This window comes from Microbacterium sp. LMI13-1-1.1 (assembly GCF_040815625.1).
Taxonomy (GTDB): domain Bacteria; phylum Actinomycetota; class Actinomycetes; order Actinomycetales; family Microbacteriaceae; genus Microbacterium; species Microbacterium forte.
Map to the genome: position 1 here is coordinate 1 of NZ_JBFPNL010000007.1, position 57348 is coordinate 57348.

The 57348-nt window shown below is 68.7% G+C and carries 51 protein-coding genes and 1 rRNA gene (1 of these 52 only partly in view); 29 read left to right on the plus strand and 23 right to left on the minus strand.

Annotated features, from left to right (window positions below; all coding sequences use genetic code 11):
* The first annotated feature begins 2 nt into the window (after positions 1–2).
* A 5S ribosomal RNA gene (rrf, locus tag MRBLMI13_RS16310) occupies positions 3–119 on the plus strand.
* 109 nt (positions 120–228) lie between these two features.
* Here rrf and MRBLMI13_RS16315 read toward each other — a convergent pair.
* Positions 229–1005, minus strand: a complete 777-nt coding sequence (locus MRBLMI13_RS16315) for an IclR family transcriptional regulator (RefSeq protein WP_367824207.1) — start codon at positions 1003–1005, stop codon at positions 229–231.
* A gap of 52 nt (positions 1006–1057) precedes the next feature.
* Between MRBLMI13_RS16315 and hutH the strand changes: the two genes are divergently transcribed.
* Genes hutH through MRBLMI13_RS16335 form a run of 4 tightly spaced genes read left to right on the plus strand, consistent with a single transcriptional unit; the run spans position 1058 to position 6377 of the window.
* The gene (gene hutH / locus MRBLMI13_RS16320; protein ID WP_367823893.1) at positions 1058–2599 is read left to right on the plus strand and encodes a histidine ammonia-lyase; all 1542 of its coding nucleotides are present in this window, start codon (positions 1058–1060) and stop codon (positions 2597–2599) included.
* Positions 2592–4286 (plus strand): urocanate hydratase, encoded by a 1695-nt coding sequence (hutU, locus tag MRBLMI13_RS16325; protein WP_367823895.1) that lies wholly within the window; start codon positions 2592–2594, stop codon positions 4284–4286. The genes hutH and hutU overlap by 8 nt, the downstream gene beginning before the upstream one ends.
* Positions 4283–5491, plus strand: a complete 1209-nt coding sequence (hutI, locus tag MRBLMI13_RS16330) for an imidazolonepropionase (RefSeq protein ID WP_367823897.1) — start codon at positions 4283–4285, stop codon at positions 5489–5491. Before hutU ends, hutI begins: the two co-directional genes overlap by 4 nt.
* Positions 5472–6377, plus strand: a complete 906-nt coding sequence (locus MRBLMI13_RS16335; protein ID WP_367823899.1) for an arginase family protein — start codon at positions 5472–5474, stop codon at positions 6375–6377. The genes hutI and MRBLMI13_RS16335 overlap by 20 nt, the downstream gene beginning before the upstream one ends.
* Before the next feature lie 60 nt (positions 6378–6437).
* On the opposite strand, the gene MRBLMI13_RS16340 is transcribed toward MRBLMI13_RS16335, so the two are convergent.
* Both MRBLMI13_RS16340 and MRBLMI13_RS16345 read right to left on the minus strand, forming a co-directional pair.
* Positions 6438–6971, minus strand: a complete 534-nt coding sequence (locus tag MRBLMI13_RS16340; RefSeq protein ID WP_367823901.1) for an AAA family ATPase — start codon at positions 6969–6971, stop codon at positions 6438–6440.
* 3 nt (positions 6972–6974) lie between these two features.
* Entirely contained in the window at positions 6975–8252 is a 1278-nt protein-coding gene (locus MRBLMI13_RS16345; protein WP_367823903.1) for a DUF445 domain-containing protein, read from the minus strand.
* A 127-nt stretch (positions 8253–8379) separates the two neighbouring features.
* On the opposite strand from MRBLMI13_RS16345, the gene MRBLMI13_RS16350 reads away from it, so the two are divergent.
* The 3 genes from MRBLMI13_RS16350 to MRBLMI13_RS16360 are packed head-to-tail and all read left to right on the plus strand — an operon-like array spanning position 8380 to position 9371.
* Positions 8380–8655 (plus strand): type II toxin-antitoxin system prevent-host-death family antitoxin, encoded by a 276-nt coding sequence (locus MRBLMI13_RS16350; protein ID WP_052492856.1) that lies wholly within the window; start codon positions 8380–8382, stop codon positions 8653–8655.
* Between the two features lie 3 nt (positions 8656–8658).
* Positions 8659–9069, plus strand: coding sequence for a type II toxin-antitoxin system VapC family toxin (locus MRBLMI13_RS16355; protein WP_367823906.1), 411 nt, complete (start codon positions 8659–8661; stop codon positions 9067–9069).
* A 29-nt stretch (positions 9070–9098) separates the two neighbouring features.
* On the plus strand, positions 9099–9371 hold the full coding sequence (locus MRBLMI13_RS16360) for a metal-sensitive transcriptional regulator (protein ID WP_042537810.1): 273 nt from the start codon (positions 9099–9101) through the stop codon (positions 9369–9371).
* A 20-nt stretch (positions 9372–9391) separates the two neighbouring features.
* On the opposite strand, the gene MRBLMI13_RS16365 is transcribed toward MRBLMI13_RS16360, so the two are convergent.
* Positions 9392–10939, minus strand: coding sequence for an amino acid permease (locus MRBLMI13_RS16365; RefSeq protein WP_309691471.1), 1548 nt, complete (start codon positions 10937–10939; stop codon positions 9392–9394).
* A 156-nt stretch (positions 10940–11095) separates the two neighbouring features.
* Here MRBLMI13_RS16365 and MRBLMI13_RS16370 point away from each other — a divergent pair, with 156 nt between their 5' ends.
* The 5 genes from MRBLMI13_RS16370 to MRBLMI13_RS16390 are packed head-to-tail and all read left to right on the plus strand — an operon-like array spanning position 11096 to position 16128.
* Positions 11096–12451 carry a glutamine synthetase family protein gene (locus tag MRBLMI13_RS16370; RefSeq protein WP_309691469.1) on the plus strand — a complete coding sequence of 452 codons (1356 nt, stop codon included), beginning with the start codon at positions 11096–11098 and terminating at the stop codon, positions 12449–12451.
* A complete protein-coding gene (locus MRBLMI13_RS16375) occupies positions 12432–13184 on the plus strand; it encodes a gamma-glutamyl-gamma-aminobutyrate hydrolase family protein (RefSeq protein WP_367823909.1) in 753 nt (250 codons plus the stop codon). The genes MRBLMI13_RS16370 and MRBLMI13_RS16375 overlap by 20 nt, the downstream gene beginning before the upstream one ends.
* Positions 13181–14542: an aldehyde dehydrogenase family protein gene (locus tag MRBLMI13_RS16380; RefSeq protein ID WP_367823911.1), complete on the plus strand. Its 1362-nt coding sequence runs from the start codon at positions 13181–13183 to the stop codon at positions 14540–14542. The genes MRBLMI13_RS16375 and MRBLMI13_RS16380 overlap by 4 nt, the downstream gene beginning before the upstream one ends.
* A 43-nt stretch (positions 14543–14585) precedes the next feature.
* Positions 14586–15365 carry a 3-oxoacyl-ACP reductase gene (locus tag MRBLMI13_RS16385; RefSeq protein ID WP_042537821.1) on the plus strand — a complete coding sequence of 260 codons (780 nt, stop codon included), beginning with the start codon at positions 14586–14588 and terminating at the stop codon, positions 15363–15365.
* Positions 15366–15399: 34 nt separating this feature from the next.
* A complete protein-coding gene (locus MRBLMI13_RS16390; protein WP_309691466.1) occupies positions 15400–16128 on the plus strand; it encodes a FadR/GntR family transcriptional regulator in 729 nt (242 codons plus the stop codon).
* Positions 16129–16178: 50 nt separating this feature from the next.
* Here MRBLMI13_RS16390 and MRBLMI13_RS16395 read toward each other — a convergent pair whose 3' ends face one another.
* Together MRBLMI13_RS16395 and MRBLMI13_RS16400 are read right to left on the minus strand one after the other, a co-directional pair.
* Positions 16179–17567: an aspartate aminotransferase family protein gene (locus tag MRBLMI13_RS16395; RefSeq protein WP_367823914.1), complete on the minus strand. Its 1389-nt coding sequence runs from the start codon at positions 17565–17567 to the stop codon at positions 16179–16181.
* A 33-nt stretch (positions 17568–17600) separates the two neighbouring features.
* On the minus strand, positions 17601–19085 hold the full coding sequence (locus MRBLMI13_RS16400; protein ID WP_367823916.1) for a CoA-acylating methylmalonate-semialdehyde dehydrogenase: 1485 nt from the start codon (positions 19083–19085) through the stop codon (positions 17601–17603).
* Between the two features lie 95 nt (positions 19086–19180).
* Between MRBLMI13_RS16400 and MRBLMI13_RS16405 the strand changes: the two genes are divergently transcribed.
* Positions 19181–20722, plus strand: coding sequence for a PucR family transcriptional regulator (locus MRBLMI13_RS16405; protein WP_367823918.1), 1542 nt, complete (start codon positions 19181–19183; stop codon positions 20720–20722).
* Positions 20723–20750: 28 nt separating this feature from the next.
* Here MRBLMI13_RS16405 and MRBLMI13_RS16410 read toward each other — a convergent pair whose 3' ends face one another.
* The 6 genes from MRBLMI13_RS16410 to MRBLMI13_RS16435 form a co-directional block, all read right to left on the minus strand.
* A complete protein-coding gene (locus MRBLMI13_RS16410; RefSeq protein WP_367823920.1) occupies positions 20751–22145 on the minus strand; it encodes an aspartate aminotransferase family protein in 1395 nt (464 codons plus the stop codon).
* Positions 22142–22609: an Lrp/AsnC family transcriptional regulator gene (locus MRBLMI13_RS16415; RefSeq protein WP_153302254.1), complete on the minus strand. Its 468-nt coding sequence runs from the start codon at positions 22607–22609 to the stop codon at positions 22142–22144. The genes MRBLMI13_RS16410 and MRBLMI13_RS16415 overlap by 4 nt, the downstream gene beginning before the upstream one ends.
* A gap of 88 nt (positions 22610–22697) precedes the next feature.
* A complete protein-coding gene (locus tag MRBLMI13_RS16420) occupies positions 22698–23858 on the minus strand; it encodes an acyl-CoA dehydrogenase family protein (RefSeq protein WP_367823922.1) in 1161 nt (386 codons plus the stop codon).
* The gene (locus MRBLMI13_RS16425; RefSeq protein WP_367823924.1) at positions 23855–24613 is read right to left on the minus strand and encodes an alpha/beta fold hydrolase; all 759 of its coding nucleotides are present in this window, start codon (positions 24611–24613) and stop codon (positions 23855–23857) included. The genes MRBLMI13_RS16420 and MRBLMI13_RS16425 overlap by 4 nt, the downstream gene beginning before the upstream one ends.
* 44 nt (positions 24614–24657) lie before the next feature.
* On the minus strand, positions 24658–25572 hold the full coding sequence (locus MRBLMI13_RS16430; RefSeq protein WP_367823926.1) for a sugar kinase: 915 nt from the start codon (positions 25570–25572) through the stop codon (positions 24658–24660).
* On the minus strand, positions 25569–26777 hold the full coding sequence (locus MRBLMI13_RS16435) for an MFS transporter (protein ID WP_194285963.1): 1209 nt from the start codon (positions 26775–26777) through the stop codon (positions 25569–25571). The genes MRBLMI13_RS16430 and MRBLMI13_RS16435 overlap by 4 nt, the downstream gene beginning before the upstream one ends.
* A 389-nt stretch (positions 26778–27166) precedes the next feature.
* Between MRBLMI13_RS16435 and nrdH the strand changes: the two genes are divergently transcribed.
* Genes nrdH through nrdF form a run of 4 tightly spaced genes read left to right on the plus strand, consistent with a single transcriptional unit; the run spans position 27167 to position 31023 of the window.
* Positions 27167–27400, plus strand: a complete 234-nt coding sequence (gene nrdH / locus MRBLMI13_RS16440; protein WP_042537838.1) for a glutaredoxin-like protein NrdH — start codon at positions 27167–27169, stop codon at positions 27398–27400.
* 6 nt (positions 27401–27406) lie between these two features.
* Positions 27407–27868, plus strand: a complete 462-nt coding sequence (nrdI, locus tag MRBLMI13_RS16445; protein ID WP_042537840.1) for a class Ib ribonucleoside-diphosphate reductase assembly flavoprotein NrdI — start codon at positions 27407–27409, stop codon at positions 27866–27868.
* Between the two features lie 20 nt (positions 27869–27888).
* Positions 27889–30009 (plus strand): class 1b ribonucleoside-diphosphate reductase subunit alpha, encoded by a 2121-nt coding sequence (gene nrdE, locus MRBLMI13_RS16450; protein WP_042537901.1) that lies wholly within the window; start codon positions 27889–27891, stop codon positions 30007–30009.
* 33 nt (positions 30010–30042) lie between these two features.
* Positions 30043–31023, plus strand: a complete 981-nt coding sequence (nrdF, locus tag MRBLMI13_RS16455; protein ID WP_042537843.1) for a class 1b ribonucleoside-diphosphate reductase subunit beta — start codon at positions 30043–30045, stop codon at positions 31021–31023.
* Positions 31024–31091: 68 nt separating this feature from the next.
* Here the strand turns inward: nrdF and MRBLMI13_RS16460 are convergent, their stop codons facing one another.
* From MRBLMI13_RS16460 to MRBLMI13_RS16485, 6 genes are all read right to left on the minus strand, one after another.
* Positions 31092–32090: a hypothetical protein gene (locus tag MRBLMI13_RS16460; RefSeq protein ID WP_367823930.1), complete on the minus strand. Its 999-nt coding sequence runs from the start codon at positions 32088–32090 to the stop codon at positions 31092–31094.
* Between the two features lie 63 nt (positions 32091–32153).
* On the minus strand, positions 32154–33005 hold the full coding sequence (locus MRBLMI13_RS16465; protein ID WP_367823932.1) for a siderophore-interacting protein: 852 nt from the start codon (positions 33003–33005) through the stop codon (positions 32154–32156).
* Positions 33002–33838: an ABC transporter ATP-binding protein gene (locus tag MRBLMI13_RS16470; protein ID WP_367823934.1), complete on the minus strand. Its 837-nt coding sequence runs from the start codon at positions 33836–33838 to the stop codon at positions 33002–33004. Before MRBLMI13_RS16470 ends, MRBLMI13_RS16465 begins: the two co-directional genes overlap by 4 nt.
* Positions 33831–34895 (minus strand): FecCD family ABC transporter permease, encoded by a 1065-nt coding sequence (locus tag MRBLMI13_RS16475; RefSeq protein WP_367823936.1) that lies wholly within the window; start codon positions 34893–34895, stop codon positions 33831–33833. The genes MRBLMI13_RS16470 and MRBLMI13_RS16475 overlap by 8 nt, the downstream gene beginning before the upstream one ends.
* Positions 34892–35944, minus strand: a complete 1053-nt coding sequence (locus tag MRBLMI13_RS16480) for an iron chelate uptake ABC transporter family permease subunit (protein WP_367823937.1) — start codon at positions 35942–35944, stop codon at positions 34892–34894. Before MRBLMI13_RS16480 ends, MRBLMI13_RS16475 begins: the two co-directional genes overlap by 4 nt.
* The gene (locus tag MRBLMI13_RS16485; protein ID WP_367823938.1) at positions 35941–36876 is read right to left on the minus strand and encodes an ABC transporter substrate-binding protein; all 936 of its coding nucleotides are present in this window, start codon (positions 36874–36876) and stop codon (positions 35941–35943) included. The genes MRBLMI13_RS16480 and MRBLMI13_RS16485 overlap by 4 nt, the downstream gene beginning before the upstream one ends.
* Positions 36877–37202: 326 nt before the next feature.
* Here MRBLMI13_RS16485 and MRBLMI13_RS16490 point away from each other — a divergent pair, with 326 nt between their 5' ends.
* The gene (locus MRBLMI13_RS16490) at positions 37203–42395 is read left to right on the plus strand and encodes a beta strand repeat-containing protein (protein ID WP_367823940.1); all 5193 of its coding nucleotides are present in this window, start codon (positions 37203–37205) and stop codon (positions 42393–42395) included.
* A 108-nt stretch (positions 42396–42503) separates the two neighbouring features.
* On the opposite strand, the gene MRBLMI13_RS16495 is transcribed toward MRBLMI13_RS16490, so the two are convergent.
* Positions 42504–45038, minus strand: a complete 2535-nt coding sequence (locus tag MRBLMI13_RS16495) for a LuxR C-terminal-related transcriptional regulator (RefSeq protein ID WP_367823942.1) — start codon at positions 45036–45038, stop codon at positions 42504–42506.
* Between the two features lie 132 nt (positions 45039–45170).
* Between MRBLMI13_RS16495 and MRBLMI13_RS16500 the strand changes: the two genes are divergently transcribed.
* Entirely contained in the window at positions 45171–45722 is a 552-nt protein-coding gene (locus MRBLMI13_RS16500) for a hypothetical protein (RefSeq protein ID WP_309691433.1), read from the plus strand.
* Between the two features lie 93 nt (positions 45723–45815).
* Here MRBLMI13_RS16500 and MRBLMI13_RS16505 read toward each other — a convergent pair whose 3' ends face one another.
* From MRBLMI13_RS16505 to MRBLMI13_RS16515, 3 genes are all read right to left on the minus strand, one after another.
* A complete protein-coding gene (locus MRBLMI13_RS16505; RefSeq protein ID WP_042537854.1) occupies positions 45816–46244 on the minus strand; it encodes a hypothetical protein in 429 nt (142 codons plus the stop codon).
* A gap of 62 nt (positions 46245–46306) precedes the next feature.
* Entirely contained in the window at positions 46307–47662 is a 1356-nt protein-coding gene (locus tag MRBLMI13_RS16510; protein ID WP_367824210.1) for an MFS transporter, read from the minus strand.
* A 5-nt stretch (positions 47663–47667) separates the two neighbouring features.
* Positions 47668–48108, minus strand: coding sequence for a MarR family winged helix-turn-helix transcriptional regulator (locus MRBLMI13_RS16515; RefSeq protein WP_367823945.1), 441 nt, complete (start codon positions 48106–48108; stop codon positions 47668–47670).
* Positions 48109–48189: 81 nt separating this feature from the next.
* Here MRBLMI13_RS16515 and MRBLMI13_RS16520 point away from each other — a divergent pair, with 81 nt between their 5' ends.
* From MRBLMI13_RS16520 to MRBLMI13_RS16560, 9 genes are all read left to right on the plus strand, one after another.
* Positions 48190–48927, plus strand: a complete 738-nt coding sequence (locus MRBLMI13_RS16520) for a copper homeostasis protein CutC (protein WP_367823947.1) — start codon at positions 48190–48192, stop codon at positions 48925–48927.
* 55 nt (positions 48928–48982) lie between these two features.
* Positions 48983–49837, plus strand: a complete 855-nt coding sequence (locus MRBLMI13_RS16525) for an alpha/beta fold hydrolase (protein ID WP_367823949.1) — start codon at positions 48983–48985, stop codon at positions 49835–49837.
* Between the two features lie 269 nt (positions 49838–50106).
* Positions 50107–50844, plus strand: a complete 738-nt coding sequence (locus tag MRBLMI13_RS16530; RefSeq protein ID WP_367823951.1) for a DUF1684 domain-containing protein — start codon at positions 50107–50109, stop codon at positions 50842–50844.
* Positions 50845–50893: 49 nt separating this feature from the next.
* Positions 50894–51943: a lipoate--protein ligase family protein gene (locus tag MRBLMI13_RS16535; protein WP_079113580.1), complete on the plus strand. Its 1050-nt coding sequence runs from the start codon at positions 50894–50896 to the stop codon at positions 51941–51943.
* Entirely contained in the window at positions 51940–52941 is a 1002-nt protein-coding gene (locus MRBLMI13_RS16540) for a DNA-methyltransferase (RefSeq protein ID WP_367823953.1), read from the plus strand. The genes MRBLMI13_RS16535 and MRBLMI13_RS16540 overlap by 4 nt, the downstream gene beginning before the upstream one ends.
* Positions 52942–53018: 77 nt before the next feature.
* Entirely contained in the window at positions 53019–53264 is a 246-nt protein-coding gene (locus MRBLMI13_RS16545) for a CopG family transcriptional regulator (RefSeq protein ID WP_367823955.1), read from the plus strand.
* Positions 53261–53605 carry a type II toxin-antitoxin system PemK/MazF family toxin gene (locus MRBLMI13_RS16550; RefSeq protein ID WP_082508747.1) on the plus strand — a complete coding sequence of 115 codons (345 nt, stop codon included), beginning with the start codon at positions 53261–53263 and terminating at the stop codon, positions 53603–53605. Before MRBLMI13_RS16545 ends, MRBLMI13_RS16550 begins: the two co-directional genes overlap by 4 nt.
* Before the next feature lie 257 nt (positions 53606–53862).
* Positions 53863–54822 (plus strand): DUF1214 domain-containing protein, encoded by a 960-nt coding sequence (locus MRBLMI13_RS16555; protein WP_367823958.1) that lies wholly within the window; start codon positions 53863–53865, stop codon positions 54820–54822.
* Positions 54823–54889: 67 nt separating this feature from the next.
* Positions 54890–56356 carry a carboxylesterase/lipase family protein gene (locus MRBLMI13_RS16560; protein WP_367823960.1) on the plus strand — a complete coding sequence of 489 codons (1467 nt, stop codon included), beginning with the start codon at positions 54890–54892 and terminating at the stop codon, positions 56354–56356.
* 185 nt (positions 56357–56541) lie between these two features.
* Here the strand turns inward: MRBLMI13_RS16560 and MRBLMI13_RS16565 are convergent, their stop codons facing one another.
* Positions 56542–57348, minus strand: the 3' portion of a protein-coding gene (locus tag MRBLMI13_RS16565; RefSeq protein WP_367823962.1) for a S66 family peptidase. It continues 243 nt past the right edge of the window; the window shows 807 of its 1050 coding nt (coding positions 244–1050); its start codon lies off the right edge, out of view; the stop codon is at positions 56542–56544.

The window sequence follows — 57348 nt, forward strand, 5'->3', positions numbered from 1 at the left end:
GTTTCGGCGGCCATAGCGTGAGGGAAACGCCCGGTTACATTCCGAACCCGGAAGCTAAGCCTCACAGCGCCGATGGTACTGCAGGGGGGACCCTGTGGGAGAGTAGGACACCGCCGGACTTCTTTTATACAGAAAAGCCACCCAATGTTGGGTGGCTTTTCTGCGTTAACGTGCGTTCGCGATGCCAGTGCCTCGACTGGCGCGGCACTCGCATCGCTGCGAGATCCGCTATCGCTTGAGCCGTGACTCGAGCACGGATGCTGTCTCGCGGACAGCGGCTGCGAGCACGGTCTCGTCGAGATCCGTCCCGGCCCAGGTCACCGCGACAGCGGCTACGGGCCAGCCCGCGTGATCGCAGACGACCGCGCCAACGCTGCGCAGGCCCTCTGCCACCTCGCTGTCTTCGGTGGCATAACCTCGTGCACGCACCGTGCGCAGCAGCTCGCGCAGTTCGCTCGGCTTCCGAGGCCCGAGTCCCGTGCGGTCGGGAAACGCTGATGCACTCGGGTAGAGAGCTCGTACCTGCTCTCGGGGAAGCGCTGCCAGCATCGCGCGCCCCGACGCGGTCAAGTGGGCAGGAAGCCTCACTCCCACATCCGTGATGAGGGCCTGGCGTCGTGGGGCCCGCTCCTCGACGATGTAGAGCACGTCGCCGCCGCTCATCACCGCGAGGTGCGCACTCTCCCCGAGGCGGTCGGAGAGGGCGGCGACGACTGGGCGCCCCAGACGCGCGAGCGGCTGCTGTCGCGCATACCCGCCGGCGAGCTCGAACGCAGAGGTGCCGAGACCCCATCGTCGGTCCTCGCGCAGGTGAAGGACGAATCCGTGCTCGGCGAGGGTGGCCAGCAGGTGATAGACGGTCGAGCGCGGCAGCTCGAGCTCGCGAGCGATGGCTGATGCGGCGACCGGGGCCGGCCGCCCGGCGAGGTATCGCAGGATCCGCAGCGTGTTGTCGGCCGCCGGGACCTGTGCTGCGGCATCCGCTCTGTCTGGGATCACAGACAAAGGATGCCACGAACCGCTGTCGCCCGCGACCCTGCGGGTGTGGAATCGAGACATGACCGAACTGTCCTCCGTCCTCGTCGGCGATGCCCCACTGAGCCATGCCGATGTCGTCGCGGTCGCCCGCCACGGTGCGCCGGTGGCGATCAGCCCCGCAGCCCTCGCCCGAGTGGCGGACACACGCCGGGTGATCGACGGACTGGCCGCCGATCCGAACCCGCACTACGGCGTCTCCACCGGATTCGGCGCGCTCGCTACGACGTTCATCGCTCCGGATCGCCGGCTGCAGCTGCAGGCCAGTCTGATCCGCTCGCACGCGGCCGGCACCGGCGCGGAGGTCGAGCGCGAGGTCGTGCGCGGTCTGCAACTGCTGCGCCTGCAGACCTTGACCTCTGGGCGGACGGGCGTGCGCCCGGTCGTCGTCGAGACCTACGCGGGACTGTTGAACGCGGGCATCACACCCGTCGTTCGCGAGTACGGCTCACTCGGCTGCTCGGGCGACCTTGCTCCCCTCGCGCACATCGCCCTCGCTGCGATGGGCGAGGGCGATGTCCGCGCGGCGGATGGCGAACTCGTCGCGGCATCCGCGGCGCTCTCGGCTGCGGGCATCGAGCCGCTCACCCTCGTCGAGAAGGAGGGGCTCGCGCTCATCAACGGCACCGACGGCATGCTCGGGATGCTCGTGCTGGCGCTGCACGACTTCGAGACCCTGCTGCTCACCGCCGACATGGCTGCGGCGATGTCGGTCGAATCGCAGATGGGCACGGATGCCGTGTTCGCGGCCGACCTCATGGCTCTTCGTCCGCAGTCGGGGCAGGCGGAATCGGCCTCGAACCTGCGGTCGTTCCTGCGGGACTCGCCGATCGTGCACAGCCACAAGGGGCCGGAGGACGGCCGCGTGCAGGACGCGTACTCGCTGCGCTGCTCGCCCCAGGTGCACGGAACCGCGCGCGACACGATGGGCTATGCCTCGATGATCGCCGAGCGAGAGCTCGCCAGCGTGATCGACAACCCGGTCATCACTGTCGACGGCCGCATCGAGTCGAACGGCAACTTCCACGGCGCACCCGTCGCAGCCGTCCTGGACTTCCTGGCGATCTCCGTGGCTGACGTCGCGTCGATCTCGGAGCGCCGTACAGACCGGGCGCTCGATCCGGCCAGGAACCACGGCCTGCCCCCGTTCCTGGCCGACGAGGTCGGCGTCGACTCGGGACTGATGATCGCTCAGTACGCCTCCGCGGGCATCGTCTCGGAGCTCAAGCGCCTCGCCGTGCCGGCATCCGTCGATTCGATCCCTTCGTCGGCGATGCAGGAGGATCACGTGTCGATGGGCTGGGCCGCAGCCCGCAAGCTCCGTCGGGCGATCGACGGCCTCGGCCGTGTCATCGCCATCGAGATCCTCACCGGCGCCCGCGCGCTCGACCTGCGCGCCCCGCTGCAGGTAGGCCCTGCGACCGGTGCCGTGCGCGATCTGGTGCGCACCGTCGCCGCAGGACCAGGACCCGACCGATTCCTCTCCCCAGACATGGAAGCCGTGACCGCACTCGTGCAGTCCGGCGCAATCGCCCGCATCGCAAAGGAGCACGCGCATGACTGACACCACGGCCCCCGACTCGACAACGACGACGACGACCGCGACAGGACCGCGCGTGGTTCGCGCCGCCCGCGGCAACCAGCGCACGGCCAAGAGCTGGGGCGCCGAAGCCGCCAAGCGCATGCTGATGAACAACCTCGACGCCGAGGTGGCCGAGCATCCCGAAGACCTCGTCGTCTACGGCGGCACCGGCAAGGCGGCGCGCAGCTGGGAGGCGTACGACGCGATCATCCGCACCCTCGACGAGCTCGAACCCGACGAGACGCTGCTCGTGCAGTCGGGCAAGCCGGTCGGCGTCTTCCGCACGCACGAGTGGGCGCCGCGAGTGCTGATCGCGAACTCGAACCTCGTGGGCGACTGGGCGAACTGGCCCGAGTTCCGCCGGCTCGAAGAGCTGGGTCTGATCATGTACGGGCAGATGACCGCGGGGTCGTGGATCTACATCGGAACCCAGGGCATTCTGCAGGGGACCTACGAGACGTTCTCGGCCGTCGCCCGGTCGCTCGGCAGAGACTCGCTGAAGGGCACGCTGACTCTGACCGGCGGTGCCGGCGGAATGGGTGGCGCGCAGCCGCTGGCGGTCACCCTCAACGACGGTGCCGTGCTCATCGTCGACGTCGACGAATCGCGCCTCGCACGTCGTGTCGAGCACGGCTACCTCGACGAGTACACGACCGACCTCGACGCGGCGATCGCCCGGGTCGTCGCGGCGAAGGACGCCGGCGAGGCCCTGTCGGTCGGTGTCGTCGGCAACGCGGCGGAGGTCTTCCCAGAGCTGCTGCGCCGCGGTGTGCCGATCGACATCGTCACCGACCAGACCAGTGCGCACGACCCGCTCGCCTACCTGCCCGTCGGCATCGCAGTCGCCGAGTGGAAGGCAGAGGCCGAGCGGGACGCCGAGGAGTTCACCCGCCGCTCGCGCGAATCGATGGCGCAGCACGTCGCCGCGATGGTGGCCTTCCAGGATGCGGGGGCCGCGGTCTTCGACTACGGCAACTCGATCCGGGCCGAGGCGCAGCTCGGTGGCTTCGACCGCGCCTTCGAGTTCCCCGGTTTCGTGCCGGCGTACATCCGCCCGCAGTTCGAAGAGGGCCGTGGGCCCTTCCGCTGGGCCGCTCTCTCGGGAGATCCCGAGGACATCTACAAGACCGATCGTGCGATCGCCGAGCTGTTCCCCGAAGACAAGGCTCTGCACCGCTGGCTCGAGAAGGCCGGTGAGAAGGTGCACTTCGAAGGCCTGCCTGCCCGCATCTGCTGGCTCGGCTACAAGGAGCGTCACCTGGCGGGCCTCAAGTTCAACGAGATGGTGGCCTCCGGCGAGCTCGCCGCCCCGATCGTGATCGGCCGCGACCACCTCGACTCGGGTTCGGTCGCCTCGCCCTATCGCGAGACCGAAGCCATGAAGGACGGGTCGGATGCCATCGCCGACTGGCCGCTGCTGAACGCGCTGCTCAACACGGCATCCGGCGCATCGTGGGTGTCGCTGCACCATGGCGGCGGCGTCGGGATCGGCCGCTCGATCCACGCCGGCCAGGTCACCGTGGCCGACGGCTCGGCGCTCGCCGCCGAGAAGCTCGAGCGCGTGCTCACCAACGACCCCGGCACGGGCGTCATGCGACACGTCGACGCGGGGTACGAGCACGCTCGCGACATCGCCCGCGAGCGCGGCCTGAAGGTGCCGATGCTGTGAGCACCTCGTTGATCACGAACATCGCTGAGCTGACGACCAACGTCGGCTCATCCGACGGCGACCGCTTCGGCACCCTCGTCGATGCGGCCGTTCTCCTCGACGGCGAGCGGATCGCCTGGGTCGGCTCTGCCGACGACGCACCGGATGCCGACGAGATCGTGGACGCGGGCGGACGTGCCGTCATCCCCGGGTTCGTTGACAGCCACAGCCACCTGGTTTTCGGGGGCGATCGTGCCGCCGAGTTCGAGGCGCGGATGGCCGGGCAGAAGTACGCGGCCGGCGGCATCCGCTCGACCGTCGCGGAGACCCGAGCGTCGAGCGACGATCAGCTGCGCGCGCGGCTGCGGGGATTCGTCGACGAACTGCTCGCTCAGGGCACGACGACGATCGAGATCAAGAGCGGCTACGGGCTGAGTGTCGCGGACGAGGAACGTCTCGTGCGCCTCGCTGCCGAGGTCACGCCGGAGGTGACGTTCCTCGGTGCCCATGTGGTTCCCGCGGACTACGCCGGCCGTGCCGACGAGTACGTCGACCTGGTGACCGGGCCGATGCTCGACGCCTGTGCACCGCATTCGAAGTGGATCGACGTGTTCTGCGAGACCGGGGCGTTCTCGGTCGAGCAGTCGCGGCGGGTGCTCGACGCCGGCATCGCGAAGGGACTGATGCCGCGCGTGCACGCGAGCCAGCTCGGCCCGGGTGACGGAGTCCGTCTCGCAGTCGAGCTCGGCGCGGCATCCGTCGACCACGGCACCTACCTGACGGACGCCGACATCGCAGCGCTCACCGGATCCGACACCGTGCTCACCCTGTTGCCCGGGGTGGAGTTCTCGACGAGGCAGCCGTACCCCGACGCCCGCCGACTCATCGACGCGGGAGTCACCGTGGCGATCGCCTGCGACACGAACCCGGGGTCGAGCTTCACCTCCTCCATGCCGTTCTGCATCGCGATCGCCGTGCGCGACATGGGGATGACACCCGCCGAGGCCGTGTGGGCGGCGACCGCCGGGGGAGCGCTGGCACTGCGGCGCGACGACGTCGGCGTCATCGCACCTGGGGCGCGGGCCGACCTCGTGCTGCTGAAGGCTCCCACCCGCATCCACCTGGCCTACCGCCCGGGGGTGCCGCTCGTCGAGCAGGTCTGGAAAGACGGTGTCGCGGTCTTCGACGCTCGCGGAACGGAGGATCATGGCCCTGTCGCACGATGACCTCTGGCCGCGTGCCGGGTCGTGGCCCGCGTTCGCCGCAGGGGATGATGCGGATGCCGTGCTGCTCGGTGTTCCTACGTGGCGCACCTCGCTGTCGCCGACCGGCGCGCACGCGACACCCGCCGCGATCCGGGAGGCGCTCACCCGCTACAGCGCCACCCTGATGGGTCCGCCGGTCGTCGACCTCACCGACACGCTGCGCGTGCTCGACGCGGGCGACGTGGTCGAACCAGACGGAGAGGACGGCATCGCTGCGACGGTCGCGCGGGTGCGCGAGCTCGCCGATGCCACGCGCCTCGTCATCGCGCTCGGCGGCGACAACGCGCTGACCTACCCGGTCGCTCGGGGCGCTCGGGCCACCGGACTGATCACGATCGACGCGCACTTCGACCTGCGCGACGGGATCTCGAACGGCTCACCCGTGCGGCGGCTCGTCGAGGATGCGCCGGAGGGCGAGCGGATCGATCCGACGCGGATCGTCCAGATCGGCATCGCGGACTTCGCGAACTCCGCTGCGTACGCCGCGCGCGCCGCCGACTGGGGCATCCGCGTGATCACCCTCGACGAGGTGCGCCGAAGGGGCATCGCCGAGGTCATCGCCGAAGCCACGCGCATCGCGGGAGCGGGCGCCGGTGCCCGCATCCACCTCGATGTCGACGTCGACGCCGCCGACCGCGCCGCAGCGCCCGGTTGCCCGGCATCCGTCCCCGGCGGCTTCGCCGCGTGGGAGCTGCGCGCGCTCGTCCGCTCGATCGTCGCGGATCCGCGGGTCGTCAGTGCGGACATCGCCGAGGTCGACGCGACGGCCGACGCCGATGACATGCGCACGGTGCGACTCGCCGCGCTGTGCGTGCTCGAGATGCTCGCCGCCCTCGCCACCCGATGACTGCGAGTTCTCTCCGCGCAGCGTCGATGATGCTCGTTCGCGCGGGCGGCGTGCCGGACCTCAGAGGCCGGCAGCCATCTCCAGCTGCGCGAGCCTCTCCTGCGGGTTCCCGGTGAGCGTCACGATCGGCGGCGCATCACCGGCGCATTCGAGGTCGTCGAGCGCATCCAGAAGAGCGCTCTCCATCGCCTCTCGGAGGGCCGGATCCTCGTCGTCGGGAACATCGATCGGGTGCCGCAGGTCCAGCGGCACGACGGCGATCAAATCGATGTGGGCCATGGAGGTCTCGACCAGCTCCTGGGCTCGAGAGAGCAGGGCGCCGTCGCCGCGTCCCAGCATCTCCAGCGCGGTGAGGTAGGCGAGGAAGTCGACGGGACCACGTTCCGAGATGACGGAACTCTCGCGCGCCGACTCTCGCAGCCGAGAGACCGTCACGCGGAGCTGCGCCACGAAGCTGGCCGCGCCAGTCGGCGCCCCCGACTCGACGTCGTCGAACGGATCGCCGAGCACCGTGTACTCGGGATGTGCCGCGCGGAAGTCTGAGATCAGGGTGCTCTTGCCGCTCGCGTGCGTGCCCGACACGACGATCCGCACGCCTCAGACTCCGGGGATGACCAGGTGCGCGATCGTGAAGATCGCGAGGCCCGCGAGCGCGCCGACGAATGTGCCGTTCAGGCGGATGTACTGCAGGTCGCGGCCGACCATGAGCTCGATCTTCTCGGTGGTCTCGACCGGGTCCCAGCGCTCGACGGTGTCGGTGATGATCGACGCGATGTCGTGGCGGTAGCGGTCGACGAGGAACACCGCGGCATCCGACACCCACGTGTCGACGCGGTGCTGCAGTGCGGCATCCGTCGTGAGCCTTTCGCCGACTTCTCGCAGGGCCTGAGCCGCGCGGACGCGCAGCCCGCTCTCGGGGTCGGCGAGGGCGGCGAGCAGTCCGTTCTTCGCCGTGTTCCACGCCTCGGCGGCGAGGGCGCCCACGCGGGGGCTGTCGAAGAGCGACGACTTGGCGTTCTCGAGCTTGGCGCGCGTCTCCGGGTCGTTCTGCAGGCTGTCGGCGAGGCGGGCGAGGTACCCGTCGACCGCGAGACGGGCCGGATGCTGCGGATCGGCCTGCACGGCGCGGACGAACTTCACGGCCTCGTTGTAGGCCGTGTCGTCGACGAACCGGTGCGCGAGCTTCGGCACCCATCCGGGCAGCCTGCGTGAGATGAGGCCCGAGAACGACTCGGCGTTCGCGTCCAGCCAGCGGCCGATGCTGTCGGCCGCGAGGTCGACGGCGCCGTGATGCGCGCCGGCCTCGACGATCTTCTCGAGCCAGGCGCCGGCGGGCGGGCCCCACTCGGGGGAGACGAGGTGCTCACGGGCCAGGTCCGTGATGAGGTCTCGCACGTCGTCGTCGCTGAGGGCGTTGAGCACGGCGGTCGCGATCGTCGCTCCCTCGGCGCCCACGCGCTCGGCGTGGGCGGGTTCGCTCAGCCATTCGCCGGCGCGCTTGGCGGTCGCGGTGCTGGCCAGCTTGGTGCGCACGACGCTCGCCTCGAGGAAGTTCGTCTCGACGAACTCGCCGAGCGTGCGGCCGATCTCGTCCTTGCGGTTCGGGATGATCGCGGTGTGCGGGATCGGCAGGCCGAGTGGACGACGGAACAGCGCGGTCACGGCGAACCAGTCGGCCAGGGCGCCGACCATCCCGCCCTCTGCGGCTGCCCGGACGTAGCCCAGCCACGGCTGCCGTTCCTGGAACGCGAACGCGAAGACGAAGACGACGGCCATGAAGATCAGCGCGCCGAGCGCCACGGCCTTCATTCGTCGGAGAGCGCGAAGTCGCGCCTGGTCTGCGGGCGACAGGAGCGCCATCGGGGTTCGCGGCATGACGTCATCCTTTCACGGGGAGTTCGAGCCGAGTACGGCGTACCGCATCGAGTCCTGTCGTCCGTCGAGAGATCTGGGCTGTGTAGTACCATCACTACATTCGGAATCGAGGTACATCGTGTTCACCATGACCGCTCGAGAATTCAACCAGTCCGTCGCGCGCGCTCAGCGCGTCGCCGACGACCAGCCCGTGATGATCACGAAGCGCGGCGAGCCCGCGTACGTGCTCTTGAGCATCGACGAGTACGAACGGCTAGCCCCGGCCCGGCCCGGGTCGATTCTCGAGTTCCTCGCGATGCCGGAGGAGGACCTCGTGGACGACGACGGCGAGTTCGATCGCATCATCGACGAGATCGTCGCCGACCGGAAGACGGACTTCGGTCGTCCTCCGATCGAGTTCTGACCGATGTATCTGCTCGACACGAACACGTTCTCCGACGCGAGGCGCGGATTCGGAGCCGGCATCGCCGCTCGCACCTGGATGGAGAGCGGGGAGCCCGAGGCTCTTCACATGAGCGCCATCACCGACTACGAGCTGGAACTCGGTGTCCTCGGACTCCAGCGGCGCGACCCGCGTCAGGCGAGAGCACTCCGACGCTGGCTGGACGCGCTCCGACTCGGGCTCGGCTCCCGCATCCTCCCCGTCTCTCCGCAGATCGCGCGGACGTGCGCCGCTCTCAACGTGCCGGATCGTCGTCCGTGGGCTGACGCGCTGATCGCGGCCACAGCGTTGCATCACGGCCTGACTCTCGTGACGCGCAACACGAAGGACTTCGAGATCCCCGGCCTGTCGGTGCTGAACCCGTTCGAGGACTGACAGCGGCAGAGGCCGAGTACCCTCGAAACGTGATCGAAGACATCAAGAAGCGTGCACTGCACCGCACCAGCATCCTCGAAGGTCAGATGCGCGGAGTCGCGCGGATGATCGAGAACGAGGAGTACTGCATGGACATCATCACGCAGTCCCGCGCGATCCAGCGCTCTCTGGAGTCTCTCAACCGTCTGCTGCTCGAGAACCACCTGCGCACGCACGTGACGCATATGTTCGACGAGGGCGGGGAGGAGCGCGACAAGGCCGTCGACGAGCTGCTCAAGGCGTTCGACTTCGACCGCAAGTAGAGCCGCGCTCCTCCTCTCGATCAGCGTCCGCCGCCGAACACCTCGCCCTCCATGGCGTCGTAGCCCTCGGCTTGCGGATCTCCGTGCGAACCGCCCGACAGTGCGTACTCCTCTTCGGGGGAGAGCACGAGGCGGTGCCGGAAGAACAGGCCGAAGCCGAGCAGGATGATCACATAGACGATCGCGATCGCGATGATCGCCGGGCCGAACGTGGGGTTCAGCAGGAAGCCCACGAAGATCAGGGCGGCGATCACGAGGGCGATGACCGCACCCGGGATTCCCCACGGGCTCACGTACGGGCGGTCGACGTTCGGGAACTTCTTGCGCAGGATGATGAACGACACGAGCTGCAGTCCGTAGGCGACGACGGCTCCCCAGACGGCGATGTTCAGGACGATCGCACCGGCGACGGTGCCCGCACCCTCGGAGTCGACCGCGGTGAGCACGTCGAGCACGATCAGCGCGACGAAGCCGATGGCTGCACCCACCGTGAGGGCGACCCACGGCGTCTGGCGCTTTCCGGTGAGGGAGAGGAAGCGAGGGTAGTACCCGGCGCGCGACAGCGAGTACATGTTGCGTCCGTAGGCGAACATGATGCCCTGCAGCGAGGCGAGCAGGCCGATGAGTGCGAACAGTGCGAGCACGGCGGCGAGCTGGTCGCCCACGATCGCGCGGAAGCCGTCGAGCAGCGGTTCGCCGGCGGTGCCTGTCGCTTCGGCACCGAGCACGCCGGTGTTGAGGAACAGCACCAGGAGGCCCGTGATGATGAGGGTGCCGCGAGCCCAGAACCCCGCCTTGGGGATGTCGCGCGTCGGGTTGTGCGATTCCTCCGCCGCGAGCGGCAGCTCCTCGATGCCGAGGAAGAACCACATCGCGAACGGCAGTGCGAACAGGATCGGCAGGACGCCGTGGGGGAGGAACGCCGTCTGGCCCTCGTCGGGCACGATGTCCCACAGGGCATCCCACGAGAACGCGCCCGAGAAGAGCGCCATGGCGGAGAAGACCAGGATGATCCCGATCGAGATCACCGACACGATGATCGCGAAGCGGAACGAGATCGCCGCTCCCGCGGAGTTCAGGGCGATGAAGACGATGTAGAGGATGAGGTACCAGACCCATCCGGGCAGCTCGAGGCCCAGCAGCTCACTCGTGATGCCGTTCGCATACGACGCCGAGAAGTAGACGATCACCGCCGTGGTCGCGACGTACTCTATGGTCTCGGCCGCGCCGGTGACGAGGCCGCCCCACGGGCCCATGGCCGAACGGGCGAACGAGTAGGCCCCGCCGGTGTGCGGCATCGCGGCCGCCATCTCTCCGATGGCGAAGATCATGCCGTAGTACATCGCGACGAGGATCGCGAAGGCGATGAGCATCCCGCCGAAGCCCGCGAAGTCGATGCCGAAGTTCCACCCGGAGAAGTCGCCCGAGATCACGGCGGCGACCGCGAGGCCCCACAGGCCCCAGACTCCGGCGGACCTCTTCAGTGTGCGTTTCTCGAAATACTCACTCCCGGCGCGTGTATAGGTCGCTCCGGCGACCTTGCGGGATTCATTGCTCTGCTGGGACATCCGCTCTCCGTTCGCATGCGTGCAGGCGCCGGGTGCACCTTGCGGACGATTGTGACAGTCAATGGTGGTTTCGTCTACCTTTAAACGGCAAGGTGATCTACTCTGAGGGCGAAGCCGGTCGGCCGATCGCTTCACAGCACGAGAACGGAGCGTCAGATGGCGGGCAACCTGAGCATCGAACAGCTGGATGCCGGCATCGCCGCCGGCGAGATCGACACGGTGATCGTGGCCTTCGCCGACGCGCAGGGCCGGCTGGTCGGCAAACGTGTGTCGGCGCGGCTGTTCCAGGAGGACATCCTGGCCCACGGTGCCGAGGCGTGCGACTATCTGCTCTCGGTCGACGTCGACATGAACACCGTCGACGGCTACGCGATGTCGGGCTGGGATCGCGGCTACGGCGACATGGTGCTCAAGCCCGACGTCGAGACGCTGCGCAACATCCCCTGGCTCGACGGCACTGCTCTCGTCATGGCCGACCTCGTCTGGCAGAACGGCGAGCCGGTCGGGCCCTCGCCCCGGGCCATCCTCGACCGGCAGCGCGACCGCCTCGCCGAGCGGGGATGGACCGCGTACTCCGGAACGGAGCTCGAGTTCATCGTCTTCGACAACACGTATCGCGATGCGTGGGCGCGCAAGTACGAAGGTCTGACGCCCGCGACCGATTACAACGTCGACTACAACCTGCTCGCCTCGACCCGTATGGAGCCGCTGCTGCGCGACATCCGCAACAGCATGGACGGCGCCGGTCTCTACTGCGAGGGCGTGAAGGGCGAGTGCAACTTCGGTCAGCAGGAGATCGCGTTCCGCTATGCGGAGGTGCGAGAGACCGCCGACCAGCACGCGATCTACAAGAACGGTGCGAAGGAGATCGCCGAGCAGCACGGGCAGGCGCTCACGTTCATGGCCAAGTTCAACGAGCGCGAGGGCAACAGTTGCCACATCCACCTGTCGCTGCGCGACGAGTCGGGCGCTCCGGTCATGGCGGGCGACGGCGAGCACGGCTTCAGCCCCGTGATGGAGCACTGGATCGCCGGCATCCTCGCCACGCTCCGCGAGTTCACCCTGCTGCTCGCGCCGAACATCAACTCGTACAAGCGCTTCGCGAAGGGCAGCTTCGCGCCGACGGGAGTCGCGTGGGGAATCGACAACCGCACGTGTGCCCTGCGCGTGGTCGGCTCAGGCTCGGGGCTCCGGGTGGAGAACCGGGTGCCCGGGGGAGACGTGAACCCGTACCTCGCGATCTCGGCGATCATCGCTGGCGGGCTGCACGGCATCGAGAACGAGCTGCCGTTGCCCGAGCGGTTCACCGGCAACGCCTATGAGGCCGGGGTCGATCATCTGCCGACGACCCTGCGCGAGGCCGCGAAGCTGTTCAGCGAGTCGACCATCGCGCGCGCGGCGTTCGGCGACGACGTGGTCGAGCACTACCTGAACCAGGCCCGCATCGAGGTGGAAGCCTATGACGCGGCCGTCACCGACTGGGAGCGCATCCGTGGCTTCGAGCGCCTCTGACCCCAGGCCGATTATCGGCGTCACGACGTACCTGGAGCGCGCGCAGCAGGGGGTGTGGGATGTGCGGGCGGCGTTCCTGCCTGAGCAGTACCTCACGAGCGTGACCTCCGTCGGCGGCATCGCGCTGCTCCTGCCTCCGCAGGATCCGGATGCCGCGGATGCGGCCATCTCGGGCATGGACGGCCTCGTGCTCTCGGGCGGTGCTGATGTGGCACCCGAGCTGTACGGCGAGGACCGGCATCCGCTCACCGACCCCGCCCGCGTCGACCGTGATGCATGGGAGCTCGCCCTGTTCCGGGCGGCGGAGCGCCGTGGCATCCCGGTGCTCGCGATCTGCCGCGGTCTGCAGCTCGTGAACGTCGCCCGCGGCGGCACCCTGCAGCAGCATCTGCCCGAATCGCTCGGCACCGAGAAGTACCGCATCGGCGGCGGCGTCTTCGCCGAGAACGACGTCGAGGTGTCGACCGACACTCCGCTCGCCGAGATCATCGGCGAGACCGAGATGCGCGTGCACAGCTACCACCACCAGGGCGTCGGCCGCCTCGGCGACGGTCTCGTGGCGGCGGCGCACTCCGACGACGGACTCGTTCAGGCCTTCGTCGACACCTCGGCCGGCCACATCGTCGGCGTCCAATGGCACCCCGAGGAGAACGCCGAGGATCGGCGGCTCTTCACCGATCTCGTCGCACAGGCCCGCGCGTTCGCCGCGCGGCGGAAGGAGGACGCCCGATGAGCGCGTTCACAGTCATCAACCCGTCGACCGGAGCGGCGATCCGCGAGATCGTTCGCGCCGACATCGGAGAGACGGATGACGCGATCGCGCGCGCCGTCGTGGCGCAGCGCCGATGGGCCGCGCTGGCCCCGGTCGCTCGGGCCGATGCCCTCCGCGCGTTCGCTCGCACGGTCGAGGCCGCGGCCGAAGAGCTCGCCCAGCTCGAGGTGCTGAACTCCGGGCATCCGATCGGTTCCGCCCGATGGGAGGCGGGTCACGTCGCGCAGGTCCTCAACTACTACTCCGCCGACCCTGAGCGACTGTCCGGCCGGCAGATCCCGGTGGCAGGCGGACTCGATGTCACCTTCCACGACCCCTACGGCGTGGTCGGTGTCATCGTGCCGTGGAACTTCCCGATGACGATCGCCGCCTGGGCATTCGCGCCGGCGCTCGCCGCAGGGAACGCCGTGGTGCTGAAGCCCGCCGAGCTCACCCCTCTCACGGCCATCCGCCTCGGCGAGCTCGCTCTCGAAGCGGGTCTTCCCGAAGGGCTGTTCGAGGTCGTCACCGGGTCGGGTTCGGTCGTCGGACAGCGGCTCGTCGAGCATCCGGATGTCCGCAAGGTCGTGTTCACCGGGTCGACCGAGGTCGGCATCGAGGTCGCGGCCGGATGCGCCCGAGCGCTCAAGCCCGTCACGCTGGAGCTCGGCGGCAAGAGCGCCAACATCGTCTTCGCCGACGCGGACCTCGAGAAGGCCGTCGCGGCGGTTCCTGGCTCCGTGTTCGACAACGCGGGTCAGGATTGCTGCGCCCGCAGCCGGCTGCTGGTGCAGCGATCGGTGTACGACCGATTCCTCGAACTGCTCGAGCCGGCTGTCGCTGCGTGGCGAGTGGGAGACCCGTCGAGCACCGACACCGACATGGGACCGCTCATCTCGGCCGCACATCGCGACACGGTCTCGGGATTCCTCGACGACGCGAACATCGCCTTCCGCGGCAGCGCACCCGAGGGCGACGGCTTCTGGTTCGCCCCGGCCGTGGTGCTCGCCGATCCGTCCGACAGGATCGCGCAGCAGGAGGTGTTCGGCCCGGTCGTCGCGGTCATGCCGTTCGATGACGAAGCCGATGCGATCCGGCTCGCGAACGACACCGCCTACGGACTCGCCGGCTCGATCTGGACCGAGAACCTCGGCCGCGCCGTGCGCGTCTCGCGGGGTGTGCAGAGCGGCGTGCTGTCGGTCAACTCGCACTCGTCGGTGCGGTACGCGACGCCGTTCGGCGGCATGAAGGCCTCGGGTCTCGGGCGTGAGCTCGGGCCCGACGCCGCCGAGCACTTCACCGAGACCAAGAACGTCTTCTTCGCGACCGACGAATCCTGACAGCGACACCCGGCCCGACCTTTCACTGCAACGGAGAACACACATGAGCATCGATCTGACCCAGCGCCTCAAGGACCGCGTCGCCATCATCACGGGTGGCGCGAGCGGAATCGGCTTCGCCACAGCCCAGCGCTTCGCCGCCGAGGGCGCGTTCGTCGTCATCGCCGACGTCGACCCCGCCACGGGCGAAGCGGCAGCGGCCGAGGTGGGTGGAGCGTTCCGCATCGTCGACGTGGCCGACGAGGCCATGGTCAACACGCTCTTCGACGGGGTCGCCGCCGAGTTCGGGCGCATCGACATCGCGTTCAACAACGCCGGCATCTCGCCCGCCGACGACGACTCGATCGAGACGACCGAGCTGCCGGCCTGGGATCGTGTGCAGGACGTGAACCTCAAGAGCGTGTACCTGTGCAGCCGCGCGGCGCTTCGCCACATGGTTCCGGCAGGTCGAGGCTCGATCATCAACACGGCCTCCTTCGTGGCGCTGCTGGGATCGGCCACCTCGCAGATCAGCTACACCGCATCGAAGGGCGGCGTGCTCGCGATGTCGCGCGAGCTCGGCGTGCAGTTCGCCCGGCAGGGTGTGCGTGTCAACGCGCTGTGCCCCGGACCGGTGAACACCCCGCTGCTGCAGGAGCTCTTCGCAAAAGACCCCGAACGCGCGCAGCGCCGACTCGTGCATGTGCCGATGGGGCGCTTCGCAGAACCGTCGGAGCTGGCGGCGGCCGTGGCCTTCCTCGCCTCGGACGACTCGTCGTTCATCACCGCGAGCGCCTTCGTCGTCGACGGCGGCATCACCAACGCCTACGTCACCCCGCTGTGAAGCGCGATCATGTCGCTGTGACAGGCTGAGAAGCATGAGCGAGCACCCCTCCGACGGCGATCTCGTCGAGGTGCGCCGGGCGGTCTACCGGCCGCTGCGCCGAGGCAACGCTCTCGAGGATGCGGTCGCTCGCCTCGTGCAGACCATCCGTCTCGGCGTGGTCGCGCCGGGGGAGTCACTGCCGCCTGAGCGCGAGCTCGCGGCATCCTTCGGAGTGAGCCGCGACACCGTGCGCGACGCGATCCGCGAACTCGCGGACACGGGGTATCTCGTGCCGAAGCGCGGTCGATACGGCGGCACGTTCGTCGCGGATCCGCTGCCCCAGCCGTCGGATGCCGGGGCCGTGACCGCTGCCGAGCTCGACGACGTGCTGGGTCTGCGGCGGGTGCTCGAGACCGGGGCGGTGCGCGCGGCCGCGAGTCGTTCGCTGGATGCCGCGACGCGCGCCGACCTGTGGGCGCGGCACGAGGCGGCTCTCCCCGCCGGGCCCGAGGAGTATCGACGGCTCGACACCCTGCTGCACCTCGCGATCGCCGAGGCCGCCGGCATCCCCTCGCTCGTCGCTCTGCTCGCCGAGAACAGGGCCGATGTCAACGCATGGCTGGACACGTTCCCGCTGATGCCGCGCAACATCCAGCACTCGGGCGAGCAGCACGAACGCATCGTCACCGCGATCCTGGCCGGACGTCCGGACGTCGCCGAGGCCGCGATGCGCGATCACCTCGCGGGTTCCGAGGCACTGCTGCGCGGCTTCCTGATCTGAACCCGCGCAGCAGCGGCTGCACCTCACGGCGCTGTCAGCTCACGGCGCTGTCAGCTCGTGGCTGCCTCGTCGGCGACGGCGAGAGCCTCGTCGAGCACGGTGAGACCGCGCACCAGGTCGTCTTCGCTGATCACGAGCGGCGGGGCCACGTGCATGCGGTTGAAGTGCGTGAACGGCCAGACGCCGGCCTTCTTGGCGGCGGCGGCGAAGGCGGCGACCGGCGCAGCATCCGCTCCGCTGGCGTTGAACGGCACGAGTGGCTCGCGCGTCTGCTTGTCGCGCACGAGCTCGACGGCCCAGAACAGGCCGCGGCCGCGCACCTCCCCGACGCTCGGGTGGGTGTCGACCCAGCGGCGCAGGGTCGGCTCGACGATGCGCTCGCCGAGGTCGCGCACGCGCTCGAGGATGCCGTCGCGACGGAACACCTCGAACGTCGCGACGCCCGCGGCACAGGCGAGCGGGTGGCCCGAGTAGGTGAGCCCGCCGGCGAAGGGCGTGGTGTCGAAGGCGCGCGCGATGCGCTCGGAGATGACGACGCCACCGAGCGGCACGTAGCCCGAGTTCACACCCTTGGCGAAGGTGATCAGGTCGGGGCGGCCGTCGTACGCGTCGATGCCGAACCACTCGCCGAGCCGTCCGAAGCCGACCATGACCTCATCGGCGATGTAGACGATGCCGTAGCGATCGCACAGCTCGCGCACGCCCTGCAGATAGCCGGGCGGTGGCACGAGCACGCCGTTGGTTCCGACGACGGTCTCGATGATGATCGCAGCGATCGTCGCGGGTCCCTCGAGCTGGATCGTCTGCTGGAGGTGGGCGAGCGCGCGCTCGGACTCCTGCTCCGGAGTCTCGGCGTGGAACGGCGAGCGATAGAGGTAGGGCCCGAAGAAGCGCACGGCGCCGGAGTCGGGAGTGCCGTTCGCCCACCGGCGAGGGTCGCCGGTCAGCGAGATCGCGGTCGACGTGGAGCCGTGATAGCTGCGGTACATCGAGAGGACCTTGTGGCGACCGGTCGACTGACGAGCCATGCGCACCGCGTACTCGTTGGCCTCGGCGCCGCCGTTCGTGAAGAACACCTTCTCGAAGCCCTCGGGTGCGACCTCGACGATGAGCCGGGCGAGCTCGCCCCGCACGTCGTTGGCCATCGCCGGCTGGATCGTCGAAAGACGCCCCGCCTGCTGCTGGATCGCCGCGACGAGGTCGGGATGCTGGTGCCCGAGGTTCAGGTTCACCAGCTGGCTCGAGAAGTCGAGGTAGGCGTTGCCGGCGTAGTCCCAGAACGTCGAGCCCTCACCCGCAGCGACGGGGAGCGGGTCGATCAGGCCCTGCGCGCTCCACGAGTGGAACACGTGGCCGCGGTCATCCGCGCGCACCTGCGCCTCGGCCTCGGGGTCAGGCAGCGGGTGGGATGCACCATGGCGGTCGGTGAAGTTCGTCATGTCTCGTGTCTCAGTTCTCTGTCTGCTCGGAGCTCAGTGGTTGCTCGGGAAGCCCAGGTCGATCTGCGAGGGCGTGTGGTCGGGCCAGCGGGTGGTGACCACCTTCGACCGAGTGTAGAAGTGCACCGACTCGGGGCCGTAGATGTGCGAGTCGCCGAACAGCGAGTCCTTCCAACCGCCGAACGAGTAGGCGCCGATCGGCACGGGGATCGGCACGTTCACGCCGACCATGCCGACCTCGATGTCGAACTCGTACTGACGGGCGGTGCCGCCGTCGCGCGTGAAGATCGCCGTGCCGTTGCCGTAGGCGTTCGCGTTGACGAGCTCGACGGCCTCGGCGTAGGTCTCGACGCGCACCACCGAGAGCACCGGGCCGAAGATCTCGTCGTCGTAGACCTTCATGCCGGGAGCGACCTGGTCGATCAGGCTGACCCCGATGAAGAAGCCCTCCGAGTCGAACTCCTTCGTGGTGCCGTCGACCACGACGGTCGCTCCTTCTGCAGCGGCTCCGGTCACGTAGGAGGCGACGCGGTCGCGGTGCTCGCGGGTGATGAGCGGACCCATCTCGCTCGCGGCATCCGTGCCCGCACCGATCGTGAGGCCCTCGATGCGCGAGGCGATCGCGGAGACCAGGTCATCGGCGATGTCGCCGACCGCGACCAGCACCGAGACGGCCATGCAGCGCTCGCCGGCCGAGCCGTAGGCGGCCGAGACGGCGGCATCGGCTGCGGCGTCGATGTCGGCATCCGGCATCACGACCATGTGGTTCTTCGCGCCGCCCAGCGCCTGGACGCGCTTGCCCGCAGCCGAGGCGCGCTGGTAGATCGAGCGCGCGATCGGCGTCGAACCGACGAAGCTGATCGCGTTCACGCGTGGCGACTCGAGCAGCGCGTCGACCGCCTCCTTGTCGCCGTGCACGACATTGAGCACTCCATCCGGAAGACCCGCCTCCTGGAAGAGCTTGGCGAGCCAGACCGACGCGGAAGGGTCCTTCTCGCTGGGCTTGAGCACGACCGTGTTGCCGCACGCGATCGCCGAGGCCACCATCCACAGCGGCACCATCACCGGGAAGTTGAACGGCGTGATCGCGGCGACGACGCCGACGGGCTGCTTGACCGAGTGCACGTCGACACCACGCGAGACCTGTTCGCTGCGCTCGCCCTTGAGCAGGTGCACGAGTCCGGCGGCGAACTCGACGTTCTCGATGCCGCGCGAGACCTCGCCCGCGGCATCCGAGAGCACTTTGCCGTGCTCCGACGTGACGATCGCGGCGAGCTCGGGCGTGCGCTCCTTGAGCAGCTGGCGCAGCCGGAAGAACACGTCGGCGCGCTTGATGAGGCTCGTCTCGCGCCACGCCGGAAGAGCGGATGCCGCGGCGGCGATCGCCCGGTCGACCTCCGCGGTCGAGGCGAAGGCGACCTGCTTCGAGACCTGTCCGGTGGCGGGATCGAAGACCTGACCCGTGCGCGCCGCCTCGGCGGTCTCTGCTCCATTGATGATGTGACGGACGATGTCCACGGGGCTCCCTCGCAGTGCGTGATCCGCATCGAACACTCTGACCGGGGTCCGATACGCTGGCTTACTCCCATGATCACAGAGCACGGAGGGCAATCTTGGCGTCAGAACGTAGCGACATCAGGGTTATCCGGACAGACCGTCCGGCGCACAGCGTGTACCTCACGGTCGCCGACGTGCTGGCCGACCCCGCCGTGCAGGCGGGCGAGCCTGACGTGCTCGTCGGGGGTGCGGCGTTGGATGCTGCGGTGCGGTGGGTGCATGTCTCCGACAGCGTCGGCGTCGCGCGTCTGCTCGACGGAGGAGAGCTGCTTCTGACGACGGGTGCAGGGTGGCCGTTCGACGACGGAGAGCTGCGCGCCTTCGCATCGAGGCTGCATCGAGCGGGCATCGCCGGAATCGTCTTCGAGCTCGGGACAGCTCGCCATGCCGTGCCGCAGCCGGTCGTGGATGTCTGCGCGACGGTGGGCCTCGCGCTCGTCGCCCTCACCAGCGAGGTGAAGTTCGTCGCCGTGACCGAGGCCGTGCACCACGCCCTGATCGCCGCGCAGACGCACGCGCTGCGTGAGCGGCAGCATCTGCACGAGCTCTTCACCGCGCTGAGCCTGCAGGGGGCGCCGGCCGACGTCGTGGTGGCCGAGACCGCCCGCGCCCTCGGCGCCCCGGTGGTGCTCGAGAACCTCGCACGCGAGGTGATCGCGGCCGAAGGGCTCGGGATGCCGATCGCCGAGGTGCTCCACGGTCGAGGGGGTGCCGAGCAGGTGCCGGTGCAGGCGAGAGGAGTGCGCTGGGGCACGCTTCTCGCGCTGCCCGGCCCGGCACACCCCGCCGGCCGCGTCACCGTGCTCGAACAGGGTGCGACGGCGCTCGCGTTCGGCTGCATCGCCGACGGCGGTGACGCGGAATGGTCGCTGCTGGCGCAGCGCGCCGTCATCGATGACCTCCTCGGTGCGCGGTTCGCCAGGGCGGACGACATCGATGCTCGGCTGCGCGCAGGGGGCTTCGCGCTCGCCGAACGCCAGTGTCACGGGATCGTCGCCCGCGGCTCGGCGTCCATCAGCGAGCTCGCCTATCGGGCGCGGCAGTCAGGCTTCGCGGTCGTGGCCGCCCGCGTCGACGACGACGATGTCGCGCTGCTCTCGCTGCCGGCATCCGCGGTGCTGTCCGACGAGGTGCTGCTGCGCATCGCCGGTCCCGACCGCGCCGTCTTCGTGGGGCCGGTCGCCGACGACGTGCTCGGTCTGCTCGGCTCTCTGCGCGCCGCGCGCGACCTCGCCGACAGCGACAGGGCTGAGGCCGGGGCGAGGGTGCGCCGCGTCGATGACCGACCGCTCGAGCGGCTCGTCGCCACTCTGCGTGACGACCACCGGCTGCACGAGCACAGCGAGCGGATGCTGGCGCCGCTCATCCGTCACGATCAGGAGCGCAGAGGCGATCTGCTCGACGTGCTCGCCGCTCTCGTCGCGCACCCGGGAAACCGCTCGGCGGCCGCGGCGGCGAGCCACCTGTCGCGATCGGTGTTCTATCAGCGGATCACGCTGATCGGCGACCTTCTGGGCGCCGACCTCGACGACGGCGAGACGATCGCGGCGCTCCACCTCGCACTTCTCGCGAGGCGGCGCACCGCGGCATCCGCCTGAGCCGTCTCCGGAGCCCCTGAAGCGAGCGTCAGAGAACCGACTGCGCGTCGGTGAGCACGCTCCGCAGGATCTGCTCGATCTCACGGAACTCCGCCGGGCCGACCGTGAGCGGCGGCGCGAGCTGGATCACGGGGTCGCCGCGGTCATCGGCGCGGCAGTAGAGCCCGGCCTCGAACAGCGCGGGCGACAGGAAGCCGCGCAGCAGCCGCTCGGACTCGTCGTCGTCGAACGTCTCGCGCGTGCCCTTGTCCTTCACGAGCTCGATGCCGAAGAAGTAGCCGTCGCCGCGCACGTCGCCGACGATGGGCAGGTCGAGGAGCTTCTCGAGCTCGGCGCGGAACAGGGGCGAGTTCTCGCGCACCCGCTCGTTGAGCCCCTCCTCGTCGAAGATCGCGAGGTTCTCGAGCGCCACGGCTGCCGAGACGGGGTGGCCGCCGAACGTGTAGCCGTGCGGGAACGACACGTCGCCCTTCGAGAACGGCTCGTAGATCCGGTCGCTCACGATCGTGGCGCCGATCGGCGAGTAGCCGCTCGTCATGCCCTTGGCGCACGTGATCATGTCGGGCACGTAGCCGAGGCCGGTGCAGGCGAAGGTGTGTCCGAGGCGGCCGAACGCGCAGATGACCTCATCCGAGACGAGCAGCACGTCGTGGCGGTCGCAGATCTCGCGCACCCTGGCGAAGTAGCCGGGAGGGGGCGGGAAGCATCCGCCCGAGTTCTGCACCGGCTCGAGGAAGACGGCTGCGACGGTGTCTGCGCCCTCGAACAGGATCATCTCCTCGATGCGGTCGGCGGCCCAGCGTCCGAAGGCCTCGAGGTCGTCGCTCGGGCCGCCCATCTCGGCCGCTCGGTAGAAGTTGGTGTTCGGCACCCGGAAGCCACCGGGCGTGACGGGTTCGAACATCGACTTCATCGCCGGGATGCCGGTGATCGCGAGGGCGCCCTGCGGGGTGCCGTGGTAGGCGACCGAGCGCGAGATGACCTTGTGCTTGGTGGGCTTGCCCATCAGCTTCCAGTAGTGCTTCGCGAGCTTGAAGGCCGTCTCGACCGCCTCGCCGCCTCCGGTCGAGAAGAACACGCGGTTGAGATCGCCGGGTGCCTCATCGGCCAGGCGATCGGCGAGCTCGATGGCCGCCGGGTGCGCATACGACCACAGCGGGAAGAACGACAGTTCGGATGCCTGCTTCGCCGCGGCCTCGGCGAGGCGGCGGCGTCCGTGCCCGGCGTTGACGACGAAGAGACCCGAGAGGCCGTCGAAGTAGTCCTTGCCCGTCGAGTCCCAGATGCGGTGGCCGTCGCCCTTGACGATGATCGGCACGCCGCTCTTGTCCATGGTCGACTGCCGTGTGAAGTGCATCCACAGGTGGTCTTTGGCCATGGCCTGGAGTTCGGCCTCGGACGGAGTCGTGCGTTGCGTGCTCATCTGGTCCCCCAGTTGTAGAGCTGCTTCTGCAGCTTGGCGTAGATGAAGGTCTCGGTCGACAGCACCCCGTCGATCGGGCGGATGTGGTCGTTGATCAGCGCGAGGAGGTCTTCGTCGTCCTCGCAGACGACCTCGGCGAGGATGTCGAAGGATCCGACCGTGATCACCACGTAGTCGATCGCGGCGATCTCGGCGATGGCCTCTGCGACGACGCGAGTGTCGCCCGAGACGCGGATGCCGATCATCGCCTGTCGAGGGAAGCCCAGCTGCATCGGATCGGTCACGGCGACGATCTGCATCACGCCGGACTCGGTGAGACGCTGCACGCGCTGGCGCACGGCGGCCTCGCTCAGGCCGACCTCACGCCCGATGTCGGAGTACGAGCGCCGGCCGTCCTCCTGCAGCAGCTCGATGATCGTCTTGGCCACACCGTCCAGTGGCGGATGCTTCTTCGAGGACATCATGATGCGATCCTCGCACCGCAGCGGGCTGTCTTCAACCGATTCCGCAGAATCGGCGGAGCTGCAGCGGGTAAACCGCAGAATATCGCGGTCAGGACTCGAGCGGGCCCAGCCAGGCGCTCGCCGCGGTGGAATGCGCAGACTCGGGGTCGGAGGGGTGGAATGCCCCCGCCAGGACGTCACGATAGAGCCGCGACAGCTCGTTCGACGAGAAGTACGAGCCGCCGCCGGCGACCAGCATCGCCTGGTCGACGACGTGCTTCGACATCGTGATCGCCCGGTGCTTGACCCCCGAGAGCAGCGTGAACCACCGGGCGCCGTTGTCGACCTTCTCGTCGACATCGCGCGCGAGGACGGCGATCTGCGGCGGAAGGGCGTCGTACGCGAGGCCCATGTCGGCGATGCGCCAGCGGATGTCGGGATCCTGGCTGTACGCGGCACCTGTCTTCTTCGAGCGGCGCTTCTGCGCGGTGAGCACGGCCAGGTCGAGCGCACGGCGCGCGATGCCCGTGTAGACCGAGGCGAGCAGGATCTCGAAGACCGAGAAGATCCCGAAGACGATCGGGTCGGGGTTCGGACCAGGATCGATGCGGCGCACCACGTGCGCCGCATCCGCAGTGGCTCCGTCGAGTCGGGTCGTGCGGCTCTGCGTGCCCCGCATGCCGAGAGTGTCCCAGTCGTCGCCCGTCACGACCGCATCGGTGCGGTCGACGAATGCGAAGACGAGCTTCGGGGCGTCGGCGCTCGTCGTGTCGAGGCCGTGCAGCCCGAGCTTCGTCCAAACGGGCGCGAGCGAGGTGAAGATCTTGGTGCCGGTGAACGCGTAGCCGCCGTCGGCGGTGGGCGCGGCCTCGGTGTCGCTGCCGAACAGCACCAGGTCGTTGCCGCCCTCGCTGATGCCGAAGGCGAAGACCTCGCCGGCCACCGCGCCGTCCTGCACGAACTCGAGGCCGGGCACGCCGCGGTCGGAGAAGACCTTGGCGACCCCCGTCCAGACGATGTGCATGTTGATCGCGAGCGCCGTGGCCGGGGCGGCGGTCGCGAGGCGCTGCTGGAGGATCGCGGCCTCGGCGAGTCCGAGACCCGCGCCTCCGCGGTCGGCGGGGACGAGGATCGACAGGTAGCCGGCGTCCCGCAGCTCGGCGAGGTCCTGTTCGGGGAACGTGTTCTCGCGGTCGTGGATGGGAGCCCGCTCGCGGATGCGCTCGAGCAGGTCTTCGGGAAGATACGCGGTCGGGTCGAACGTGCTCACGCGAGGGCCTCTCTCAGCTGTCGGACGGTCTCTTCGGGCTTGTCGCGGTGCAGCGAATGCCCGGATCCCTCGACGACCGACATCGTGACGAGAGGGTTCGAGGCGAGAACGGAGGCTGCGACATCGCCGGTGAAGATGCTGTAGACCGCCGGATCAGAGGCGATCACATGGGTGGGGACGGTCAACCGCGCGGCATCAGCCGTGACATCCCACGGGGTGTTCTGCGCACTCGTCTGCTCGACCGCCCACGCACTCGCTCGGTGCACGGCATCGACCTTGAGCTCCCAGTCCTGCGGATGCCAGTGCGGATGCTCCTGCTGCACCAGCTCCACCCTGTTGTCGGCGAAGGCACGCTCCTGGCTGCGACGCACGATCGCGGCATCGCGGCCGTCGACGAGGATCGCCGGGTCGAGCAGCACCAGGCGGCGGGTCCACTCCGGAGCGGATGCTGCGGCCGCCGTGCCGGCGGCGCCGCCGAGAGAGTGGCCGACCACGGCATCCCACGCCCCACCGCCGTCGGGCTCGGTCGCGACGAGATCTGCCGCATAGGCGGCGACCGAGTAGTCGAGGGCCCTCGGGGCGTCGCCGTGACCGCGCAGGTCGACGGCGGTCGCATGCCATCCGGCGTCGGCGAGGGCGGTGCCCACCCGCCACATGAGAGCAGCGGAGGAGCCGAGGCCGTGCACGAGGAGCACTCGGCGATCGGAGGCCGGATCACCCCAGGAGATGCGGGGCAGCGTGAGCGGTGCGGGCATGCAGCAAGCCTACGACCGGGTCGTACGGGGGAGGCGTGCGGAGTTCAGGGCAGCGGTGGCAGGTCGCCGTGCGTGGTCAGCACCCGCGCGGCTGCGGTGTGTCCGGCAGAGAGTCGCTCGGCGAGCTCTGCGCCGTCGAGCGTCGCGGCGAGGAACCCGGCCGCGAAGGCATCGCCGGCGCCGACCGGCTCGACGACTTCGACCCGCGGCGCGGGCACGAACACCGGCTCGTCGTCGCCGAGGAACGCGGTCGCGCCGACGTCGCCGTCCTTCACGATGAGCAGCCCGCAGTTCGGAAGGTGCGCACGGATCTCGACGGCGGTGGCGGTGCCCCAGACGCGCTCGGCCTCATCTCGACCGACGAAGGCGATGTCCGCGGCATCCGCGAGCCGGGTCAGCGTCTCGGCCGCATCCTGCATCGTCCACAGCGCCCTGCGATCGTTCACGTCGAACGAGACCAGCGCCCCGGCTGTGCGCGCGTCGACGAACAGCTGATCGACCATCGCGCGGCAGGAGGGGGAGAGCGCCGGGGTGATGCCGGTCGTGTGCACGATGCGGACACCGGCGAGCTGCGGGGCGTCGAGGAACCCGGGCGCCATCAGCGACGCCGCCGATCCGCGTCGGTAGTAGTAGACGGACGACGACTCGGTGCCCGGATCCTTGAACATGACGCCGGTGGGCGCATCCGCATCCGTCGTCACCCAGAGGTCGACGCCGCGGCGCGCGAGCTCGGTCGAGATGCGCACGCCGATCGGGTCGTCGCCCAGGCGCGAGGCCCAGGCGGCCCGATGCCCTGCCGAGACGAGTCCGACGGCGACGTTGCCCTCTGCCCCGGCGAGCCCCAGTGCCGCCGTCTCGGTCTCGGCGAGCGGTGCGCCCAGAGCGGTGACGAGTCCCATGGACTCGCCGATGCAGACCACCTCGGGGGCGATGGATGCGGGGGAGGACGCAGAGCTCATGAAGGGGTGACCGCCAGGGGTTCGGTATCGGGGTGGGGACTCGCATCGCGATGACGCAGATCGGGGAAGGAGCGGACGAAGACGATCGAGACGACGAGTCCGGCTGCGGCGAAGAGGGTTGCCGCGAGGTAGGCGCCGCGCGGATCCGTCGCATCGACGAGGAAGCCCGCGACGGCAGAGCCGGCCGCGGCGCCGATCAGCTGACCGGTGCCGGCCCAGCCGAAGGCCTCGGCGGTCTCGCTGAACTTGACGCTCGCGGTCGTGATGGCGAACAGCACGGCGAGAGCCGGCGCGACGCCGATGCCGGCGACGATCAGGGTGCCGCCGAGCCAGAACTCGTTGAGGGAGAACATGGTGAGTGCGAGGCCGACCGTGACGATGGTGAGGCGGCGGGCCATCGCCCAGGGCCCGATGGGGATGTGTCCGAACGAGAGGCCTCCGGCGAGGCTGCCGACGGCGAACACCGCGAGCACGAGGCCGGCCGCCAGGCTGCCGTGCTCGAACGTCGCGACGACACCGACCTCGACCGCGGAGCACGCGCCGATGAGCAGGAATCCGATGATGGTGGCGAGCAGCACCGGCGGTTTGAGCACGACCTTGCCGAGGGCGCTGCGACTTCGCGGGATGCGCACGCGGCCGACCTCGGGAGAGAGGATGAACCACGCTCCGCCGCCGACCAGCACGACCGCCACGAGCAGCAGCCCCACGGCCGTGCCGATCTGCGTCGACACGAGCGTGATCACGACGGGGGCGAGCACCCAGATGATCTCCTGCAGCGAGGCGTCGAGAGAGAAGAGCGGGGTGAGCTGTGTCGAGTTCACGAGCTTCGGATAGATGGTGCGCACGGCGGCCTGCACCGGCGGGGTCGAGAGGCCGGCGATCATGCCGAGCGCCATGTATCCGGGGACGTTCAGGGGGAGCAGCGCCAAGCCCAGCACGGCGACCACGCACACGCTGAGCGTGAGGGCGAGCACGCGGCGCATGCCCCAGGCGCCCATCCATCGACTCGTGATCGGGCCGGCGACGGCCTGCCCGACGCTGGTCGCGGCGAGCACCAGGCCCGCCGAGCCGTATGAGCCGGTCTGCTGTTCGACGTGCAGCAGGATCGCGAGCGAGGTCATCCCGTTGGGGAAGCGAGCGGTCAGCTGTGCAGCGATCATGCGCGCCACTCCGGGCGTGCGAAGAAGGTCCCGATATCCCGCCACGGGTCAACGCTACCGGGAGGTGCGGACGCCGGTCGAAGCGGCTCCTCCGCGACACGCCGCGACACGCCCAAACCGAGTTTCCACAGAAAATCCGATGTCAGAGGTGAGGCGTATGGTCCGACCTGTGGATGGATCTCTCACAGGTCGTTCCCAGCCGCGATTTCTCGCGGTTCGGAGCTGCTCCCGAGGTGCCCGAGCCTGTGGAAGAAACGGTGGAGAACCTGTGTTGTAACAGTGGAGAGCGGTGGAAAACTACACGTATGTAACTACTACCCCTAGTGGTCACCCTGAATGTCCGTACCTATATGTAGTATTGAGATCCCGGTGAGGGTCTACCGGAAAACAGCCTGATACAGATGCAGGCCAGAGATTTGAGGGGAAGCGAAAAGATGTCGATCACGGTCTACACGAAGCCGTCCTGCGTTCAGTGCAACGCCACCTACCGCGCGCTCGACGCCAAGGGCATCGAGTACGAAATCCTCGACCTGTCGGAAGACGCGACCGCACTCGAGCAGGTCAAGGCGCTGGGCTACATGCAGGCGCCGGTCGTCGTCACCGACGAGGGCCACTGGTCGGGCTTCCGTCCCGACAAGATCGACGAGCTCGCCTCGCGTCTGGCGTGATCCGCCATGAGCGCCGTCGCGACCGCCGCGCCGCTCCTGGTCTACTTCTCGAGCGCCTCGGGTAACACCGCGCGCTTCGTCGAGAAGCTCGGGCTCCCGGCCCGACGCATTCCCCTTCTCCGACAGCAGGAAGATCTCGTCGTCGACGAGCCCTTCGTGCTGGTCACCCCCACCTACGGCGGGGGTGAGGGGCGCGGCGTCGAACGAGGCGCGGTGCCCAAGCAGGTCATCCGGTTCCTCAACGACGAGCGCAACCGGAATCACATCCGCGGAGTCATCTCCGCGGGCAACACCAACTTCGGCGACTCCTTCTGTCTCGCCGGTGACATCATCAGCCGCAAGTGCAACGTGCCTCACTTGTATCGGCTCGAGATCTTCGGCACACAAGACGATGTAGATCGCGTGAGCGACGGATTGGAGCGACGGTGGGTACCGCAGTTGACGAGCAGGCAGGAACCGACTCAGTGACGGACACGGTGGCGTTCAAGATGAACCCGACCTACGAGGGCCTGGACTATCACGCCCTCAACGCGATGCTGAACCTGTACGACGCGAACGGGAAGATCCAGTTCGACGCCGACAAGCGGGCGGCACGCGAGTACTTCCTGCAGCACGTCAACCAGAACACGGTGTTCTTCCACTCGCTCAAGGAGCGTCTCGACTACCTGGTCGAGAAGGAGTACTACGAGCCCGCCGTGATCGAGCAGTACTCGCTCGAGTTCATCCAGAAGCTCAACGACCTCGCCTACAGCAAGAAGTTCCGGTTCGAGACGTTCCTCGGCGCCTTCAAGTACTACACGAGCTACACGCTCAAGACGTTCGACGGCAAGCGCTACCTCGAGCGCTTCGAAGACCGCGTCGTGATGACAGCCCTCGGCCTCGCCGGCGGCGACGAGAACCTCGCGGTCGCCCTGGTCGAGGAGATCATCTCCGGCCGTTTCCAGCCCGCGACGCCGACCTTCCTCAACTCGGGCAAGGCCCAGCGCGGCGAGCTCGTCAGCTGCTTCCTGCTGCGCATCGAAGACAACATGGAGTCGATCGCCCGCGGCATCAACTCCGCTCTCCAGCTCTCCAAGCGCGGCGGCGGCGTCGCTCTGCTGCTCTCGAACATCCGTGAGGCCGGCGCTCCGATCAAGCAGATCGAGAACCAGTCCTCGGGCATCATCCCCGTGATGAAGCTCCTCGAAGACAGCTTCAGCTACGCCAACCAGCTCGGCGCCCGTCAGGGTGCCGGAGCGGTGTACCTCAACGCGCACCACCCCGACATCATGCGCTTCCTCGACACCAAGCGTGAGAACGCCGACGAGAAGATCCGCATCAAGACGCTGTCGCTCGGCGTCGTGGTTCCCGACATCACGTTCGAGCTCGCCAAGAACGGCGAGGACATGTACCTCTTCTCGCCGTACGACGTCGAGAAGGTCTACGGAGTTCCCTTCGGCGACATCTCGGTCACCGAGAAGTACCGCGAGATGGTCGACAACCCGCGCATCAAGAAGACCAAGATCAACGCGCGCGAGTTCTTCCAGACGATCGCCGAGATCCAGTTCGAGTCGGGCTACCCGTACATCATGTTCGAGGACACGGTGAACAAGGCCAACCCGATCAAGGGCCGCATCAACATGTCGAACCTCTGCAGCGAGATCCTGCAGGTGAACACGCCGACCACGTACAACGACGACCTGTCGTACGACCAGATCGGCAAGGACATCTCCTGCAACCTCGGCTCGATGAACATCGCGCTGTCGATGGATGCCGATGACCTGGGCCAGACGGTCGAGACGGCGATCCGCGCGCTGAGCGCGGTGAGCGACCAGAGCCACATCCGCTCGGTCCGCTCGATCGAAGACGGCAACGACCGTTCGCACGCGATCGGCCTCGGTCAGATGAACCTGCACGGCTTCCTCGCTCGCGAGCACGTCCACTACGGCTCCGAAGAGGGCATCGACTTCACGAACATCTACTTCTACACGGTGCTGTTCCACGCGCTGCGCGCCTCGAACAACATCGCGATCGAGCGCAAGCAGGCCTTCGACGGCTTCGAGGACTCGACGTACGCGTCGGGGGAGTTCTTCGACAAGTACATCGAGCGCGCCTGGGTGCCCGAGACCGAGAAGGTCAAGGAGCTCTTCGCGGGCAAGCACATCCCGACGCAGGCTGACTGGGTGGCGCTGAAGTCGTCGATCCAGGAGCACGGCATCTACAACCAGAACCTGCAGGCGGTGCCCCCGACCGGTTCGATCTCGTACATCAACAACTCGACGTCGTCGATCCACCCGATCGCCTCGAAGATCGAGATCCGCAAGGAAGGCAAGCTCGGCCGCGTCTACTACCCGGCGCCGTTCATGACGAACGACAACCTGGAGTACTACCAGGACGCATACGAGATCGGCTACGAGAAGGTCATCGACACCTACGCCGCCGCCACCCAGCACGTCGACCAGGGCCTGTCGCTGACGCTGTTCTTCAAGGACACCGCCACGACGCGTGACATCAACAAGGCTCAGATCTACGCATGGCGCAAGGGTATCAAGACGATCTACTACATCCGTCTGCGTCAGATGGCGCTCGAGGGCACCGACATGACCGAGTGCGTCTCGTGCATGCTCTGATCCGGCTCTGACCACAGGAAACGACGAAGAACAATGACTCCTCACCCCCCGCTCAAGCTTGTCGACAGCGTTCAGGCGATCAACTGGAACCGCATCCAGGACGACAAGGACCTCGAGGTCTGGAACCGTCTGGTGAACAACTTCTGGCTGCCCGAGAAGGTGCCGCTGTCGAACGACGTCCAGTCGTGGAACACGCTGACGCCCGACGAGCAGCTGCTCACCATGCGCGTCTTCACCGGTCTGACTCTGCTCGACACGATCCAGGGCACGGTCGGCGCCGTCTCGCTGATCCCCGACGCGATCACCCCTCACGAAGAGGCGGTGTACACGAACATCGCGTTCATGGAGTCGGTGCACGCGAAGAGCTACTCCTCGATCTTCTCGACGCTCGCGTCGACGAAGGAGATCGACGAGGCCTTCCGCTGGTCCACGGAGAACCCGAACCTTCAGAAGAAGGCTCAGATCATCATGGATTACTACCAGGGTGACGACCCGCTCAAGCGCAAGGTCGCCTCGACCCTGCTCGAGTCGTTCCTGTTCTACTCGGGCTTCTACCTGCCGATCTACTGGTCGTCCAAGGCGAAGCTGACGAACACGGCCGATCTGATCCGCCTCATCATCCGTGACGAGGCCGTGCACGGGTACTACATCGGCTACAAGTTCCAGAAGGGTCTCGAGAACGAGACCGAAGAGCGCCGCCAGGAGCTGAAGGACTACACCTTCAACCTGCTGTTCGAGCTCTACGACAACGAGGTGCAGTACACGCAGGACCTCTACGACGGCGTCGGTCTGACAGAGGACGTCAAGAAGTTCCTGCACTACAACGCCAACAAGGCGCTGATGAACCTCGGCTACGAAGCGATGTTCCCCTCGACCGTCACGAACGTGAACCCGGCGATCCTGTCGGCGCTCTCGCCGAACGCCGACGAGAACCACGACTTCTTCTCGGGGTCCGGCTCCTCCTACGTCATCGGCAAGGCCGAGGCCACGGAAGACGACGACTGGGACTTCTGAGTCACACGTTGAACATGATGAATGGGCGGATGCTGCGGCATCCGCCCCTTCGTCATGTCGTCGCCGCCTCAGGCGCGCTCGTCGGACAGGCGGGCTCGGCGCTCCTCTTCCCGCTTCGAGTAGGTGGCGGCGCGGATGGCATCGTCGGACTCCAGGCCCGTTCCCAATGCCCCGCCGAGTGTCGCCGCCGACGCGACGAACCAGGTGAGCACGAACAGATCGCCGACGTCGACGGTTCGGCCGAGGGACTCGCTCATCACCGACGTGTCGAGCACGAAGAGCGCCCAGGCCAGATTCACGACGTACAGCGCCAGATAGCAGATGACGATGCCGATGGTCAGGGTCAGCAGCGTCGAGGTGTTGTAGAGACGGGATCTCTCACGGGCCTGGAGTGAGTCGTCGTCTGGACGGTCCCAGAGCCTGCCGTCGATCACGATCCACGCGATGATGATCGTGATGGAGGCCACAGTCGCCGCCACCAGACGCCAGCCCGAGAGTGAGCTGGCGAGCGACCACACGGTCGGTTCGATCGTCGCCACCGCGCCGGTCGCCAGCGCTGCGACCAGCGCGGACTTGAGCCCAGCGGCGAGCAGCCACGGACGGTTGGCCAGCACCATCCCCAGAAGCACGCGCCCGCGGGCACTGAGTCCGGGCAGCGGCAGGCGCTGCTCCTCCGGCGAGGCGGGCTCGGCCATCCCGTCGACGAGTCCCCGCACCGCGTGGCGGGCGCGGCTCTGCACCCGGAACCCGCCCAGGGCGGGCAGCGACAGCACCGCGGACTGGCGACGAGGATCGATCGCCGCCAGCAGGTAGCGGCCGTCATCGTCGCGAAGCGGAAGCTCGGTGACGCCGATGACGAGATCCCACCCGTTCTGCTCGGCATGCGCACGTAGCCGCTCGAGGGCGACGTCGACGTCTTCAGACCCGAGGGTGAACGGCTCGCTGACGAGTTCGACGATCCAGCTGTCGGCCGCAGCGGCGAGCGGTGGCGTGAGGTCGGTCATCCGACGCGCGACGGTAGTGGGCGAAGCCGGGTCGGCCACGAGGCCCACTCGGATCGGCTCCATCTCCGCAACCTACACCCGCCTCGCATCGGCCGCATCGGCTTCTGCGATTGCCGTCTTCCGGGATCACCCGACGAGTGGGCCGCCTCTCCGCCAGTAGCCGAGGAAGGAGACGCGGTCCTTCGCGATGCCGAGGCGGGAGGTCAGGTACCGGCGAATGCCCGTGGTCGTGCTCGACTCACCCGCTATCCACGCGTAGAAGGCGGTGTCGTCGCGGGCGGACGCACCGTGGACGGCGCCCCACGCGTGCACGGCCCGTTCGATCGCCTCCGAGTCTCCGGCATCGCGGAGCACACGGTGCACGCGCGCCGTGTCGGGGGCCGCCGGCGAGACGAGATCATCGGCGGCGTCACCGCATTCCAGGAAGACCTCGGCGCGGGCGTCCGGCGCGAGGGAATCGAGGATGCCGCGCACTGCCGGGAACGCCGTCTCGTCGGCGACGATCAGGAACCGCTGCGCGTCGCCCGGATGCCAGTGCAGCCCGTACCCGGTCCACCCCATCCGCGCGTCCGGCCCGTTGACGACGAGGCGGTCACCCGGGGCCGCCGCGGCCGCCCATGCCGACGCGGGGCCGGCTGGTTCGTGGAGGAAGAAGTCGATGTCGATCTCGCCGACCTCCGACCGGATCGCGGACGGCGTGTACGTGCGGAGCACATTGCGCTCGTCCTCGGGCAGCGCGCGCCACCGTGCATACCAGTCGGAGGGATGCGGTGTCGGCTCGTCGAGCAGTCCGAAGTCGGCGATGCTGCCGTCTGCCAGAGGCAGCACGACTTTGATCCGCTGATCCGTGCCCCAGCCGGCGAAGTTCCGCAGACTCTCTCCGCCCAGAGTCAACCTGACGAAGTGCGGACTGAGCATCACCCGCGCTCGCACCTCGACCGGGAAGGCGCTGTAGGCCCAGGGGCGCTCGGCGGTCACGATCGCACTCCGGCGGGAGTCGACCCGCGCAACGGCACGACCAGCGGTCCTCCGGTGACAGGGTCGTCGATCACGACGTTCGCGAGGCCGAACACCTGCTGCACCCGTTCGCTCGTGATCACCTCACTCGGCGGGCCCTCGGCGACGATGCGCCCCTCGCGCATCGCGATGATGTGGCTCGCATACCGCGCGGCGTGATTGAGGTCGTGCAGCACGGCGACGAGGGTGCGGCCCTGGGCGTTGAGATGCGCGAGCAGTTCCATGAGATCCACCTGGTGGGCGACGTCGAGGAATGTGGTCGGCTCGTCGAGCAGCAGCAGGTCGGTCTCCTGCGCGAGGACCAGGGCGACCCAGACGCGCTGACGCTGGCCCCCCGAGAGTGCGTCCACCGGGCGGGAGGCGAGGTCCGCGGTGCCGGTCGCGTCGAGAGCGTGCTGCACGGCCCTCTCGTCGGCATCGGACCATTGGCGCATCAGGTTCTGATGCGGGTAGCGGCCGCGGGCGACGAGGTCGGCCACGGTGATGCCGTCCGGGGCTGTCGCGCTCTGCGGCAGCAGCCCCAGCCGGCGGGCAACCTCCTTCGCCGGGTACTCGCTGATCGACTTGCCGTCGAGCACGACGCGCCCGCTCGAGGGCGGCAGCAGGCGCGACAGGCCGCGCAGCAGCGTGGACTTGCCGCAGGCGTTCGGCCCGATGATCACCGTGAAGCCTCCAGCCGGCACGGTGACAGAGAGGTCGCGGAGGATCTCGGTGCGGTCGTATGTGAGCGTGATCCGCTCTGCTCTCAGGCGCGAGGTGGCGGTGGGATCGGGCGAGGACGGGTTCTCAGGCACGGCGGCGGATCTCCAGGACGATCATCAGGACGAGGTAGGCGCCGCCGACCGACACGGTTACGACGCCGACGGGCAGGGCGGTGGGCAGCAGGTGCTGTGCGATGAGGTCGGCGCCGAGCAGGAGGACTCCTCCGAACAGTGCCGACAGCATCAGCGAGAGGTGCGGCGTGCGGGCCACGAGGCGCGCGATCTGCGGCGCGGCGAGAGCGACGAACGCCACGGGGCCGGCGACGGTCGTCGCGGCGGCCACGAGCGCCACGCCGATGAGCAGCGCGACGGCCCGGATCCGGCCCGGCCGAGCCCCTGTGGCTGCGGCCATGTCGTCGCCCAGCTCGAGCTGACGCAGGCGCGGCACGAGCACGAGGGCTGCGACGGCGAACGGCAGCGCGCACAGCAGCGCTCCCGCGAGCGGACCCGCGCTGACGCCGTTCAGCGACCCGGTGCCCCAGGCCGAGGCGAACATCGCGGTCTCCAGCTCGATCTGCAGGAGCATCCAGGTGTTCAGCGACGCGAGGACCGCCGAGACGCCGATGCCCACGACGATGAGGCGGAAGCCCTGCACGCCGCCTCGTGCGGAGAGCAGCCAGATCACCAGAGCCGTCGCGAATCCGCCGATGAGAGATCCGGCGGTGAGCACCGGCCAGCTGCTCGAGACGAGCACCAGTGCGATGAGCATGCCCGTGAAGGCGCCATTGGACAGGCCCAGGATGTCGGGACTCGCCAGCGGATTCCTCGTGACGGTCTGGAACAGCGCACCGGCGATGCCGAGGAGGGCGCCGATCGTGATCCCCGCGAGTGCCCGAGGAAGTCGCCAGTCGATCACGACCGTGCGGTGCATGGCGTCGCCCCCGCCGAGGAGAGTCTCCACGACCTGCTGCGGGGTGAGCGGATAGCTTCCCATTCCCAGCGCCAGGATTCCCAGGACACCCAGAGCGGCCGAGGCCAGGAGACCGATGAGGAGGCTGCGCCGGCGCACCGGCATCCGCAGCGGCCCCAGGTGGAGGATCATCTTCGCGCCGGCGGCGTCGACGGGTGCCGAGGTGGTCGATGCGCTCACAGTGCGCTCGCTCTGCGCTGCCGCGCCAGCACGATCAGCACCGGCGCGCCGATGAACGCCGCGACGATTCCGACCGGCACCTCCGCCGGGGCGATGATGACCCGACCGAGGACGTCGGCGAGAAGCAGGATCACGGGTGCCAGCACCGCGGAGAGCGGCAGGATCACCCGCTGATCGACGCCGAACGTCCAGCGGATCACGTGCGGCACCATCAATCCGATGAACGCGATCGGCCCGGCGAGGGCGGTGGCTGCACCAGCGAGCAGCGTGACGGCGATGATCACCCCGATGCGGATGCCGGCGACGTTCGCGCCCTGTGCCCGCGCGACGTCTTCGCCGAGGCCGACGGCGTTCAGACCTGGACCGAGCAGCAGCGCGAGCACGAGCCCGGCAGCGACGAACGGGAGAACCGGAACGATCACGTCGAAGCCACGTCCGAGGAGCGATCCGGCGTTCCAGCTGCGCATCGAGTCGAAGGCATCGGGGTCGCTGAGGGAGATGCCGGTGGTGATGCCCGAGAGCACGGCTCCGAGTGCGACTCCGGCGAGCGTGAGGCGGAGCGGATCGGCGGACCCGCGCCCGGCCGAGCCGATGAGGTAGACGGCGACCGTGACGATGAGCGCCCCGAGGAAGGCGAGCCAGACGAACTGCGACACGTCACGCAGCCCGAGCAGGCTCACCCCGAGGGCGACCGCGAGCGCGGCGCCGGCGTTCACGCCGAGGATGCCCGGGTCGGCGAGCGGATTGCGGGTGAAGGCCTGGATGAGAGCGCCGGCCACGCCCAGCGCCGCACCGGCGACGAGCCCCGTGACGGTCCGAGGTATGCGCAACTCGAACAGGACGTAGTCCGTCTCCGGAGTGCCCCCGCCGCGCAGTGTCGTCCAGACAGCCTCGGGGGAGAGGGGATTGGCGCCGATCGCGAGGGAGAGGACGACAGCGACTGCGAGTGCAGCGAGGAGGACGATCGCACAGCCGACAGCTCGAACGCCGCGTCGGGGACCCCGCACATGCGGAGCCCCCGATGTCTCGACCGAGGCGAGAGCGGTCACCGGCTCTCTTCGAGGTACGCCTCGATGTCGTCGAGCACGGCCTGCGCGCCCTTCGGCCCGACGCCCGACACCCAGTAGCTCGTGTCGACAGGGGTGACCGAGGGGAAGGCCGCGGCGTTCTGTGTGATCGCGGCGGGGATCTCCGAGGCGTCGTCGACGTCGGTCACGGTGACGAACACGTGGTCGGCTTCCGCCGAGACGATGTTCTCGGGCGAGATGTCGGCCTGCAGGCCGTCGGCCCACTCCTGTTCGGGGATCGTGAACCCGGCGCATTCGAGGAGGCTGCCCGAGAACGACACCGGTCCGTAGAGGCTGAGGGTCGTCTCGTCGCGGGGACGGATCAGCTGCGCGGTCTCGCCGTCGACCGCGTACTCGTCGGCCAGCGACTCGCAGCGCTCGTCGACTTTCGAGAGCAGATCGGCGACCTCCTCTTCGCGGCCCAGTGCTTCGCCGATGAGCATCGCGTTGTCTCGCCAGGGGTCGGCCTGCGTCTCGATGAACACTGTGGGGGCGATGGCGGAGAGCTGCTCGTAGAGCTCGGAGTGCCGGGCCTCGGTTCCGAGGATCAGGTCGGGTTCGAGCGCGGCGATGGCCTCGAGGTCCGGTTCGGGAACCGTGCCCACGGGCTCGACACCGTCGGCTCCGAGGTACGCAGGCGCACCCGCGACGTTGCTCGCGACCGCCGCGCCGACCGGCTCGATGCCGACCGCGACGGCAGTGTCGAGCTCGAGCGGTTCCAGAGTCACCACGCGCTGGGGTTCGTCGGGGACCGCCGTGGTGCCGCGGGCATGCTCGACGTCGTGAGTGCCGGCGGATTCGCCCGACGCATCGGTGGCGGCGGTCGGCTCAGGGGCGCAGCCGGCGAGCAGGATCAGCGCGCACGCTGAGGCGGCGAGGGTCGTGGAGGCACGACGGCGGAGGCGGGAGGGCATGGTGAATGACCTTTCGGGACCGGGGAGGGGAACGACATCGATCGGATCAATGTTGGTTAGGCAACCCTAACAGTCCCGCTCTTCACCCGCGCAATATGACGCTCCCACCCAGGCCTCCGGTGCTGCTCGCGTGCCCCAGGGCAAGGGGTGAAAACCGGGGGTGAATTCAGCCCCTTCGCGCGGGTAGGAACCCGCCAGCACGGCAGTCTTGCGAAGGCCCGATTCGAGCGCGCGGTCAGTCGACAGCGCTCCAGGGATGCCGCCGAAGGGGGTGGCGGGCCCCGTGTGCGCGAGCGCGCACCGGATGCGACCAGGGGAGAGCAGTCGTGAGTATTCGTGGTGCGCGAAAGCGCCATCAACCGACCGAGACAGAGCAGGCGACGCCACGCTGGGGGAGGGCTGCACGCAAGCTCGTCAGCGGCATCGTCACCACCGCGGTCGTCGCGTCGTCGATGATCTTCGTCGGCGGCACGGTCACGGCCGGCCCGGCGGCAGCAGCCGATCCGTTCCTCTGCACACCCGGAGCGGTCTTCGTGCAGAGCTCGACGGAGATCCGCGAGTTCGCGGTGAACGAGCAGGGCGGCGCGCCCGGTGACGGCGGCACGCTGGGCACGGTCAGCTTCGGCACCGACCACTCCGACAACGGTCTCGGCATCTCGGCCGGCGGTCGCTATGCGTACACGGTCACGAACACGTCGTCGAACAAGGTGCTGGCGAAGCACGACCGGGTCACCGACCAGACCACGCGCACGTCGTTCACCCTCAGCTCCGCGGTGCTGCGAGGCGCAGTCAACCCGGTGACCGGGGTCTACTACTTCGCGAGCGGCACCGCTGACAACGCGATCAACATCTACGCCTGGAACGAGAGCGTCACCCCGCAGACCTACGTCCAGGTCGGCACCCTGCGCCCCACCGACGGCAGCAGCGCCTTCGGTGCGAACGGCGACATGGCCTTCAGCGCATCCGGACAGCTGGTCCTCGTCGCCGACCAGTACATCTACTCGGCCGACCTGCCCACCGCGCTCGAGTCGAGCACGGCCACCCTCGACGCCAAGCAGGTGCACGACATGGGCGCCGGTGTGCAGGGCAACGGCATCGCCTTCGGCAACCGAGGACACCTCTTCGTCTCGGTCTCGGGCGGCGGCAGCCGCATCATCGAGGTCGACCTCCCCCGGGGTCAGACGGTCAACACGACCTCGCTCGGCAGCTTCGCGCCGACCGACATGTCGAGCTGCACCTTCCCGAACACGCTCACGCTCAAGAAGGACCTGCCCGAGGGGCGCCACGCGCCGACCGACCAGTTCACCCTCGGCATCCAGGCGCCTGCGGAGTACAGCGTCGCGCAGACCGCGAACACCACGACCGGTGACGAGCCGGGCCTGCAGCCGGACTACGCCGGTCCGGTCTTCACGAACCAGGGCGATACGTTCGGCCTCACCGAGGCCGCCGCAGGAACCGCCGATCTGACCGGCTACGACACCTCTCTCGTGTGCGAGCAGATCAACCCCGACGGCTCGACCACACCCGTGGCCGTGAGCGCGACGGGCGAGGTCACCCAGCCTGCGGGAGCTCTCGGCACCGACGTCACCTGCACCTACTCCAACCTCCGCCTGGCTCCCGGGCTCGACCTGCGCAAGACCTCCGACCCGGCAGACGGCACGGCCGTCCAGGCAGGGCAGCGGATCACGTACCAGGTCGCCGTGGAGAACACCGGGAACACGGTGCTGGATGACGTCGAGGTCGCCGACGACCTGAGCGGCGTCTTCTCGTTCGCCGAGTATCAGGACGACCTCGCGACGACCGTCGACGGCATCGATCTCGTCGACAGCGGTGCCGCCATCACGGGCGACATGCTCACGTGGACGGGCGCCCTCGAACCGGGGCAGATCATGACGTTCACCTACTCCGTCATCGTCGATGACGACGTCGAAGGTGAGACCATCGCCAACAGCGTGACCGCCTCGGGCACGCCTCCCGGTGGCGACCCGATCGTCCCGCCCGCCGTCACGACCGAGCACCCGGTCGCGGGCTTCACCGTCACCAAGACCGCCGACCCCACCTCCGGCACCGTGGTGCAGCCGGGCCAGGTCATCGACTACACCGTGACCGGCACCAACACCGGCGCGACCACCCTCGCCCCGGCATCCATCGCCGACGACCTCGCCGAGGTGCTCGCGCACGCCGAGTACAACGCCGACATCGCGACCGCGATCGACGGCATCCCGGTGCTCACCGGGGGAGCCACCCTCGCCGGCACCGACCTCGCATGGAGCGGCACGCTGCAGGCCGGTCAGACCGTGACGATCACCTACTCGGTGACCGTCGCTGAAGACGCCTCCGGCGAGGTGCTCAGCAACGTCGCCTCTGGCACAGCCACCCCGACGACCCCGAACCCTGCCGACCCCACGGGCCCGCAGACCCCCGGCGAGCCGATCGTCCCTCCGACGTCGGTCACCGAGCACCCCGTGCTCGGATCGGGCTTCACCATCAGCAAGACCGCGGACCCCGCATCGGGCACCGCCGTCTCGGCCGGTGACACGATCGAGTACACGGTCACCGGAACCAACACCGGCGACACCGACCTCTCGCCGGTCACCATCGCCGACGACCTCGCGGCAGTGCTCGACGACGCCGCGTACAACGACGACGTGACGGCCGACCGCGGCAGCGCCGATGTGGCCGACGGCACGCTGACCTGGACGGGAGCCATCCCGCAGGGCGAGTCCGTCACGATCCGCTACTCGGTCACCGTCGATGCCGGCGTCGAGAGTGCTCTGCTCCGCAACGTCGTGAACGGCGAGGCCACACCGCGCATCCCAGTGGACCCGAGCGACCCCGAGGGCCCGACCACCCCCGGAACGCCGATCACTCCGCCGCAGGTCGAGACCACGCACCCCGTCGTCGACACCGGCTTCGAGGTCATCAAGACCGCAGACCCCGCATCGGGCACGGCAGTGAGCCCTGGCGACACCATCGAGTACACGGTCACGGGAACGAACACGGGCAACACCGTGCTCGACCCCGCGGCGATCACCGACGACCTCTCGGCCGTTCTCGCGAACGCCGCCTACAACGGCGATGTGTCGGCGACGACAGGCACGGTCGACGTGACCGGGTTCCAGCTCAGCTGGACGGGCGCGCTCGGTGCCGGCGATGACGTCGTGATCACCTACACGGTGACCGTGGATGACGACGCGACCGGCGTGCTGCTCCGCAACACCGCCGAGGGTGCGGCCACGCCGCTGATCCCGTCGGACCCGACCGACCCGGAGAGCCCGACCACCCCGGGCACGCCGGTGTCACCGCCGTCGGCGTCGACCCAGCATCCGGTCGTCGCCCCCGGATTCGAGGTCAGCAAGACCGCCGACCCGGCATCGGGAACGAACGTCGACCCCGGCAGCGTGATCGAGTACACCGTGACCGGCACGAACACGGGTGACACCGTGCTCGACCCGGCGGAGATCTCGGACGACCTCGCCGGTGCGCTGGCGAACGCCTCGTACAACGACGATGTGGCTGCCACCCGCGGCACCGCCACGGTGGCCGACAGCGCCCTCGTCTGGACCGGTTCTCTCGAGCCGGGTGAGAACGTCGTGATCACCTACTCGGTGACCGTCGACGGCGGCGCCGGTGGCGCGACCATCACGAACACGGTGACGGGCGAGGCGACCCCGCTGGTGCCGACCGACCCGAGCGATCCCGAGAGCCCGACGACACCGGGCACGCCGATCGTCCCGCCGACCGTGATCACCGAGCACCCGGTCAACGTGCCCGGCTTCGAGTTCTCGAAGACGGCCGATCCGGCAGCTGGAACCGCCCTGGATCCGGGTGACGTGATCACCTACGTGTTGACCGGCGTGAACACCGGTGAGACGGCGCTCGACAGCGTCGAGATCGTCGACGACCTCTCCGGGGTTCTCGATCACAGCTCGCTCGACGGCGATCCCGTCGTGGCGATCGTCGGTGGCACGGCCGCGCCCGCCGTGGTCGACGGCGACGAGCTCTCCTGGACGGGTGCGCTCGCCGTCGGACAGACGGTCACCATCGCCTACTCGGTGACGGTCAGACCGGATGCCGCCGGCGAACTGCTCGAGAACTCGGCGACCGCCGTCGCGACGCCGCCGGGCGGCGAGGAGATCGCACCTCCTCCGGTCACGACCTCGAACCCGGTCAACGAGCCCGGTTTCTCGGTGTCGAAGAGCGCCGCGCCTGCTCCGGGCACGGCCGTCGACCCCGGCGCCGTCGTCACCTACACGGTGACGGGCGTGAACACCGGCGAGACCGCGCTCGACCCCGTCGCCATCGTCGACGACCTGTCCGGAGTGCTCGACGATGCCGAGTTCAACGACGACGCGGTCGCCCTGGTCGACGGTGCGCCGGCGGCTGCTCCGGCACTCGCGGGCGAGACGCTCTCGTGGACCGGCGCGCTCGAGATCGGCGAGACGGTCACGATCACCTACTCGGTGACGGTGAACGGCGATGCCGGTGGCGAGACGCTCCAGAACTCGGTGACGGGCAGCGCGACTCCTCCCGGAGGAGTGCCGCCGATCGAGACGCCTCCTGCGGTCACGGTGAACCCGATCAACGAGCCCGGATTCGAGCTCGTCAAGACGGCCGACCCGGTCTCGGGGACCCGCGTCGACCCGGGAAGCGTCATCACCTACACGGTGACGGGCATCAACACCGGCGCGACCGCGCTCGACCCGGTGACGATCAGTGACGACCTGTCGAACGTTCTCGCTCACGCCGCCTACAACGGCGATGTGGCGGCCGCCGTGGACGGCACGGCCGTCGCGGCGCCCACCGTCGACGGTGACGAACTCTCATGGCAGGGGGCTCTCGCGGTCGGCGAGCGGATCGCGATCACGTACTCCGTGACGGTGGATGCCGACGCGGGCGGTGAGACGATCTCGAACGTGGCCGAGGGCAGCGCCATCGCCCCCGGCGGTGACGAGCTCACACCGCCTCCGGCATCGACCGAGCACCGTGTCGGCGCTCCTGGCTTCACCTTCGCGAAGACCGCGAACGTGGATTCCGGAACGGCTGTGGCCGTGGGCAGCGTGGTCACCTACACGCTGACCGGCGTCAACACCGGCGAGATCGACCTCGGCGAGGTCGTCGTCACCGACGATCTCGCCAAGGTGCTGGATCACGCAGCGCTCACCGGCGTCGTCAGCGCGACCGTCGGGGGACACGCGGTCGAGGCACCCGTGGTGACGGGCGCCGAGCTGCACTGGGTCGGCGGGCTCGCCGAGGGTGAGACGGTGACGATCACCTACTCGGTGACCGTCGACGCCGATGCCGCCGGTGCCACGCTCGAGAACGTGGCCACGGCGTTGGCGGTGAGCCCGGGGAGCGAGCCGCTGCCGGCCGTCGAGAGCGCCACCGCTCATCCCGTCCAGTCCCCGCTGGCGATCACGGGCGGTCAGCTCGCACCCTGGGTGCTGGTGCTCGCGCTGACCCTGCTCCTGGGGGGAGCAGCGCTCCTGATCCTGCGCCGTCGCGCAGCGATCGGCTGAGCGACCCGCACGAAGAGAGGCCCTCGGAACCTGCCCCCTCAGGTGCCGAGGGCCTCTCGGCGTCGTGGCACGACTGCCCTGTGGTGAAGGCAGCGCTGCGGCGGAGGCTCAGTGGTCGGTGAGCAGGTCGTGATTCGCGGCCTGCTCGATCGCGTCTGCACGATTGCGGGCGTCGAGCTTGCGATAGATGCTCCGCAGCTGCGTCTTCAGGGTGTTCTGCGACACGTTCAGGTCGGCGGCGATCGACTGCAGAGATGCTCCGGAGGTGAGTGCGCGCAGCACGACGCGCTCGCGGGCCGACAGGCGCGGGCGCTCCGAGGTCGCGGGGAGCACCGCGGTCGCGAGACGCTCGGAATCGCGGATCGCGAGTGCGTCCTGCAGCAGCTCGACGTCTTCGGGGCCGAACAGCGCGACCGGCGTCGTCAGCTCCCGATCGTCGAGCTGGATGCGCAGGGCCGCTGCCGCCTTCGCGGCCGTGGTCGCGCCGGCGGTTCTGCGCAGGGCCGCGACCTGGATGGCCGCCGCTTCAGCGCGCTGACGTGAGGTCTGCGGCACCTGTCGCGTCTGCGCCAGCATCCGGGCCGCATCGGAGGCCTCGCCCTCGAACAGCGCGAGGCGCGCGCGTTCGACGATCGTGCCGAACTCGTCGGGCTTGGCATCATGGCGCAGCGTCGCGCGCGCCGCAGCCACGTCGCCGACGGCGAGATGCAGCAGAGCCCGTGCGCGGCTGAGCACGTGCCGTGCGTGGGTGCCCGACGTCTCGCGCCTTCTCAGGCGTCGCAGGGATTCCAGCTGCTCGAGTCCGGCCGCGGCCCTGCCCTCGTGCAGAGCGACCCATGCCTCGGCGAGGCCCATCGTCGCCCAGTGCTCGCTGGTCGAGCGGTGCGGGCCGAACACGCGGACGTGTTCGCGAGCCGCCGCCACGTCGCCGTCCTCGATGGCGAGCAGCGCCTCAGCGACGCGATAGAAAGTGCCGCGGTAGCCGTCGCGCTGATGCTGCTCCCACGCGCTCTCGCGGATCAGCTCGGCGTAATGGCGCGCTTCGGGCATGTCGCCGTTCAGGGCGTGGATGCCGCTGAGCAGCGCGATGCTGTGGAAGGCCTTGCTCAGGTCGCGGGACGCTGCGAGCGCCGCCGCGTTCTCGAAGCACTCGATCGCGGCATCCTCACGCCCGCCGTAGTAGAGGGAGATGCCGAGGTGCGTGCAGAGCAGGGGCATCTCCAGGGCATACGGCTGCCATACCGACTCCGGCGTCTCGCGGTAGAGGGCCAGCGCTCTGGCAGCGACCTGGGCGGCGCGCTCCGTCATCCCGATGAGGCGCAGAGCGGCGCTCTCGGCAGCCCAGATGAAGACTCGTTCGGTCGTCGGCACGTTGTTGCGTCGCGAGTTCGCCGCCGAGATCGCCACCCGCATCAGCTGCAGGCCGCGCAGACGCCGCAGATTGCTGGCGTTGTAGCAGATGGCGAGCAGCATGGCGATGAGCGGCTGGTCCTTGAGTCGCGACACCGGAAGGCGGCGCAGCAGCCGGACGGCGGCCGGACCGTGGTGCTCGAGCAGCTGGCTCCATCCCGACATGATCACGTGCGACGCGAGGGGGAGGTCGTCGTACTCCATGGCGAGCTGCAGGGCATCGAGCGGTGCTCGGCGCTGGAGTGCGCCCTCGACCGCCAGGTGCATGAGATGCGAGAGCTCGTCCGTGTGCGATCGCACGAGCTCGCGGCGCAGCAGCGTCCGGACGACCGGGGCGAAGGAGAACAGGCGATCAGCCGACCAGCTGCCGAACCCGAAGGCCTCTGCGTCATCGAGAGCGCGCTCGATCTCGTCCACGCCCGACAGCGCCCGCGCGGAGGCGACGTCGACGGCATCCGCGACGCTGATGCGCACCCACGCCGTGCGGGCGTCGGCATCGACGCCCGAGCGCTCGAGGCGCGACTGCATGTACTCCTCGGCCGCGGGGGAGGCGGCCTCGATCGCCGACGACGGGTCGTCGCCGAGCGCTGACCTCTTCGACGCCGCGTGGATCAGAGCAGGGAACCCCCCGCTCGCCGCGCGGATGTCCTCTGCGTCGGACTCGTCGACTCCGAGCGTCCGGGAGATCTCCTCGACGTCGAAGAGCAGCTCGTCAGGCCCGATCAGCGTGCGATCGATCACCAGGCTCAAGCCGTCGCCATCGAAGGCGCTGCGCCGGTTCGTCGCCGCGATCACACGTGCGCCGTGGGTGGCGGCGAGAGACTGACATAGGTCGAAGACGCTCTCTCGTGGCAGGCTCGCGGCATCGTCGAGCACGAGGACGACATCTTCCGAGGTCTCGTTCAGGCACTGCGCGACGGCACGCCACGGGTGCGTGAGCGTCTCGTCGGGCGGCGAAGTCAGACCCCGGCGAGCCATCGCGCGCAGAGCAGCGTGGGCGAGTTCGGCGCTGCCGGTTCTCGTCTCGTCGACCGTGACCCAGACGACCGTCGACGCGGTGGTGCGCGACCATTCAGCGAGTGCGACCGTCTTGCCGAGTCCCGACGCACCGCGCAGCACCGTCAGCGGGCTGTCGTTCTCCAACGCCGCCACCAGCCTCGGTCGCGAGGCGACATCCCTCGGCAGGCGAGGCACGTCGACGAACACGGGCACGGGCATGGCGGATGCTGGCATCGTCCCTCCCCGGATCGTGTGCGTCTCTACGATATTCCGAAACATCGGCGACCGGGTGATGCGGGCCATCTTCGCGCGACCGGGAAGGCCGATGAGTGAATCCCACGGTGTGCGCGGACCTAGTCTGGTGAGATGGATGAGGCGCGACCGAGAACCGTGAGGCGCGCGCCGACGAGTGCGTTGCTCATCAGCGCAGCATTCGCTGCGGTTCAGGCGTTGATCTTCGTCATGGTCGTGCCCATCACCTCGTTGCTCGCCGTGTCGTCGCCCCCCGCCTACGCTCTCGTCGCCGCCGTGCACACCGCGATGCCGCTGCTCGCCCGCGTGGTCACCCGCACACCCGGCATGGCCACGTTCACTGCCGCGGTCACGGGGCTGCTGACGTCGGTGGTCTCGCCGATCGGCCCGCTCGCCGCGGTGCCGATGGTGTGTGCGGCCCTCGTGCTGGATCTCGTCCTGCCGCTGCAGCGGGGAAGAGTGGCGAGCGCACGCCGCATCCTCCTCGCCGGCGCGGCCGCCGGCGTCGTGCTGTTCCTCGTCGCACTGCCGGTGTTCTCGCCCGAGCACCTGGTGCCAGGGGTTCTGGCCGCGACGCTCGGTGCTCGCATCGTCGGCGAGCTGGCGGTGGCCGGGGGCGTCATCGGAGTGCGGCGGTTGCTCGTGCGTGCCGGAACGATTCGCTGAGCGATGCGCTCCTGCATCAGGACATGATGAAGGGGGCGGATGCCGCAGCATCCGCCCCCTTCATCTGTCCTGCAGCCTGAGACCAGTCGGCGCTCAGGCGGGAGCGTCGTCCGGGTCGAGCGCGCGCAGAGCGTCTTCCTCGACCTCGTTGTCGGCGGTCAGCTGCTGTTCGGTGTTTTCGTCGCCGCCGAGGGCCGCGTCGCGGTCGGGGCTGGCGTCGCCCTGAATGGCGCCGCGAGGCGATTCTCCGTGTGAGCTGTCGCCCTGGATCGCGCCACCCTGGGCTGCGCCCTGAGCGTTCTCTTCGTCGGCGTCGCCCTGGATGGCTCCGCGCGGGGAGTCGCCGTGCGAGCTGTCGCCCTGGATGGCACCGCCCTGGGTCGAGCCCTGGGCGTTGCCGTGGAGCTCGTCGCGCTCGACGGACGACTGCCCATCGGGCGCGGTGTTGTGCTGAGGGTTCTGCTCAGGAGAACCTTCGGCGGGCTCTTCGGCGTGCGGGGTGCGTCCTGTGTTCTGGTCCATGCGGCGAACGTACGTCCGCCCCGCCCGCACGTGGAGGGCATTGACAAACCGCAGTCACCCGCTCAGAACTCCGAGTCGTCCTTCTTCGAGGTGCGGATCGGCGTCGTGACGGCCGCTTCATCGCTGAACTCGACCGGGTCTGCCTTCTCGACGATGTCGGCGCGGTCGACGACGTTCAGCGGCCTGGTCTCGTCGAGCGTCATCAGGAATCGGCTGTCCTCCGAGCGGTGCAGTCGGCCGGAGGTGAAGATCCAGATCGCGCCGATCGCACAGGCGACGAAGCCCGCGGTGCCTCCGAGCATGATCGCCACGCGCGGGCCGAAGGTGTCGGCCACCCACCCGGCGATGGGAGCGCCGACCGGAGTCGAGCCCATGATCACGGCCATGTACAGCGCGAGCACGCGCCCTCGCAGCGCCGGGGTGGTGGTCATCTGCACGTATCCGTTGGCCGTCGTGAGCAGCGTCACGATCATGAAGCCGGTGAACGTCAGCGTGATCGCGTACGACAGATACGTCGGCATGGATGCGGAGATGAAGGCCGCGACTCCGAAACCGCCCGCCGCGAAGACCACGACGCGCACGCGCGCGCGGTCGCGCCTGGCCGCCAGCAGCGCCCCGGCGAGCGAGCCGATCGCGAGCACCGAGCTCAGCACTCCGTAGCCGTCGGCCCCGGCCCCGAACTCGATCGCCATGGTCGAGGCGAAGATCGGGAAGTTCATGCCGAACGCGCCGATCAGGAACACCGTCACGAAGACGACCCGCAGGTCGCTGCGACCCCAGACATACCGGAAGCCCTCGGCGAGGCCGCCGGTCCGGCGGTTCTTGAGACGCGGCGCCAACTGCCCGGTGCGCAGCAGCATCAGCGCGACGAGCATTGCGAGGAACGTCACGGCATTCGCGATGAACACCCACCCGGAGCCGATCGCCACGATCAGCAGGCCGCCGACGGCGGGGCCGATCATGCGGGCCAGGTTGAAGGATGCCGAGTTGAGGGCGACCGCGTTCGACGTGTCGCCGGCCGAGACCATGTCGGAGACGAACGCCTGCCGCGCGGGTGCGTCGAAGGCGTTGACGACACCGAACGCGGCGGCGAAGCAGAACATCATCGGCAGGGTCATCACGCCGTTGAGCAGCAGGACGCCCACGGCGATCGCGAGAAGCAGCAGTGCGCTCTGAGTGGCGAGCAGGATGCGTCGGCGCTCGAAGCGGTCGGCGACCCATCCGGTGAGGCTCACCAGCACCAGCGGCGGACCGAACTGCAGCGCCATCGTGAACCCCATGGCCGCGGCGTCGTTGTCGGTGAGCTCGGTGAGCACGACCCAGTCCTGCGCGGTCGCCTGCATCCAGCCACCGATGTTCGAGACGAGGGCGCCGGCGAACCAGATGCGGTAGTTGATGTTCGAGAACGAACGGAACATCGCGCTCATCGGTCGACCACCTTTCGCATCAGGGCGCTCGCTTCTCGCAGCGTCGTCAGTTCCTGCTCGGTGAAGTCCAGTTCGCCGAGCATCTCGGCCAGCAGCTCGTCGCGGCGCTTGATGGTCTGCGCCACGATCTCGGTGCCCGCCTCGGTGATGTCGACCTGCACGCGACGGCGGTCTTCGGCATCCGGAGTGCGGAGCACGAATCCCTGCTCTTCGAGCCCGTTGATCATGTTCGTCATCGAGGGTGCGGTGACCCGCTCGCGTTCGGCCAGGGCTGTGATCGTGCGGCGGCCGTGCATGCGCAGGGTCGCCAGCACCGCGAGCTGCGCGTCGCTCATCGCGTCGACGGCACGGGCCGAGCGGAGGCGCCGTGCGAGTCGGAACGTCGCCATGCGCAGGTCTGTCGCGGTGAGGTGGAGGGATTCATCGGTCGCAGACATTACTTAGACAGTCTAAGTAATTGTGGCCGCGATGGAAAGCGCGCGTCGGGCAGGCCACCGCCGACAGGCCAGAATGGACGCATGACCCGATCCGTTGCCTTCGAGCTCGCCGTACAGGACCCCACCGGAGTGCGCATCGCCGGGACCATCGGCGCAGCGCGCGTCGAACTGGCTCAGGCTCTCGCTCTCGGCGGCCTCACTCCGTCGCCGGCGACCCTCGACCTGTCGATCGATGCGGCGCGAGCCGTGGGCGTCGAGGTGCATGTGCTCGTCCGCCCTCGGGCCGGCGGTTTCCGCTACACCGCCGACGAGATCATGATCGCCGAGAGCGACGTCCGCCGTGCGATCGAGGCAGGCGCCGACGGTGTCGTGATCGGTGCCCTGGATGACGAGGGACTGCTCGACATCCCCGCCATGCGCCGACTGCGCGACGCCGCAGACGGCGCATCCGTCACCCTGCACCGTGCGATCGACGTGACCCCGGACCCCGTCGCGACGCTCGCCGCCGCACGCGATCTCGGCCTGCGCCGGGTGCTCACCTCGGGCGGCGCCTCGGTCGCGATCGACGGCATCGACACGCTGCGCGCGCTCGTCGCCGAGGCAGCCGGAGAGATCGAGATCATGGCGGGGAGTGGAGTGGACGCCGCCAGTGCGGCCGACCTGGTCGCCGCCGGCGTCGACGCCCTGCACTTCTCCGCGAAGCGCATGGTGCACGAAGACGGCGGCGTGCGGATGGGATCGGCCTCCGACGGCGTCGGCGGATACGAGATCACCGACCTCGAGATCGCCCAGGGCGTCATCGCCGCACTCTCGAGCTGAGGCGCCTCGGGCGTTCGGCCTGACGCATGTCGCGCACTCTCAGTAGGGTGGGGGCGTGACCGATACGCGCGAATTCACGGATGCCGACGGCATCGCCATCGTCTACGACGTGCACCCGGCGGTGGGCGATGCGCGGGGAGTCGTGCAGCTGCTGCACGGCGTGGGAGAGCACGCCGGGCGCTACGGGGCGCTGATCGCCGCGCTGACCGAGGCCGGCTTCATCGTCTACGCCGACGATCACCGAGGGCACGGTCGCACCGGCATCCGCCAGCACGGAGGCCCCGCCAAGCTCGGCCGCCTCGGCAAGGGCGGACTGCGCGCGGCGCAGGCGGCGGTCTGGCAGCTCACCGGCATCATCAAGGACGAGCACCCCGACCTTCCGCTCGTGCTGCTCGGACACTCGTGGGGATCGTTCCTCGCGCAGATGCTGGTGAACGACCACCCCGAGGCGTGGGACGCCGTGATCCTCTCGGGGTCGGCTCTGCGCACACCCGGATCGCTCAACGCGGCACCGCTCAACGCCCGCTGGGCGGCGGACGACGCCACCGGCCTCGAATGGCTGAGTCGCGACCCCGCCGTGTGGACCTCGTTCGACGAGGATCCGCTCACCACGGATCAGCCGCTTCTGAAGCTGTTCGGACCCGTAGAAGCGGCCAAGCTCTACGGTCGCCCGCGCAAGGACCTCGGCCGCGACATCCCGCTGCTGCTGCTCGTCGGCCGCGACGACCCGGTCGGCGGCCCCCGCAGCGTGCACAAGCTCGCCGACGAGTACCGCACGCGATCGGGGCTCACCGACATCACGACGCTCGTCTACCCCGATGCGCGTCACGAGATCTTCAACGAGCTGCAGCAGGACGAGGTCAGGGCCGACATCCTGTCGTGGCTCGACACCCGCATACCTCCGCGCTGAGACGTCGTGCGGCGGAGCGGGTTTCTGTCCGGTCGTTGAGCGAGCAGCGAAGCAGCGAGACGAAACGTGGCGAGTGCGCGCAATCGGCTCACTGCGTTTCGTCTCGGTCGGCTTCGCCGTCCTCGCTCAACGACCGGGGTCGGGCGCCTTTTCGCGCGTCCGAGTGTTACGCCCGATGAACGTGCGTTACAGCTGGTGAATCCACGTGACGCCACCTCGGCATATCGCCCTTCCCTCCGCATAGATTCGCGGCGAGAGGCAGGTGTGGGGTGGGTTTCGAAGACGAATGGCGTGCATGGCATGACTCGCGAGAGCGCTACGCCGGCGCCGAGTACGGCCCGGCCGCGCTCGAGTCGACGAACTGGCTCATCACCGAGCCCGCTGCCGTCGAGGGTGTGCCCGGACTCTGGGCGCTCACGGGAGACGGAGGGATCCGCGGCAGCGATCTCGGCACCACCGGGTCGGTCGTCACACTGAGGGGCCGTGACACGCTGCGGCTCGGACGGCGCGAGCTGCGCGTGTTCGACAGGCGGGGGGAGGTGGCGCTGCGGGTGTTCAACCCGAGGCGGCCGGAGCGGGAGCGGTTCAGCGCGATCGACGCGTATCCGCCTCGGAAGGGATGGCGGATCGCCGCGGTGTTCGAGCCGACGCCCGGCGAGACGATCACCGTGACCTCGGTCGACGGTCGCTCGCACGAGTCCGACCTCGCCGGTCGGCTGCGGTTCACGCTCGACGGCGTCGCGGTGGCGCTCGCCGCGACCCGCACGCCCCAGGGCGGCCTGAGCGCGGTCTTCGCCGACGGCACCAACGGCACCGAGACGTATCGCTTCCGCTTCCTGCCGATCGAAGAGCCGGCATCCGACGGCTCCGTGGTCATCGACTTCAACCGCGCCTACCTGCCTCCGTGCGCCTTCTCCGATCAATACGTGTGCCCGCAGCCGCCGCCGGGCAATCGTTTCTCGGCGCCGATCCGCGCGGGCGAGCGGGCTGTCGTGCTCGGGCGGTGAATCCGCGGCGGACTGCGCCCCAGCGACGGCCTCGCCTTAAGCTGTAATCGTGCACGGTGAATTCAAGGTTCCAGGAGGAAAGCTCGTCGTCGTCGACCTCGAGGTCGAAGACGGCAGGATCGCTCGCTTCCGGCTCGCCGGCGACTTCTTCCTCGAACCCGACACGGCACTCGACGACATCGACCGGGCGGTCACCGGACTGCCGGTCGAGACGGATGCCACGGCCATCGCCGCGGCGGTGCGCGGTGCGCTGCCCGAGGGTGCGCAGTTGCTCGGGTTCACTCCCGAAGCCGTCGGCACGGCCGTGCGTCGAGCACTCGTTACGGCACCGGGGTGGAACGACTTCGACTGGGAGATCGTGCACGAGAAGGCGGTGTCGCCGCGCATGAACCTCGCGCTCGACGAGGTGCTCACCTCTCGGGTCGGTGAGGGGCGCCGTCGTCCGACGCTGCGCATCTGGGAGTGGGACCAGTCGGCCGTCGTCATCGGCTCGTTCCAGTCGTACCGCAACGAGGTCGACCCCGAAGGTGCTGCTCGCCACGGCTTCGACGTCGTTCGCCGCATCTCGGGCGGTGGCGCGATGCTCATGGCCGCGGGGCAGATCATCACCTACTCGCTCTACGTGCCGGCATCCCTCGTGCAGGGCATGACCTTCGCCGACTCCTACGCCTTTCTCGACGACTGGGTGCTGCAGGCGCTGCGCTCGCTCGGCATCGACGCGATCTACCAGCCGCTCAACGACATCGCCAGCTCCTCGGGCAAGATCGGCGGAGCCGCGCAGAAGCGCCTCGCCAACGGGGGAGTGCTGCACCACGCGACCCTCTCGTACGACATCGACGGCCAGACGATGACCGAGGTGCTGCGCATCGGCCGCGAGAAGCTCAGCGACAAGGGAACCACCTCGGCGGCGAAGCGGGTGGATCCGCTGCGCAGCCAGACCGGACTCTCGCGGGCCGAGATCATCGAGCGCTTCAAGGACACGTTCCGCTCGCTCACCTCGGCGGAAGACGGCGCGATCAGTGCCGACGAGTATGCGGATGCCGAGGCGCTGGTCGAGTCGAAGTTCGCCACGGACACGTGGCTGCATCGGGTTCCGTGACCGACTCCTCGGCTGCACCTGCGTCTGATCCGGCGACGCCTGCCCCCGTCGTCCGCGGTGACGTCTCGATCATCCAGGGCGACAATCTCGCGGTCACGGCGACCCTGCCGTCGGCATCCTTCACGCTCGTCTACCTCGACCCGCCGTTCAACACGGGACGCACGCAGGAGCGCCAGGTCGTCACGGCCCGTCGCACGTTCACAACTCAGCACGAAACGGGCGCCGACGGCGTCGCAGCCACGGAATCCCGCGGGTCGGATGCCGCAGCCGACCCGATCCTGCTGACTACTGAGCCGGCGGGCCCCGGGGCCGAGGTGCGGCACGGGTTCCACGGCCACGCGTACGAGCGGGTGCGCGGGATGCTGCGCACCTATGACGACCGCTTCGACGACTACGGCGCTTTCCTGATGCCGCGGCTCGAGGAGGCCTGGCGGCTGCTCGCCGACGACGGCACGCTCTATCTGCACCTCGACTACCGCGAGGCGCACTACGCCAAGGTCATGCTCGATGCGGTATTCAGCCGCGACTGCTTCCTCAACGAGCTCATCTGGGCCTACGACTACGGCGCGAAGTCGCGCCGCCGCTGGCCGACCAAGCACGACACGATCCTCGTCTACGTCAAGAACCCGCGCGAGTACGTGTTCAACGCCGACGACATCGATCGAGAGCCCTACATGGCGCCCGGCCTCGTGACGCCCGAGAAGGCCGCACGCGGCAAGCTGCCCACCGACGTGTGGTGGCACACGATCGTGCCGACGACCGGACGCGAGAAGACGGGGTATCCGACGCAGAAGCCCGAGGGAATCCTGCGGCGCATCGTGCGGGCATCCAGCCGCCCCGGCGACCGCGTGCTCGACCTCTTCGCCGGCAGCGGCACGACCGGAGCCGTGGCCTCGGCCCTCGGGCGCGACGCCGTGCTCGTCGACGACAACCCCGAGGCGGTGCGCGTGATGACCGAGCGGATGCCGCACGCCGTGGTGTCGCGCGTCGGGGAGTAGGCGGGGCCCCTTTCGACGCACCCGCGAATGTCGGAAACTCTGACTACTGTCACGGTATGACCGGTTATACTCTTCCCATGAAGACGGCGATCTCCGTGCCCGATGGCGACTTCGCTCGTTTCGAACGCGTGGCTGCGCGACACGGCATGAACCGGTCGGAGTTCTTCCAGCTCGCCGGGCGACGACTGGCTGATGAGTTGGAAGGCTCTTCGGAGCTGACCCGTATCGCGAACCAGATCTTGGCTCAGGCCGATGCCGATGCCGACGATGAGTTGTTCGTGCGAGGCAACGAACAGCGGCTGCGCGAGAGCACCGACTGGTGATCCGCAGAGGCGACATCGTCTGGGTCGACTTCGGGATTCCGCGAGGCTCGGAACCGGCGAAAGTGCGTCCGTCCGTTGTAGTGCAAGAGGACTGGCTGCTCGACACGAACGTCAATACCGTCCTCGTCGTGCCACTGACCTCGAACACCGCTCTCGAGGGGTTTCCGGGCAACGTACTGGTGCCGGCCGCGGCGTCAGGGCTCGATCGCGACTCGGTGGCGAACGTGAGTCAGATCGGTCCGGTCACACGCGAGTTCGTCGACACCTACCCGGCCGGCCACCTCGCGCCATATCTGATGGCGCAGATCGGGACCGGCATCCGTCTCGTCCTGGGAGTCTGAGGCGCCCGTCGTCACGGTTCACGCCGACCCTGAGGGACAGGTTGCGGATGGATGGTCGCCTCTCGGGGCGGGTGTCGGCAGGTGTGCACAGGCGTCATTGCGATCCGTGATCGCTCGTGTGCGCATGGCAGCGCGCCAGGAGGTCGGCGCGGCGTCTCACGGCGGCGAGTCAACTCGAGGTCACGCATGAGATGAAGATGGCTGCGGAGAGAAGGTGATCGCTATCGTGGGCGTCACCACCGAGCGGAGGGCTTCCCATGGGCGAGCACGTGAATGTCGACAATTTCGTCGTGGCGGAGACGGCGCGGATGTTCGCCGCCCTGCAGGCTGCGGCGGGCGGGGTGAACACGTTCCGCCACAATTCCGAGCCCGCCCCGATCGACGAACAGGCAGTGGTGCGCCTGAACCGGGACACGCTGTACAGCTTCGCCATCGCGGACATCAGTGCGGGGGCGACGCTGACGCTTCCCGAGGCGGGAGACCGTTACATGTCCGCGATGATCGTCAACGAGAGCCACCTGATCAACCGGATCTTCCACACGGCCGGTTCGTTCGAGCTGACACCCGAGGAGTTCGGCTCACCTCACGTGCTGATCGCCGCTCGCATCCTCGCCGACCCGGATGACGAGGCCGATCTGGCTGTCGTGGGAGATCTGCAGAAGGGGATCAGCGTCGAAGCGCGCTCGTCGGCCCCATTCGTCCTCGCCGAATACGATGCCGAATCGCTCGAGGAGACGCGCGGCGCCCTGTTGACGCTCGCGAAGGGTGTCGGCGGATACCACGGCATGTTCGGCACGGCCGAGGAGATCATCCCGGTTCGGCACCTGATCGGGACGGCATCCGGATGGGGCGGGCTGCCCGAATCGGAGGCCGTCTATGTCGGGGTCGACACTGCACTCCCGCCAGGCAGCTACACCATGACGATGAGGGATGCGCCGGTCGATGCGTTCTGGTCGATCTCCGTCTACAACGCCGAGGGATACTTCGAGCCCAACGCCGCCGGTCGCTACACGATCAACAGCATCACCGCGGAGAAGGCGCCCGACGGTTCCGTCACGGTCCGTTTCGTCGACGATCCCGACACCCGCACCCCGAATGCGATTCCTGTGCCTCCGGGGTGGAACCTTCTGGTGCGTCTCTACCGTCCGAAGGCCGCCTACTTCGACGGCAGCTGGACCGTCCCGCTGATCACCGCCGACTTGCCGCGCACGCCGTAGTTTCGCGGAGTCCGGTGTGAGTGAGTCTCGGCGTGCGAGTGAGTCTCGTCGTGACAGGGTGAGAGTCATGACCGAGTACGTCGAGGTGCAGACCGCCGCGGGGCGGGTTCGAGGGCGCTGGCGCCCGACGACGGGAGGGCGCGGGGCTCCGCGATCGGCCGCGTTCCTCGGCATCCCGTTCGCCGAGCCGCCGATCGGCGAACTCCGATTCCAGGCACCGGTGCCGAAGGCGCCGTGGGAGGGCGTGCGCGACGCACTCGAGTTCGGCGCGACCGCGCAGCGCGGTGACCCCGGTGTGACCTTGATCCCCGAGCCGAGCGTCGAGGGCGACTCGACGCTGAACGTCAACGTCTTCACGCCCGACCCCACGGCATCCGGGCTGCCCGTGCTCGTCTGGATCCATGGCGGCGGATACTTCGCCGGTTCGCCGGCGAGCCCCTGGTACGACGGCCGCAACTTCAACCGCGACGGCGTCGTCACCGTGTCGATCTCATACCGGCTCGGCTTCGACGGCTTCGGCTGGATCGAGGATGCTCCGTCGAACCGCGGCGTGCGCGATTGGCTGCTCGCGCTCGAATGGGTGCAGCGGAACATCGCCGCCTTCGGAGGAGACCCGGACCGCGTGACGATCGCCGGGCAGTCAGCCGGCGGCGGCGCGGTGCTGACGTTGCTCGGGATGGAGCAGGCGCAGCGCCTGTTCCGTGGCGTCTATGCGATCTCTGGGGCTCTCGGAGACGTATCGGCGTCCCGGGCCGAGAAACTCGGGCGGGCGCTCGCTGCCTCAGCGGGAGTGGCCCCGACCGTGGCCGGTCTGTCGACGGTGAGCGAGGACCGTCTGCTCGCGCTGCAGAAGAAGGCGACCCAGCTCGGTCCGTCGTCGATGACGACGATGATAGAGGAAGGACTGCCGCTGGGCCCCGTCGTCGACGGTGATCTGATCGTGAGGACGACACGAGAATCCCTGCGTGCCGGCGTCGGTGCTGACAAGCCGCTCGTGCTCGGCGCCACCGATGACGAGTTCACGATGGTGTTCGGCGGTGCCGCCGCGAAAGCGCTGCGATGGGTTCCGCGCACCGTGCTGCTCAACCGCCTCGGGCTGCCGAAGAACATCCGTGCCGAGTATCTCGCGGCGAACGCCGACATCGTGCGACTCGGAAAGCCGCGCCTCGCCGGCCGCGTCCTCACCGACCGGATGTTCCGGGTCGGCGTGCTGCGCGTCGCGGCCGACCGCGGCGAGGCGCCGACCTGGGTGTACCGGTTCGCGTGGCCCTCGGGGCGCTTCGGGTTCGCCGAGCACTGCCTCGATGTGCCGTTCTTCTTCGACTGCCTCGATGGCCCGTCGATGGAGCAGCTTGCGGGGTCGAACCCCCCACAGCCGCTGGCGGATGAAGTGCACGGCGCCGCCGTCACGTTCATCACCGCCGGCGATCCAGGGTGGGAAACGCACGAGGGGGATGCCGGAACCGTGCGGGTCTACGACCGGCAGACGCGCGATGTCGCCGATGCGTACGCGTCGGTGCGGGCGCTGCTCTGACCTGAGCGTCCGAGGAGGTGGCGCCAGATGCGGATCAGCCACCGGTGCCCTACCGAAAACGCTGATGCCGGAGTTTCGGCGGATTGCGTTTCAGCAGCGGGTGGGGGGACGTTTGACGACGAGTCGTGCGCCTGGAAGTACATGTCGCCGATCGCGCCGCAAACGATCGTTTATGACCGGATTGCTCAGTAGTCCGCAGTCACAATTCGACGTGCTCCGTCGAGCGCAATGGTGCCGCCATGTGGGACGATCCACTGCGGACGGGTGTGCCCGAACGGCACCCCAAGGCAGATCACCGCGTCGGGGTTGTATCTAACGATCTGCTCGATGATGGTGTCCCGTTGCGCCTCGCGCAGGCGTGTTCGCTCCGGCGCCGAGGGGACGGGTGAGTGCAGCTTGCTAACCGGAGGTCTAGCAACAAGCACACCGGCAACAACGCCGAGGACTCCGCGCTCGCCCAGGGCGCGTACCCAACGCTTGACCTCGGTCGCTGACGGCCCCTCCCCGCCGGTCTCCAGCAGAAGAATCGCCCCGTCGAAGTCAGAGACATCGGGCGCTCGACCGGCAAGAACAATCTGGTCGATGACCTCGATGCAACCGCCCCAGCTGCGACCAGACACGGCCTTCTCTGGTCCGGCCCACGTCCATGGCTCGGTGGCCTCACGCGCACCGAAATGCAACAGAGATCGTGGGTCTTCCCACGGCCACCCGAAATCCTCGGACTCGCCTGGATCGGTGAGCTCGAGAGTCCCGCCGTCGAGCAGGGCAGCCCGCAGCGACCGCACGTGGATGTCATCGAGATGAGGGCCGGGCCCAAGGTGCACCTGGGTAGACCCGCCGTAGAAGCTCGGCACACCGAGGTTCCAGAGCAGATTGTGCAGGTTCGTGTTGTCGCTGTAGCCCAGGAACGGCTTCGGATTCGCCGCTAGCAATCGGGCGTCGATATGCGGAATGACGGTCACCTGATCGTCGCCGCCGATCGTGGCCAGCAC

Coding starts and splice junctions, on each gene's coding strand:
- nrdE (WP_042537901.1), top strand. CDS start 27,889: ATGAACCCGACCTACGAGGGCCTGGACTATCACGCCCTCAACGCGATG.
- MRBLMI13_RS16520 (WP_367823947.1), top strand. CDS start 48,190: ATGACCCGATCCGTTGCCTTCGAGCTCGCCGTACAGGACCCCACCGGA.
- MRBLMI13_RS16350 (WP_052492856.1), top strand. CDS start 8,380: ATGACCGCTCGAGAATTCAACCAGTCCGTCGCGCGCGCTCAGCGCGTC.
- MRBLMI13_RS16395 (WP_367823914.1), bottom strand. CDS start 17,567: ATGACGAACTTCACCGACCGCCATGGTGCATCCCACCCGCTGCCTGAC.
- MRBLMI13_RS16510 (WP_367824210.1), bottom strand. CDS start 47,662: ATGTTCCGTTCGTTCTCGAACATCAACTACCGCATCTGGTTCGCCGGC.
- MRBLMI13_RS16505 (WP_042537854.1), bottom strand. CDS start 46,244: ATGGACCAGAACACAGGACGCACCCCGCACGCCGAAGAGCCCGCCGAA.
- nrdI (WP_042537840.1), top strand. CDS start 27,407: ATGAGCGCCGTCGCGACCGCCGCGCCGCTCCTGGTCTACTTCTCGAGC.
- MRBLMI13_RS16500 (WP_309691433.1), top strand. CDS start 45,171: ATGGATGAGGCGCGACCGAGAACCGTGAGGCGCGCGCCGACGAGTGCG.
- MRBLMI13_RS16460 (WP_367823930.1), bottom strand. CDS start 32,090: ATGGAGCCGATCCGAGTGGGCCTCGTGGCCGACCCGGCTTCGCCCACT.
- MRBLMI13_RS16415 (WP_153302254.1), bottom strand. CDS start 22,609: ATGATGTCCTCGAAGAAGCATCCGCCACTGGACGGTGTGGCCAAGACG.
- hutH (WP_367823893.1), top strand. CDS start 1,058: ATGACCGAACTGTCCTCCGTCCTCGTCGGCGATGCCCCACTGAGCCAT.
- MRBLMI13_RS16430 (WP_367823926.1), bottom strand. CDS start 25,572: ATGAGCTCTGCGTCCTCCCCCGCATCCATCGCCCCCGAGGTGGTCTGC.
- MRBLMI13_RS16545 (WP_367823955.1), top strand. CDS start 53,019: ATGAAGACGGCGATCTCCGTGCCCGATGGCGACTTCGCTCGTTTCGAA.
- MRBLMI13_RS16345 (WP_367823903.1), bottom strand. CDS start 8,252: ATGCCGCGAACCCCGATGGCGCTCCTGTCGCCCGCAGACCAGGCGCGA.
- MRBLMI13_RS16485 (WP_367823938.1), bottom strand. CDS start 36,876: ATGCCCTCCCGCCTCCGCCGTCGTGCCTCCACGACCCTCGCCGCCTCA.
- MRBLMI13_RS16560 (WP_367823960.1), top strand. CDS start 54,890: ATGACCGAGTACGTCGAGGTGCAGACCGCCGCGGGGCGGGTTCGAGGG.
- MRBLMI13_RS16370 (WP_309691469.1), top strand. CDS start 11,096: ATGGCGGGCAACCTGAGCATCGAACAGCTGGATGCCGGCATCGCCGCC.
- MRBLMI13_RS16555 (WP_367823958.1), top strand. CDS start 53,863: ATGGGCGAGCACGTGAATGTCGACAATTTCGTCGTGGCGGAGACGGCG.
- MRBLMI13_RS16425 (WP_367823924.1), bottom strand. CDS start 24,613: ATGCCCGCACCGCTCACGCTGCCCCGCATCTCCTGGGGTGATCCGGCC.
- nrdH (WP_042537838.1), top strand. CDS start 27,167: ATGTCGATCACGGTCTACACGAAGCCGTCCTGCGTTCAGTGCAACGCC.
- nrdF (WP_042537843.1), top strand. CDS start 30,043: ATGACTCCTCACCCCCCGCTCAAGCTTGTCGACAGCGTTCAGGCGATC.
- MRBLMI13_RS16335 (WP_367823899.1), top strand. CDS start 5,472: ATGGCCCTGTCGCACGATGACCTCTGGCCGCGTGCCGGGTCGTGGCCC.
- MRBLMI13_RS16365 (WP_309691471.1), bottom strand. CDS start 10,939: ATGTCCCAGCAGAGCAATGAATCCCGCAAGGTCGCCGGAGCGACCTAT.
- hutU (WP_367823895.1), top strand. CDS start 2,592: ATGACTGACACCACGGCCCCCGACTCGACAACGACGACGACGACCGCG.
- MRBLMI13_RS16390 (WP_309691466.1), top strand. CDS start 15,400: ATGAGCGAGCACCCCTCCGACGGCGATCTCGTCGAGGTGCGCCGGGCG.
- MRBLMI13_RS16495 (WP_367823942.1), bottom strand. CDS start 45,038: ATGCCAGCATCCGCCATGCCCGTGCCCGTGTTCGTCGACGTGCCTCGC.
- MRBLMI13_RS16380 (WP_367823911.1), top strand. CDS start 13,181: ATGAGCGCGTTCACAGTCATCAACCCGTCGACCGGAGCGGCGATCCGC.
- MRBLMI13_RS16385 (WP_042537821.1), top strand. CDS start 14,586: ATGAGCATCGATCTGACCCAGCGCCTCAAGGACCGCGTCGCCATCATC.
- MRBLMI13_RS16515 (WP_367823945.1), bottom strand. CDS start 48,108: ATGTCTGCGACCGATGAATCCCTCCACCTCACCGCGACAGACCTGCGC.
- MRBLMI13_RS16355 (WP_367823906.1), top strand. CDS start 8,659: ATGTATCTGCTCGACACGAACACGTTCTCCGACGCGAGGCGCGGATTC.
- MRBLMI13_RS16410 (WP_367823920.1), bottom strand. CDS start 22,145: ATGAGCACGCAACGCACGACTCCGTCCGAGGCCGAACTCCAGGCCATG.